Genomic DNA, 51,865 nt, shown 5'->3' with positions numbered 1-51,865 from the left:
GTAAGCCAGTTGCTTCATTCTCATTCGAGAATCTCCCCGTTAGTGCGTCGATGGCTGGCGCTGACAGGAACGCGGTAACGAACCCGTAGCACCCAAGATTTACGCCGGTAAGGCGCGGCATACGGTCCGGAAGCACACCTGCATGACAGGCACATGTCCTTTCCGAAGTAGACTGATCGTACTTTTATAATCTGGCCCTGATCAACGAGCACTCACAAAATTACAACGATCTGTGTCTGTGTGTTGGATAGTTGATACAGATTTGGTGCTTACGTGAGGCTTACCAACCAAGCAGCGCGGTACGAACGTACAAATTGCTGGACAAGGGATGACGCTGTCGACCCATCCATGCAATACGGAATAAAAAACAATTAAATCAATGCCTTGAAATAAATCCAGTCAAGGCATTGCACTGAGATTGTCCATTTGACGCAACAGACTTATCCCTGATAGCGGTATCGCTATGCTTGGATAGCGATCTATGCATGTCGAGACTTTTATTGTTGCATGTTATATATATGTCTTATACGCAACAGGTGGTAGCCATAAAAAAACCCCCAGGCAAGCCTGGGGGTTTTCGCCAGCGGCGCTGATTACTTGAACGAGTAGTTCACGCTGCCGTAGACGAAACGACCACGCGGGTCGTAGTAGGTCGGGTCGTACACCGCCTGGAAGTAGTTCGGGTTCGGAACAATGGCCGGCGGGTCGCGATCGAACAGGTTCTTCACACCCAGGGTCAGCTTCAGACCCTTGAAGCCGGTGTAGCTGCCCTGCAGGTCATAGGTGGTGAGCGACGACACTTCATGCGGGTTGCCATCGGCATCGACGTTGTCCTGGTACTTGGTCTGGAAGTTCTGCACCAGCGTGCCGTGCCAGGCGCCGCTATCGAGGTTGACCGACCAGACATGCTTCCAACGCGGGATCACGCCACTCTGGCTATTGGCGCCCAGAGCCGGGGTCAGGTAGGTGGCCACGCTGCCGGTCTTGGTGCCATCGGCAGCGGTGTAGTCGTACTTCGACATATAAGTGCCGTTCAGCGCGGTGCTAATGGTACCGAAGTCGAACTTGCCGATACGGGCCTTCAGGTCGAGGTCAAAACCGGACACATCGATCTTGGCTGCGTTGACGCTGGTCTGCAGGAAGTGGTCGATCTGGCCCGGCAGGTTCGGGTAGGCCGCGTCAGCCGGCTTACGCACCACCAGGTAGCTGTAGGACGGGTTGTTGAGGATGGTCAGCGCGTCGATGCCGCCGGTGATGGCGTCGGTCAGCTTGACGTTGAAGAAGTCCACGCCCACCGAGAAGCCGGCCGTCGGCTCGAACACGAAGCCAAACGAATTCTGCTTGGACTTCTCAGGCTTGAGGTTGGGGTTACCGCCGCTCAAGGTCTGGAACTGGGTCGAGCAGTCCTGGGCATTGTTGGTGGTCGGGCAGCGAGCCGGGTCGCTGATCACACCGGTGATCTGGGCGGTTTGTGGCGTGTACAGGTCACTCAAGGACGGCGCACGGAAGCCCTCGCCGTAAGAGGCACGCAGCACCAGCTGCTTGGTGGGCGCCCAACGGAAGCTGACCTTGGGGTTGGTGGTGTTGCCAAAGTCGCTGTAGTGGTCGCGACGGATCGCCAAGTCAGCCTCAAGACCAGTCAACAGCGGAATATTGAATTCGGCAAACAGGGCGTTGGCGGTGCGGCTCTTGTTGATGGCCGGGATGGCGCCACCGTAGCCAGAGATGTCGCCGCTCGCCAGGGCGTCGCTCGGGGTGGTGTCGAGCTTTTCCTTGCGGGCCTGGATGCCGAAGGCGCCAGCCAGTGCGCCAGCCGGCAGGTCGAACAGCTCACCGGAAACACGGGCATCGAAGTCGTCGGTGGACGACTTGGCGGAAATGGCGGTACCCACGAAGTTGGCGTCGTGGATGGCTTGCGAGACGGCGTCGCTCTGCAGGCCGGTCGCGAACGGGTTGAACTGGTCGCTGTTCAGGATGGGCAGAATCTTGGAGTAGGTCGGGTAGCCGTTCTGCAGTACTTCCTTGACCTTGCTCTCATTGTGCGAGGCAGCCACATCGTAGTCCCAGCTGCCGAGGTTGCCCTTGGCACCCAGGAGGAAGCGGGTTTGCTCGGCGGTGTCCTTGAATACGCGCAGGCCGCTGTCGAAGGCGCGATAGGTCACCGACAGCGGTTGGCCGTTCACGCCGTTCTGGGTGGCCCAGGCGGTCGGGTAGTAGGGGCTGGTCGGGCGAACCAGGATTTCGGCTACGCTGTCGCCAGTCACGCCATAGGTGAAGGCGCTGGAGATCGGTACCGGCTGTTCGGTAAAGGTGTGCTCGTTGCGCGAGTACATGCTCTCGCCATAGAGCTGGACGTTTTCGGCGATATCCCAGTTGAACTTGGCGACCAGGTCACCGCGATCCACCTTGGGCAGCAGGCCGACATAAGGGGTTGGGTCAAAACGGCACTTGTTCGAGAAGTTGGGGTCGTTGACCGAGGTACCGCCGCAATTCGGGTAGGTTGGGTTGCCGCCCAGCGACTGGAACACATTGTTGCTGTCGTAGTAGCCCAGGATATTGCCCGGTGTGGTATTGCCGCTGGTGGTATCGCCCAGGCTGTTATAGCCAGGGTGGGCGAAGTCGCGATCCTTGCCCATCAGCTGCGACTGGTGCTCGATATCGCCAGTGATGAGGATGTTGAACTTGTCTTCGCCAAGGTTACCGAAGCCTGCCACGAAGCTGCCGCGGGAGATCTCACCGCCGCCTTGGGTGGCAGCACCGTAGTAGCCCGTCGCCTCAAAGCCCTGGTAGTCCTTGCGCAGGATAAAGTTGATCACGCCGGCAACGGCGTCGGAACCGTATACCGCGGAAGCGCCATCCTTCAGCACTTCCACGCGTTCGATGGCAGCCATGGGAATGCTGTTGATATCGACGGTAGCGCCATTGGTGGCGAAGTTGGCCAGGCGGCGGCCGTTGACCAGAACCAGGGTACGGGTATCGCCCAGCCCCCGCAGCGAGGCGCTGGCCTGACCGAAACTGGAAACGCTGAAGGCCGACGAGGTCGACACGGCACCGCCGGTATTGGCGGCAGCAATGGTCGATACCAGCTGTTCGGTCGAGGTGGCACCGCTACGCTGAATTTCATCGCGAGTAATGGTGGTTACCGGCAGCGCACCTTCCTTGGCAATGCGCTTGATGCTGGTACCGGTGACTTCGATCTTTTCGACCTTGGCCGGTGCATCATCTGCGTGTACCTGCACCATGCCGGCAATCCCCATCAGGCTGATTGCATAGGCCAATTGCTTCATTTTCATCAGGGAAATCTCCAAGTTGAACTTCAACGAAAGATATTGGAAACCGCCTGGCACTCAATCCAATATCCAACACCCGCCTCACGTCGCGGCGACAGGGCCCTGATAGGCAGGACCAAGGCACGGCGCCATAGGGACGGGGTTTCCAAGCTTGGGAAAATCCTACTGATGTAATTGAATAGCAATCAACGACAGTACATTTTTTTACAATACCGCCACAACTGACATCGGAATATATTGGTTTAATCGCACAGCATATTTTTACATTTATTTAATAATTATTAAATTCACCAGAATAATATTCTAGATTATATATTCAAATAAATGTCAATAAAGGAAAACCGCCCCATCGGGGCGGTTTTCGGTGGGTCTGCCGACGAAATCAACTGCGCTGCTGAAGCTGCAATAGCGGGGCCAGTTTGTCCAGCAGCATCGACAAGCGCGGCAACACCGTCTCCACCTCGCCTCGAGCCAGTTGCTCCAGCGCGCTATCGATACTGTAGGCACGTTCCAATCTGTGCCGGGCATGTTCAAGCAGATCGGCGAATTCGGATACGCCGTCGACCTGAGCGTTGGCCATACCGATATTGGCCGCAATACGGATCTGACTGCCCTTGAAGTTGACCTTGGCGGCAGCGATGGTCTCGCGCAAGCGCTCGGCGTAGACACGGCTGCCCTCCAGGTCGGCGTAGAGCATGACGCAGAAGCGCGGGCCATCGAGCCGGGCCAGCGTCTCCTCCTTGCGCAACCGGCCACCGACGAGTTTGGCAACCAGGCCGATCAGTTGTTCTGCCACGGTATCGCCCAGCTCTCGGCGCAGGCTTTCGAAGCGGTCGATCTCAAACAGCACCAAGGTGGTGTCGCCACCGTAACGGGCAGCATGCGCCAGCGCCTTCTCTCCCTCGATCTGCAGCAGGTGCTCGCTGGCAAGGCCGGTCTGGGCATCCGTCGTGCTGGTCTGTGCCTGCACCACTTCGCTGTGGCGCAACTCACGCTCGGTACGGGCCAACTTCACCGCCGCCGACACCCGCGCCAGCATCTCGGCACGGTCGGTCGACTTGGTAACGAAGTCATTGGCACCACGCTCCACCGCCTGTTGCTTGGTTTCGTGGTCTTCTTCGCCCGAGATGATGATGACCGGGGTGTGCTTGATGCGCGGATCAGCCGCTTTGCGCACCCGCGCCAAGAGGCCAAAACCATCGAGCTTGGGCATGCTGAGGTCGCTCATCAGCACCAGGATGGTGGGATCGGATTCCAGCCGCGCCCAGCCCGCCTCGCCGTCCGCTTCTTCGACGATATCGAACTGGGTGGAAAGGTGCTTCTTGACCGTTGCACGAACGATGCGGGAGTCATCCACCACCAGGATGCGGGGCAGGTCGTTGGCTTGCTCGGTTTGACTCATGGTTGTGATGACCTAGATTGAACACCCACTCTATAGCACAGCAACCGTGAACACTTGCATTGCGGCGCTGCGAGGGTTTTGTTAAAAAACAAGCTGTTCCGGGTAATGACGAGCCCATCATGGCAGCCCCTCATCATGTACATCTTTCGGTGTTTCCGCTTGGTTCCAGCGAACCGGCACGGGTACAGGCCGCCATCCGGACCGCCTGGGCAAGCCCATCCTGGGTCGCCAGCCGGGAAGTCCACGGCGCCTGGTTCTTCCAGGCCGTCACCGAGGCAGTCCTGCCTGAAGGCCTCAACGAAGCCGCCTTTGCCGAACGCCTATCCATCGCCATCTGGCGGGCGCTGGGCCGCTACGTGCGCGTGGCCGTAGACACCAGTGCGACAGAGTCCGATACATCTTGCCACCACGAACTGGGACGAACCAGCTATCTCAGACTGATGCGAACCGCGCAGGGCACGCCCGAATAAGCCGCAACAGCCTATGATATTGCCATATCCCGCTGCCTTATGCCTGCCTTGATGCGAGGCGCTTCGCGCTTTCCAGCTCGGTGAGCCGTGGGCACAACAGCCACGCGGCAAGGCCCGCCAACAGATGCTTGAGCGTATGGCCACTAAGGCAGCTCAATTGCAGCAACAGCCATCCATCCGCCAGTTCGCACAACTTCGCAGCGACGTAGAGCAACATAGCCAAGCCCACGCGGTACCGCCTGGCGGCATCTTCTGCCGTCAACCACTGCAAGAGCGGCAACAGCAGCAAGGGCAACAGTTGCATTAGCAGATAGGGGCGCAAGTCACCTTGTCCCAGTCCCGCCGTGTACTGCCACCAAGCCACGCTGAACAGTGCCAGGCCCACCCAAACGGCTGTTTGCCCAACCCGACCACGCCAGCGCAGGGGCCAATGCGCCGTCAGGAGGCCCGCACAGGCAAGCGCAATCGGCAGCCTATCCCGGACGATGCGCGCGTCATCCGGTGCCAGGTGGTAGTAACCAGAGCCGATACTCGTTAGCGCCAGTGCCAGGTAAAACAGTCCATAGCCCGATCTACCCGGCCATGCCGGCAGCGCCTGCAGGCGCCGCAAGCCATGCAAGCCCACCAGCAGAAAAACCAGGTTGGACAGCACATCGGCCGCATGCGGCAGCCCCAGCCAGCTGCGCTGGTCGGCGAAGGCGTGATAATCGGCCGGCTGGGTGATGGGGCCGTACAGCCATAGCAGCACGACGAGCCCCAGAACCAGCATAAGCGGTGCGCTCTGTATGCGGGACATGGCTTCTCTCCTCTTGGGATGGCCCGCACTATGCACCGCACAGCTCAAAACCTGCGGCTTGTTCAGCCCCAATGCAATCTCTAGTATGCCGGGTATCGAAATCCGATACCGTCATCATGTCCCAGACCGCACAATTGATTGCCGCACTCAAGCGCCTCTTGAAGGCCCGCGGGCTGACCTACGCCCAGGTAGGCGATCATCTGTCGCTGAGTGAAGCCAGTGTAAAGCGGCAGTTTTCGCAACAGAGCTTCAGCCTGCAAACGCTGGAAGCGATCTGCGAGCTGCTGCAGCTGGAGTTTGGTGAATTGGTGCGGGAGGCCGAACAGGGCAGAAGCAGGCTAAGCACCTTGAGCCGGGAACAGGAGGCCGAGCTGGTGGCCCGCCCTCGCCGGCTGTTGGTGGCGGTATGCGTGCTCAATCACTGGAGCATGGCGCAGATCGTGGCGACCTACAGCCTCAACGAAGCGGAATGCGTACAAGAGCTCTTGCAGCTCGACCGGTTGGGCCTGATCAGCCTGCTGCCGGAAAACAGGGTCAAGCTGAAAGTGGCGCGGGATTTTGCCTGGCTACCCGATGGGCCGATACGCTGTTTCTTCCGTGAGCGGGTACAGACCGAGTTCCTCGGTGGCAGCTTTGAGCAGCCGGGCAGCGTATTGCGCTTTCAACACGCCATGCTGAGCCCGGCCGCCAACGCCCGCTTCCAGCAACGGCTGCAGCGGCTACTGCAGGAATTCGCCGAGTTGCACCAGGACTGCGTGGACCATCCACCCTCGGAGCGCTACGGCACCAGTCTCCTGCTGGCGATGCGGCCTTGGGAGCCCGCTGCATTTGAAGCCTTGCGACGCGTACCGGATGAGCGCGCTTTTGGGTAGCTCCACAGAGTAAAGGCAATAAAAAACCCGCTCCGAGGAGCGGGTTTTTGCGACAAGCGATGCTGGCCAGCAAATCGTGTCGGGGTACTACTTAGGCCATTGCCTTGATGGCGGCGGCCAGGCGGCTCTTGTGACGAGCTGCCTTGTTCTTGTGGTAGGCACCCTTGTCGGCCAGACGGTCGATGGCGCTGACCGAGGTCTTGAAGGTTTCGGCGGCGGCGGCCTTGTCGCCAGCTTCGATGGCCTTCAGCACTTTCTTAACTGCAGTGCGGAATTCCGAGCGTTGGCTCTGGTTGTGAAGGCGCGCCTTGGCGGCCTGACGGGCACGCTTGCGGGCTTGTGCGCTGTTTGCCATTTAAATCAACTCCTTAAACCGGTAAAAGGACTATCGCGAAACCGCGCATTATGCCCAAGCTCTGCCATCCTGGCAATCATCGCGTACACTGGCGCGATTTTGTCAACTGATCCACCCCCATGAACCTGCTGAAAACCCTTGCCCGAACCAGCAGTATGACCATGCTATCGCGCATACTCGGCATGCTGCGCGAGGTGATGAACGCCTATCAGTTTGGCGGCGGCACGGCCATGGATGCCTTCAATGTAGCCTTCCGGCTGCCCAATATGTTCCGCCGCATCTTTGCCGAGGGTGCGTTTTCGCAGGCCTTCGTACCCATCCTGGCCGAGTACAAGACCCAGCGCGGCGAGGACGAAACCCGCCGCTTCGTGGCCGACGTGGCCGGGGTACTCAGCTTGGTACTGGTACTGTTCACCGTGATTTCGGTCGTAGCAGCGCCGCTCTATGCCACGCTCCTGGCCGCCGGCTACAGCAAGGATGCGGACAAGTTTGCCCTGACCATCTCGCTGACGCGCATCACCTTTCCCTACATCCTCCTGATTTCGCTGTCCTCGCTGGTGGGCAGCATACTCAATACCTGGAACCGCTTCTCGGTACCGGCCTTCACCCCTACCCTGCTCAATATCTCCATGATAGGACTGGGTCTTGGCCTATCGCCGTACTGCTCGCAACCCATCTACGCCCTGGCCATATCGGTTGTCGTCGGCGGGGTGGCACAACTGGCCTTCCAGCTCCCCTTTCTGGCCAAGATCGGCATGCTGGCCTGGCCCAGGCTGAATTTCCGCGACACCGGCGTGCTGCGAGTGCTCAAGCAGATGGGGCCGGCCATGTTCGGCGTGTCAGTGGCGCAATTGAGCCTGGTGATCAATTCCCAATTCGCCTCCTGGCTGCAAGAGGGTAGCGTCTCCTCGCTCAACTATGCCGACCGGCTGATGGAACTGCCCAGCGGCGTACTAGGGGTGGCGCTGGGCACCATCCTCCTGCCCAGCTTGGCCCGGCTACGCGCCGCGGGTGCCGAGGAAGAATACTCCGCCATGCTCGATTGGGGCCTGCGCCTGTGTTGGTTGCTGGCGCTGCCGGCCACCATCGCCCTGGCCGTGATCGCCGAACCCCTGGTGGCCACGCTGTACGAGCGGGGCCAGTTCAATCTGCACAATGCCCTGATGACCACCCAGGCTTTGCAGGCCTATGCCGTGGGGCTGATGGCCCTCATCTCGGTGAAGATATTGGCGCCAGCCTTCTACGCCCAGCAGGACATCAAGACCCCGGTCAAGGTCGGCATCATCGCATTGGTCGTGACCCAGCTCTTCAACCTGATCCTGATCGGCAGCCTCAAGCATCTGGGCTTGGCACATGCCGGCCTCGCGCTGTCGATCAGCCTGGGCGGCTGCGTCAACGCTTGGCTGCTGCTGCGTATACTCAAGCGCCGGGGCATCTACCGGCCCATCTCCGGCTGGTCGACCTTTCTGCTCAAGCTTATTTTGGCCGTGGGCCTGATGGCCACCAGTTGCTGGTTCCTGCAGCAGGCATTGGGTGCCTGGCACGGCATCCCTACCCTGCATAAGATCGGCAAGCTGTCGCTGCTGGTCAGCACAGGGGTGCTGGTGTATTTCGGTATGCTGGCAGCACTGGGCTTTCGTCCACGCGACTTCCGCCGCAGCGCAGCCTGATCCAAACGGAGCCCAGCCATGGCCAGCCAGACCCTGCTTATTCGCCCTGCCAGCCTTGACGACATCCCGGCCATTGCCGCGCTGGCTCACCGCATCTGGCATGCGCACTACCCCAGCATCATCAGCGTCGCACAGATCGACTATATGCTGGGTCAGCGCTACCACGATGCCGCCCTGCGCGAGCAGATCGCTGGCGAAGGCCAATGGCTGGACCTGGCGCTGCTGGACGGGCTGGCCGTGGGTTTCGCCCAGTATCTGCAGCACGCTCCCGACACCATCAAACTCGACAAGCTCTACCTCGATACCACCTTGCACGGCCAGGGCCTGGGCAGCCGCCTGCTGGCACACGTAGAAGCGCGCGCCCGCGAGCTGGGTGCCAGCAACCTGACCCTGGCAGTCAACAAGCACAATGAGAAAGCCATCGCCACCTATCGTCGCAACGGCTTTACGGTGACCGACAGCGTGCAGGTGGACATCGGCCAAGGCTACATCATGGACGACTATGTGATGAGCAAGTCGCTTGGCGATACGCCATTGACGTAAACGTCAAATTCATTTCTTATCAATCGCTTAGCGCAGCAAGGCCACGTAAAAATCCACCAAGTCGACGGTGGCGACCCGGATTGCACAGGTATAATGGCTGCCCAATTCATCGGTCGCCGGCCGCACTCATACCGGCGACGCCCGTCGTCACCAGGAAGGACAGTCCGTGGAACTCTCGCATCGCGTTCAAGCCATCAAGGAATCGCCCACCCTCGCCATCACTGCCAAGGCCCAGAAGCTGAAGGCTGACGGCCGTGACGTGGTGGCGCTCGCCGCCGGCGAGCCGGATTTCGATACACCGGATCACATCAAGGCCGCTGCCATCGAGGCAATCCAAAAGGGCTTCACCAAGTACACCCCGGTGTCTGGCACGCCTGGCCTGAAGAACGCGATCATCGCCAAGTTCAAGCGCGACCAGGGCCTCGATTACAACGCCAAGCAGATTCTGGTGAGCTGCGGCGGCAAGCAAAGCTTCTACAACCTCTGCCAGGCCTATATCAACGAGGGTGACGAGGTCATCATTCCGGCGCCGTACTGGGTCTCCTACCCCGACATGGTGATCCTGGCCCAGGGCAAGCCGGTGATCGTGGAATGCGGCATCGAGCAGGGCTACAAGCTGAGCCCCGCCCAGCTGGCCGCCGCCATCACCCCGCGTACCAAGCTGGTGGTGATCAACTCGCCGTCCAACCCGACTGGCGCGGTCTACACCCTGGATGAACTCAAGGCGCTGGGCGAAGTGCTGAAGCAGCACCCCAAGGTATTGATCGCCTCGGACGATATGTACGAGCACGTGATGCTGGGCAACACCACCTTCGCCAACATCCTCAATGCCTGCCCTGATCTCTACCCGCAGACCATCCTGCTGAACGGTGTATCCAAGGCCTACTCCATGACTGGCTGGCGCATCGGCTACGCGGCAGGCCCGGAGTGGCTCATCAAGGCCATGGAGAACATCCAGTCGCAATCGACCTCCAACCCGACCTCGATCTCGCAGGTCGCCGCCGAGGCCGCACTGAATAGCCCGCAAGCCGAGTGCTTCGCCCCCATGCTGAAGGCCTTCAACGAGCGCCATGAGTTTGTAGTCGGCAAGTTCAACAGCATCCGTGGCCTGAAGTGCCTGACCGCTGGCGGCGCCTTCTACGCCTTCGTAGACGCCCGTGTTGCGATCCAGAACCTGTATGCCGAGGGCAAGATCGCCGCTCCGACCGACCTGGCGCTGGGCAGCTATCTGCTGGAAGCCCAGGACGTAGCCGTGGTACCGGGCTCGGCCTTCGGCGCCGAGGGCTACTTCCGCATCAGCTTTGCCACCAGCATGGGCAACCTCGAGAAGGCCCTGGCCCGCATCGAAGCTGCGCTGAACTAAGCGCCACCGGACCAAGAAACGCCGCCCTGTGCGGCGTTTTTTTATTGCCTTGCTGCTTTGCCCGCCAAACGACAGACAATAAAAAACCCGCCCATGGCGGGTTCTTTCAGGGTGGCTTACTTGTGCCCCGGCTTGGCCTCGGGCGCTTTGGTCTCTGCAGGCTTGCTCTCTGCGGCCTTGGCTGCCTCGGCCTTCTTGTCGCTGTAGCCGCCCGGCTTGCTGTTCATCGCGTCGATGGCACCGCGCAGATTGAGGCACTTCACATCGTCCTTGCTCTTGACGGTATCGCCCTTCAGCTCGCACTCGTTATTGCCAAACTTCAGCATGGCCCCCTTGACCGCCTGGGCCACCTTGGGGCTAGCGCCACCTGCTTGGATGCTGGTGCGTATTTCCTGCAAGACCTTATCCATGGTTTCGCGCTCAATGCGAGCCCGCTCCAAGTCTTCCTTGAGCTGGGTCAGGTCCTTGGCCTGCATGGCAGACTGGTCCTTGGCTGCCTCCAGCTCATGCTCCAGCTCTGCCTTTTCCTTACTCAGTTTGGCCTGTGCCAGCTTGGCATTCTTGGCAATGGCGATCAGATTTTGTTCGGCCTGCTGGTTGCGCTTGGTCGCAAGCGCGATGCCGCCGATAAAACCGCCCACCACACCGGCGATCAAGAGCAGGATCAACAACAGAACCAGCACGGCCGACACTCCACCGCCCACACCGCCACGTACGGCTAGGACAATGCGCTTCATCAAAGGGAGTTTGGCGGCTTGTTCATTTGACGTTGTCATGCGATCCTCTCGGCTTTGAAGTTGGACACTGCTTTGGTTCTAGCCGTTTTAACGATTGCTGCGCGGTGCGTCAAACAGGACGCAGAAAAACAAAAACCGCGCTATCTTTCGATAGCGCGGTTTTTTGAAATCTTGGCTCCTCGACCTGGGCTCGAACCAGGGACCTACGGATTAACAGTCCGGCGCTCTACCGACTGAGCTATCGAGGAACTAAAGAAGCTGCTATGATAAAAGGCTGCCCTAAGCGTGTCAACACCCGTTTCTCATTTACCCTGATATAAGAGGCCGCATGTCAGCCCTCAAGAAACTGTTGATCGTCGTTGCCATCCTGGTGACCATCGTTGCCGCCATCCCTTTGGTGTTGCCCTACGAGAATTACAAGGCCGATATTGAAAAGGCCGTCTCAGCCCGGCTCGACACCGAAGTCAAAATCTCCAGCATCCATTTCAGCTATACCCCCAAGCCCCAACTGGTGCTGGAAAAGGTTAGCTTTGGTAAAGCCGACGAAGGTATGGTCAGCCGCGTCATCGTGCCGGTCACCCTGAAAAATCTGGTCAATATCCGCAAGGAGCTGGCCGACGTGGCCCTGGAACAGGGTACGCTCAAGCAGGAATTCGCCCGCTCCCTGCCCGGCCGGCTCAAGCCCGACGCCAGTGGCAAAGACATCTACTTCGCTGCGCTGCGCTTGAGCGACTTCTCCGTCCTACTCGACAAGGACAGCATCGGCCCATTCTCCGGCACACTGCGCTTCAACCCGGACGGCACCTTCAAGGTGGTAACGCTGACCGACAAAGATGGCCGCGCCAATCTGACCATCAAGCCTACTGGCGAGAAGTTCGCACTGGATTTCGATGCCAAGAACTGGGTGCTGCCCGGTGGCAACTACCCTGATGCCCGTTTTGACCAACTGGTATTGCGCGGTAGCGCAGACAAGGATGGCTTCGTTGTGGACGACGTGAACGGCTTGATCTTTGGCTCGGCTGCCGTCGGCCAGGCCAAGCTGAGCTGGAATGAAGGCTGGAAGCTCAGTGGCAGCCTGCAGACAAAGAGCATGCAGGCCGAACCGCTGATTTCGCTGGTCAGCTCCAACACTCGCGCCACTGGCCGGATGGCGGCATCGACCGACTTCGAATTCGTGGGCGATAGCTTCGAGACGCTCTTCAAACAGCCGCGCATCACCATGAACTTCACCGTCACCGACGGCAATCTGCACAACCTTGATCTGATCGCCCCGCTCAAATCACCCAATCCCACGGTACTGCGCCGCGGGGGACAGACCCGCTTTGATACCCTGCGCGGCGATATGTCCATCGAGAATGGTGTTACCACCTTGCGTAACCTGAACCTCGACTCCGGTAAATTTACCGCCGCTGGCGGCATGGCCATCAGCGCCGACAAGAAATTGAGCGGCAAGGTCAGCGCCAAGCTGTCTGCAGGCGCTGCCACCTTCAGCGCCCCGCTGACCTTCGGCGGTACGCTGGATGCTCCGGAGCTTCGTTCCAGCGGTACCTACAAACCAGGTAGCGACGACGCCTCAACCCGGATATTCTGATCACCTTGGTGGTAGATTGATCCATCGGCAACGCCGGCCCCAGGGCCGGCGTTGCCGCTTTCAGGAAGGACAAAGATGAGTTGGCAAGCATTCCTTGGCACCCAGGGTGCTCAGGCAGATGAGCAAGGTATCGCCCGCTTTACCGCACCGGCCGGGGTTGCCGCACTTGAGACCAGCAGCACTCTGGTACCACTGGGTGACTATGGCCTGATCCGCTTCAGTGGCGAGGAGACCGTACCCTTCCTGCACGGGCAACTCTCCAGCGACCTCAAGAACCTGCCTAGCGATGGCATACAGTATGCGAGCTACTCCACGCCCAAGGGGCGCATGCTGACCACCCTGCTGCTGCTGCGGGAGCGGGAGGACCTGCTCCTGATGCTGCCGCGCAACCTGCTGGCCGCGATCCAGAAACGGTTGTCCATGTATGTGCTGCGAAGCAAAACCAAAGCCAGCGACGCCACGGCCGAACGGGTACTGCTGGGCCTGGCCGGCCCGCAGGCACTGGCGCAGGCCAAGCAGGTCTTTGGTGCAGTGCCACAGGCCGCCATGCAGAGCGTGGCCATCGAAGGTGGCCAACTGCATAGGCTGGGTGGCGATCGTTTGCTGCTGGTGCTGGATGAAGCCGCTGCCGAGACCATCTGGAGCAAGCTGCTCGCCGCAGGCGCCGTAGCAGGTAGCGATGCGGCCTGGATGCTGTCGGACATCCGAGCCGGCATCCTATGGGTGCAGACAGAGACGCAGGAAGAGTTCGTCGCGCAGATGGCCAATATGGAGCTGATCGGCGCGGTCAGCTTCAAGAAGGGCTGCTACCCCGGCCAGGAGATCGTGGCCCGCACCCAGTACCTGGGCAAACTCAAACGCCGCACCTTCCGCCTCACCTCTGACCAGCCCTTGCAGGCAGGCCAATCGGTCTACAGCCCTGAGATGAATGGCCAGGCCTCGGGCCTGATCGCCCAGGCCGCACCGCTGGCCGACGGTAGTTGGGAGGCGCTGGCGGTCGTGCAGCTGAGCAGCCTGCCGCATGGCCTGCACCTGCAGGATGCAAGCGGGCCGCAGTTGGCTGTGAAAGACCTGCCCTACGCTGTGCACGAGTAAGCAGCCGACGCAAAAAAGCCCGCCTATATGGCGGGCTTTTTCATGGGCCGACCGTCGCCAATCAGGCGGCCAGGGCCTTGCGTATGCTGGCCTCGATGCCGGCCGCATCCAGGCCGCACTCAGCCAGCTGGATGGCCGGATCGCCATGATCCACATAGCGGTCGGGCAGACCCAGCTGCACGACCCGCTTGGCCAGCCCCATCGCAGCCAGGGCCTCCAGCACGGCGGAACCCGCACCACCCATGACCACGTTCTCCTCCACGGTCACGAGGACATCGTGCTGCTCGGCCAGTTGGCGCACCAGCTCAACATCCAGTGGCTTGACCCAGCGCATATTGGCCACCGTGGCATCCAGTGCCTCTGCTGCCTTGAGCGAGGGGGCTACCATGGTGCCGAAGGCCAGGATGGCGACCTTGCTGCCGCCTTGCCGGCGTACCTCGCCCTTGCCGACCGGCAAGGCGGTGAACGCCTTGGCGATCTCAACACCTGGACCGGTACCACGCGGGTAACGCACAGCGGTGGGCTGGTCCATCTGGAAGGCGGTGTAGAGCATCTGCCGGCACTCGTTTTCGTCGCTCGGACATAGCACCGCCATATTGGGTATGCAGCGCAGGAAGCTGATATCGAAGCTGCCGGCATGGGTGGGGCCGTCGGCACCGACCTGACCGGCGCGGTCGATGGCGAACACCACCGGCAGGTTCTGCAATGCGACGTCGTGGATCAGCTGGTCGTAAGCCCGCTGCAGAAAGGTCGAATAGATGGCCACCACCGGCTTGATGCCCTCGCAAGCGAGGCCGGCCGCAAAGGTGACGGCGTGCTGCTCCGCGATGCCAACGTCGTAGTAGCGATCCGGGAAGCGCTGCTCGAACTGCACCATGCCAGAACCTTCACGCATTGCCGGGGTGATACCGACGAGGCGCGGATCCTGCGCGGCCATATCGCACAGCCATTCGCCAAAGACATGCATATAGCTGGGCTTGGCGGCCGACTTGGCCGCCATGCCATCGGCCGGAGTAAAGGGTGTGACAGCGTGGTACTTGACCGGATCGCCCTCGGCAAGCTTGTAGCCCTGGCCCTTCTTGGTCACCACATGCAGGAACTGCGGACCGCTGAGACCCTTGATGTTCTGCAGGGTGGACACCAGCGCGTCGAGGTCGTGACCATCGATGGGGCCGACGTAGTGGAAGCCGAATTCCTCGAACAAGGTGGAAGGGGAGAACAAGCCCTTCATATGCTCTTCGCCGCGGCGTACCAATTCATGCAGCGGCGGCACGTTCTCCAGCACGCGGGCACCGGTATTGCGGAAGCCCTGGTAGAACTTACCGGACAGGAGCTTGGCGAGGTAGGCGTTGAAGGCACCGACATTGGGCGAAATGGACATCTCATTGTCGTTGAGGATCACCAGGAGATCGGTGTCCTTGTCGCCCGCATTGTTGAGCCCCTCGAAAGCCATGCCGGCGGTCATGGCACCATCGCCAATGATGGCGACACATTTGCGTGCCTCACCCAGGAGCTTGCTGGCTTCCGCCATACCGGCAGCCGCGCCGATACTGGTCGAGCTATGACCAACGGCGAAGGTGTCGTACTCGCTCTCGTCGCGCTTGGGAAAGCCCGCCAGACCGCCGTACTTGCGCATGGTCGGCATACGCTCGCGGCGACCGGTCAGCACCTTGTGCGGGTAGGTTTGATGACCTACATCCCAGACCAGCCTGTCGTGCGGGGTGTTGAACACATAGTGCAGCGCAATGGTCAGCTCCACTGCCCCGAGGTTGGAGGCAAAGTGGCCACCGGTCTGGCTTACCGATTCCAGCAGGAAGGCGCGCAGCTCTTCCGCCAGCGGCTGCAGTTCGCTCTGCTCCAGGCGCCGTAGGTCGGCCGGCAAGGGGATGGATTCGAGTAGCGGATAAGACATAGGGGGTAATCTACTTGGCAAGGCAGGCACGGCGGCCCGCCGATAAAAAGCGGTCGGTCCGGTCAGAAGGCCCGGTGCACGATGAAGTGGGCCAGCTCGCGCAGACGGGCAGCACGCTCGCCAAAGCCGGATAGACAGTCGAGCGCCTCGGCCTCGAGCTCGGCAGCCCGTTGCTTGGCTTCCTTCAGCCCCAGCAGCGAGACATAGGTCGGCTTCTCGTTGGCGGCATCCTTGCCGGCCGTCTTACCCAGGGTGGCGGTGTCGGCTTCCACGTCGAGGATATCGTCCACCACCTGGAAAGCGAGGCCGACCAGCTTGGCGAAGCGGTCCAGCTTGTCGCGTTCGGCAGTCAGCAAGGGCCGGCCGCAGTAGCTACCGAGCAGGACCGACGCACGGATCAGTGCACCGGTCTTGAGGATATGCATGTGCTCAAGTTCCGGCAGGCTAAGCGGCTTGCCGACCGAAGCCAGGTCGATGGCCTGGCCGCCCGCCATGCCTGCCGCCCCCGAGGCCGTGGCCAGGATACGGATCATGGCCAGTTGATCAGCGGGCTCATCGCACAGCGGACGGGCACTGATCACCTCGAAGGCAGCCGTCTGCAACGCGTCGCCAGCCAGGAGCGCGGTGGCTTCGTCGAACTCGATATGGACCGTGGGTTTGCCGCGGCGCAGCACGTCGTCATCCATGCAGGGCAGATCGTCATGCACCAGCGAGTAGGCATGGATCATTTCCACCGCACTGGCCGCGTACTGCAGCCGTTCAGCCGGGGCGTCCACCAGCTCACCGGTGGCGAAGACCAGCAAGGGTCGAACCCGCTTGCCGCCGCCCAGCACGGCGTAGCGCATGGCTTCGTGCAGGCGTTCCGGCAGGTGCTGTGCCGAGGGCAGCACGCCGCCCATGGCAATTTCCATTTGCTGCTGGATGGCAAAGGACCAAGTCTGGAAATCGGTATGGCTCATTCGGCATCCTCCGCCTCAAAGGGCTTGAGGCTGTCGCCATCGAGTACCCGGATCTGCTGCTCGGCCGCTGCCAGTTGCTCCTGGCAATAACGGATCAACTCGCCGCCGCGCTTATAGGCAGTCAACGAGGCCTCGAGCGGAGCGTCACCGCGCTCCATCTCGGCGATCAGCGTTTCCAATTCGGTCATGGCCGCCTCAAAACTGGCGGGCTTGTTGGGTTTCGCCATTGGCCTAGAACATGTCTGAAGAATAATCGCGCGATTTTACCCTGAGCCGGCACACCATGGCGCGGCTTTCCCTCAATGGCAGGCAGACGGCACCAAGATGCCCGGCCCAACTGCGATCCACCAGGGTCCCGGTCCCCGCCGCAGCGGATGGGACAAACATAAAAAAAGCGCGCCGGTGGTGACCGACGCGCCCTAAGTACCCAAGCGTAGGCAAACCGGCCGGGCTAGCCCGGCGGCTTCGCACTGCATCTCGTAGTGAGCTGCAGAACGACTACGGGGCGGAATGTAACACAGCCGACGGACTTTCAAACAATCGTTTGATAGGTTGTTGCATCGCCGCAAATTTTTTGGCCTGGCCCAAGAAACGTCCATATTGAAGACAAGCCACCGCCTGCTTGGAGCTGGCCATGTCGAGACCTTCCCGCCACCCACCGCCGCCATGCACATGTCCAACCCGCTCAGCAAACTGGCTATAGACCGCACCGCATCCCCGCCACCTCGCCGCCGCAAGCGGCGCTGGCTGATCATCCTTATCGTCCTGCTGGTCCTGGCCCTGTTGCTGGGCCTTAGCCGTAGCGGCCGCAGCACCGAGGTCAGCACCGCCAAGGTGGTACAGGCCTGGCCCTCGGCCGCGATCTCGCAACTCACCGCCACCGGCTATGTGGTACCGCAGAAAAAAGCCGCCATCGCCTCCAAGGCAACCGGTCGGATGGAGTGGTTGGGGGTACGCGAGGGTAGCAAGGTCAAGGAAGGCGAGGTCATCGCCCGGCTGGAGCGGGCAGAACAGGAGGCGCAACTGGCCCAGGCTGTGGCCAATGTGGAGGCGGCCAAGGCGCGGCTACGACAATCGGAAGCCGATGCCATCGAGGCTGAACGATCCTACCGCCGTAGCACCGAACTGCTGGCGCAGGGCTTTATCGCCAACTCCGCTCACGACAATGCAATCTCCCGGACCCAACAGGCCACCGCCGTAGTGGGTGCGCAGCGGGCAGCGGTAAAGCAGGCCGAAGCGGCGGTAACACAGGCCAAGGTAGCGCTCGACAACACCTATATCCGCGCGCCCTTCTCCGGTGTGGTGCTGACCAAGACGGCCAATGTGGGTGACGTGATCTCACCCTTCAATACCAGCGTGGACTCCAAAGGCGCAGTGGTCAGCATGGCCGATATGGAGACCCTGGAGGTCGAGACCGACGTGTCTGAATCCAGCCTCTTCAAAGCAAAGCAGGGCCAGGCCTGCGAGATTCAGCTCGACGCCCTGCCCGATCTACGCTTCCTGGGCACGGTCAACAGCGTCGTACCCTCGGTGGATCGCAGCAAGGCGACGGTGACCTTCAAGATCGGCTTTAGCGAACGGGACCCGCGGGTCTTGCCGGAAATGAGCGCCAAAGTGAGCTTTCTCTCCCGCCCGCTTAGCGCCAGCGAGCGCAGCCCGCGGCTGGCGGTCAGCCCCAAGGCTGTGCAGGAGGGGGCGGTATTCGTGGTACGAGAAGGCAAGGCCCACCGCACGCCGGTGCAAACCGGACAAAGCCTGGGCGAGTTGCTGGAGGTACGGCAGGGGCTCAAGCTCGATGACACGGTGGTACTTGATCCCGGCCCGCTGAAAGATGGCGCTGCAGTCGTGGAGAAAAAGCCATGAGCGGCGAAGCGGCCGCCGTCTTGCTACGCCACGTGAGCAAGCACTACCAGCGTGGCGGACAGATCGTGCCGGTCTTGAGCGATATCGATTTCGCCATCGCCCGCGGCGACTTCCTGGCGCTGATGGGCCCATCGGGCTCGGGCAAATCCACCCTGCTGAACCTGATCGCCGGCATAGATCGTCCCTCCAGTGGGCAGATCCTGGTGGCCGACGTGGACATCGCCACCCTGGACGAGCGCGAACTGGCCGACTGGCGGGCCCGCAACGTCGGCTTCATCTTCCAGTTCTACAACCTGATGCCAGTACTGGATGCGCGCGAAAACGTCGAGCTGCCCTTGATGCTGACCAGTTTGGGCCGGCGTGAGCGGCGCAGCCATGCCGAGCTGGCGCTGGAGATGGTGGGGCTGGCCGACCGCATGGACCACTACCCCAACGAGCTCTCTGGCGGGCAGCAGCAGCGGGTAGCGATCGCCCGCGCCCTGGTCAGCGACCCGACCTTGATCGTGGCCGACGAGCCCACCGGCGACCTGGACCGCAAATCGGCCGGGGAGATCCTGGATCTGCTGGAACAGCTCAACGGCGAGTTGGGCAAGACCATCGTGATGGTGACCCACGACGCTCGGGCCGCCGAGCGCGCGCATGCGATCCGCCACCTGGAAAAAGGCGAATTGTCGGCGCTGGAGCAGCGGGAGGTGGCGTAAGCATGCTGGTCTTTCTGCTGCGTATGTCGCTGAAGAACGCCTTGCGCCATCGCCTACGGGCTTTCTTGACCCTGGCCGGCCTGACCGTGGCCATCCTCTCCTTCGGCCTACTGAGCACCGTGGTCTCGGCTTGGTATGCCGGTGCCGACGCCGCCTCGGACAAGCGGCTGATCACCCGTAATGCCATCTCGCTGGTCTTCCCCCTGCCTATCAGCTACGGCGAGCGCATACGCGGCGCGGAGGGTGTCACCGGCATCTCCTGGGCCAACTGGTTCGGCGGCATCTATATCGAGCCCAAGAACTTCTTTCCGCAGTTTGCGATCGAGCCGGCCAGCTATCTGCAGCTCTATCCGGAATTCGTGGTCAAGGAGGATGAGCGGGCCGCCTTTGTGCGTGACCGCCAGGGTTGCCTGGTGGGCCGCAAGCTGGCCAACCGCTATGGCTGGAAGGTGGGTGACAACATCCCCATCAAGGGCACCATCTTCCCCGGCACCTGGAACTTCGTGCTGCGCGGCATCTATGACGGGCGCGACAGCAGCACCGACCAGAACCAGTTCTTCTTCCATTGGGACTACCTGAACGAACGGATCAAGCAGACCGCACCACGGCGAGCCAACAACACCGGCGTATTTATCGTCGGCATTCGTGATGGCAGCGCCGCAGCCCAGGTCAGCGAACGGGTAGACAAAGTGTTCCGCAATTCGCTGGCCGAGACACTGACCGAGACCGAAAAGGCCTTCCAACTGAGCTTCGTGGCCATGACCGAGACCATCGTACTGGCCATCCAGATCGTCAGCTACGTAGTGATCCTCATCATCATGGCGGTGATGGCCAATACCATGGCCATGTCGGCGCGTGAACGCACTGCAGAGTATGCCACCCTCAAGGCGCTGGGTTTTGGCCCCGGCGTGGTCGGCCTATTGATCCTGGCCGAATCATTGCTCCTGTGCGGCATCGGCGCCGCGCTGGGCATCGCCCTGACCTGGCCGACGGTACGGGCCATCGGTGGTGCGCTGGACAATATCTTCCCGGTCTTCAACGTCGCCAGCACCACCGTCTGGCAACAGCTGGGCGCAGCGCTTCTGGTGGCGCTGGCCGCCGCTGCCGTACCGGCACAACAAGCCATGCGCATACGTATAACCGAGGGCCTGCGGGCGGTGAGCTGAACCATGAACCGACTGCCGCTCCACTACATCTGGCGCAATCTCTTGACCCGCCGCCTGACCACGCTCTTGACCGCCGGTGGCATGGCCCTGGTGGTATTCGTCTTTGCCACCGTACTGATGCTGGACGCCGGCTTGCAGCAGACCCTGGCGGCCACCGGCCTGCCCCAGAACGTGGTGGCCATCCGCAAGGGTTCGCAGACCGAAGTACAGAGCGGCGTCAGCCGCCAGGACGCAGCCATCATGGAGAGCGACCCCGCCGTGGCGTTGGACGGCCAGGGCCGGCGCCTGATCAGCAAGGAAAGCGTGGTGTTGATCTCGCTGCAAAAGCGCGGTAGCGGCAAGCCCTCCAACGTGGTGGTACGTGGTGCCGGTCTGCAAGGCATGACCCTGCGGCCCCAGATCAGGCTGATCGCGGGTCGGCCGCCGCGCCCCGGCAGCTCGGAGGTGATCGTTGGCCGGGCTATCGCCGAAGGCTTTGGCAACGTACAGCTCGGCGCCAACCTGCGCTTTGCCCGCCGCGACTGGCAGGTAGTGGGGCTTTTCGATGCCGGCAAGTCCGGCTTCAATTCGGAAATCTGGGGCGACGCCGAGCAGATGATGCAGGCTTTTCGCCGCAGCAGTTTCTCTGCCGTGATCTTCCAGCTGCAGGACAGTGGCGAATTCGACGCCGTAGCCAAGCGGCTGGAAGGTGACCAGCGCCTGACCGCCGAGTACAAGCGCGAAACCCGCTTCTATGCCGACCAGTCGCAGGTAATGTCCAACTTCATTTCCATCCTCGGCACCGTGCTGTCGGTGATCTTTTCCATCGGCGCCATCATCGGCGCCATGATCACCATGTATGCAGCCGTGGCGAACCGAGTGGGCGAGATCGGCACACTACGGGCGCTGGGCTTTCGCAAGCGCAGCGTGCTGGCGGCCTTTCTGCTCGAATCCTTGCTGCTGGCCACGCTAGGGGGCATAGCCGGCTTGCTGCTTGCCTCCACCATGCAGTTCTTCGCCATCTCCACCATGAACTGGCAGACCTTCTCGGAACTCGCCTTCAGCTTCACCTTGACGCCCGGCATCGTGCTCAAGTCTTTGCTATTCGCCCTCTTCATGGGCCTTCTGGGTGGTTTTCTGCCCGCTTTGCGGGCAGCCAGACTGCAGATCGTGGACGCCCTGCGCTCAGGCTGAGCGGCACCATTCGTCGCCCAGGTCAACCGCCCCCTCCTCCTCGCGGAAATCCTGCCGATAACAGGGCTTGCAGCTGGCCACACCGATAGGCTGGCGCAACTACGACAGGAGCGAAAAATGAGCATCAACCCTCTAGGTCTCAATACCCAGACCAATGCCAGCACCACCGCCCAGGCCCAGCCTGCCACCGCCGGCTCCAGCGCGGCTACGCGTAGCGCCAGCCTGGAATGGCAGAAGGTCTCGGCCAGTTTCAGCTTCAGCGCCTCGGTCACCGATGGCGACAAATACTACGAGCTGCTCTACCAGGCTACCTACGAATCGATCAGCACCCGGCTGGGACTGAACGACAGTGCGCCGGCACAGCCGCAAAAGCCGGATGCCGACGCCGGTGGGAAGATCGACGTGAGCCCGGAGGCAACCGCCAAGCGCATCGTGGATATGTCTACCGCCTTTCTGGCGGCTTTCAAGAAGCAACATCCGGATGAGGATGACGACACGGTGCTCAAGCGCTTTATGGACACCATAGGTGGCGGTATAGAACAAGGCTTCAAGGAAGCACGCGGCATCCTCGACGGGCTCGGTGTCCTCAAGGGCGATATCGCCGGCAATATCGACAAGACCTGGGAGCTGGTGCAAAAGGGGCTGAAGGATTTTGCCGAGAAGACCGGCAAGCCCATGCATACCCAGGACGGGACGCCAACACCGGCCACCTCCCCCACCGACACCGGTAGCTGACACCCGGCCATCGCAATTTGCACTTTTATGGGCAGCGGGGGTCTACGGTAATGACAAAGACGCCCCGCACCCGCCCATGCCCCGTAAATACCTGCGCCGCTGGCTACCAGACCGCGACACACTGAGCCGCAATGCCTTTCTGCGGCGCTGCGCCCCCTACCTCTCCCACCCCAATATCTGGCACCTCAACCGGCACTCCGTTGCCGGGGGGCTGGCGGTGGGTCTCTTCAGCGGCATGATCCCCGGTCCGCTGCAGATGCTCGGCGCCACCGTGCTGGCCATCGTGTTCCGGGTCAACCTGCCGGTAGCCATCTTCGGCACCCTGTTCAGCAACCCATTCACCATCGTGCCACTCTATCTTGCCGCCTATGGCCTGGGCCGGTTGATCACCGGCGCCAATGGTGGCGACGTGGGGATCCCGGCCGCACCCGAGACCAATTGGAGCGACCTGGGTGGTACCGCCCAGGCCTGGTGGGACTGGATGCTGTCCTTGGGTCTGCCCCTGGGCGTGGGCCTGCCGGTACTGGCCCTGATCCTGGCGCTGGCCGGCTACGGCGTGGCCCAGCTGGGCTGGCGCGTGCATGTATTGCTGGCGCTCAGGCAGCGCCGGCAGCGTCACAGCCATTGACCCGCTTACCCAGCGTTGTGCACATAGACCGCCTGCGAAGGCTGCGGCGAGGGGAAGCCGGCCTCGACCAACGCCTCACGGATCAATGCCTGGGTATCGAAATAGACCTGCCAGTAGTCGTCATTGTGGCAGTAGGGGCGTACCGCCAGCACCGGTCCCACCAAGTTGAACTCCAGGATGGCAACATCCGGCGCCGGGCTGGTCAGCACATGGGGTATGGCCGCCAGGCGTTGCTGCAACAGCGTGATGGCGGCGCGGTGGTCGGCGCTGCCGGCCAATTGTGCCTTGAGTTCCACCCGGCGGAAGGCATTGGCACTGAAGTTCTGGATGGTGTCGCCGAATATCTTGTTGTTGCCGACCAGGGTCAGCACATTGTCCGGCGTGTTGAGGGTGGTGGCGAACAGGCCAATCTCCTTGACCGTGCCGGTGATGCCACCCACGGTCACGAAGTCGTTGACCTTGAAGGGGCGCAGCACAATCAGGAAGGCACCGGCTGCGAAGTTGGCAAGGAGGCCCGACCAAGCCATGCCGATCGCCACACCAGCCGCCGCGATCAGGGCTGCGAAGGTGGTGGTCTGTACCCCGAAATAGCCCAGGATGCCGATCACCAGAAGGATGTTGAGGGTGACCGACAATACCCCGCCGATATAGCGTAGCACGGTGGGGTCGACCTTCTGCCGCTCCAGCGAATTGCGCACCGCCCGCTCGGCCACACCGATCAACCAGCGGCCGACGACCCAGAAGGCGATGGCGGCCAGCAGTTTGACGCCCAAGGTGGTGGCATAGCTCAGCAGCAGGTCCTGCCAGTGTTGCAGATCGAATTCCATGGTTTTCCTCCCTTATTGACGGTAATGGCGGCCGCCGTGGCAGGCCACTGACCAGCTTAGCCGCTGGGAAGGTGTCCTGCCGGGCTGCGGCAGCCCTCACTACCGTCGTCGGGGGACCATCAGGCCTTGATGCTGATCGAACCGTTGCCGCGGCTACCGGCAGCGGCATCGCCACCGCCCTCCGCGGCAGTGCGCTTGTGGCGATGGTGACGCTCGCCGCGCTCTGCCTGGGCATCGGTTTTGAGCTTGTCAAAGGCCGCCTGGGCACCGCTCAGATCACCGTTCTGCAGAGCCTGGCCCAGAGTACTGAAGTCTGTGTTGTCGCCCTGGGCACCCTGTACTTGCTTGGCGTCCTTGAGCTTGGCATAGGCTTGCTGAGCGGCGCTGACATCGCCGGATTTGAGCGCGTCGGCCAGACTCTTGAAGGCCTGCGCACGTGGGTTGCCGTTATTGCTGCTCTGAAAACGCTGTGGGTTGCTGGCGCCGATCCCGCTGGTACCCATGACTTGTCTCTCCCTGTAGGCGACACCCAGCCGGAACAACCGGCCGGGCCGCGCCTGCAGTATCGAGAGAAAATTCAATGGAATAAGCCACTTAGCGCACAGTATTAAGGTGTTTACAGATATATACCGGGAGATACCGATCGCTCATGTTTGCTTACAGTTTCCCGGGGCTGCGCAGCGATCAGGCTAGCCGCTGACGCACATAGCTGCCCGGCGCCGGCTCCAATACCGGTAGCTTGCCGCTGCCTGGTTGGCGGGCCGGCACACTCTTGCCGCCGAAGTCCCGCAGCCACTGCAGCCAGTCCGGCCACCACGAGCCTTCGTGCGAACGGCTCGCGGCCAGCCAGGCGGCTGGCGAGGCAGGCAGTTCAGGGTTGCTGGCATAACCGTACTTGCCAGCGGTCGGTGGATTGACGATGCCGGCGATATGGCCGGAGCCGCCCAGCACGAAGCGCACCGGGCCACCCAGGAGGCGTGCCCCCGCGTAGGTGGATTGCCAGGGAGCGATGTGGTCCTCGCGCGCCGAGATAAAGTAGGCCGGGGTCTCTATGCGCCGTACATCGATGGCTACCCCGCCAAGCGTAATGCCACCGGGCTCCCGGAGCGCATTCTCGTGGTACATCTTGTGCAGGTAGAAGCGGTGCATGGCTGCCGGCATGCGGGTCGAGTCGCAGTTCCAGTACAAGAGGTCAAAAGGCATGGGCTCGCGGCCCAGCAGATAATTGTTGACCACGAAGTGCCAGATCAGGTCGTTCTCGCGCAGCATATTGAACACCCCGGCCATCTGGTGCCCCTCCAGATAGCCCTTCTGGTCCATATAGGCGTCCAGGCTCGCGAGCTGCGGCTCATCGACAAAGACGCCCAGCTCCCCTGGTTCGCTGAAGTCGATCATGGTGGTAAAGAAGCTGGCCGAGGCAATGCGGCTGGCGGGGTAGGCCTTGTCCTTGCCGGCCGCCATATAGGCCAGGGTCGCGGCCAGCAGCGTCCCGCCTATGCAATAGCCTGCCGCATTGACCGCCCGCTCGCCGGTAGCCGCCGTGATCGCGTCCAGCGCCGCCAGGATGCCCTCGCGCATATAGTCTTCAAAGTGCTTGTCGCGATGCGCCTCGCCCGGGTTGACCCAGGAGATCACAAACACGGTATGGCCCTGCTCGGTGAGCCAGCGGATCAGCGAGTTCTTGGGTTTGAGGTCGAGAATGTAGAACTTGTTGATCCACGGCGGCACGATCAGCAAGGGCGTCTGTCCTACCTTGGGCGTCAGCGGTGCATATTGCAGCAGCTGCATCAGATCGTTCTGAAAGACCACCGCCCCCTCGGTCGTCGCCACGTTCTCACCCAGCCGGAAGGCATCGAGGTCGGTCATACGCGGCATCAACCGGCCGTCGTTGCGTTCCAGGTCCTCCAGCAAATGGGCAAAGCCCTTGATCAGGTTCTCGCCGCCCGACTCTACCGTAGCCTTGAGCGCAGCCGGGTTGGTGGCCAGGAAGTTGCTCGGCGCCAACGCGTCGACAAACTGGCGGGTATAGAACTGCACCCGCTGTGCCGTGGCTTTATCGAGGCCATCCACTTCGGCCACGCTGTCCTGGATATGCCGTGAAGCCAGCAGATAGGTTTCCTTGACGAAGCCAAACACTTGGTTGCTGGTCCAGAGATCATCCTTGAAACGCTTGTCCGCCTGCGGCCCGCCGAGCTGGCTACCTAGCCAGAAGTGCTGCCAGGTCTGCTGGCTCAGGGCGACATAGTCCTGCCAGAAGCGCAGCTGGGCCCGCCACATGGGCTCGGGCTGCTCCAGCACCACCCGCCACAGTGCCTCGAAGGCTTGCTGCACGCTTTGCGGGTCGGGAATCTGCACCTTGGCGTCGCCTCGCGCCCGCCGCTGCAACTGGTCCTGCAGCAGCTTCTGCCAACGTAACGCCAGCTCACTGAGCTGAGTGAGACGGTCATGCGGCTCGAACATGGTATGTCCCCTGATTGTTTGTCCCAGTGTAGACCGCCCTTGCGCCGTCTCCCGCTTGGTCGGCACCAAGCCGGTTCCACATGGTTCAAAATCTCCGACATTGATGTTGATTTCTTTCCACTATCAACCCGACATGAACCAGCTGATACTCGCTTCAGATCATTGAAGGATTCTGACCATGTCTCGCCTGCCTACTCTTTTTGTCTCCCATGGTTCCCCCATGCTGGCACTCGATGCCGGCACCACGGGTCGCGCCTGGGCCGAGATCGCACGCAGCCTGCCACGCCCCAAGGCCATCGTGATGGCCTCGGCACACTGGCTGACCAGCATCCCGGCGGTGAGTACGGCGGAGCATCCAGCCACCATCCATGATTTCTATGGCTTTCCCGAACCGCTGTTCCAGATCCAGTACACCCCGCCAGGCGCCCCTTTGGTGGCGGAACGTGCCGCCGGCCTGCTGTCGGAGGCCGGTTTCCGGGTTGGCGTTGATCCCGGCCAAGGCCTGGACCACGGCGCCTGGGTACCGCTGAAGAATATGTATCCGGCGGCCGACGTACCGGTCTTCCAGCTTGCCGTCCAACCGCGCGAAAGCCCCGAGCACCATTGGCGCGTCGGCTTGGCACTGGCCTCGTTGCGCGAGGAGGGTGTACTGGTGATCGGCTCGGGCAGCATTACCCACAACCTGCGCGAACTGGAGCGCGACGTGCCCGAAGGCGTAGCGGCAAATGAATATGTGCCCGCCTTCCAGCAATGGGTCTACGAGAAGCTGCTGGCGCGTGACCACGCCGCCCTGATGGACTATCGCCGGCAGGCGCCTGGAGCACAGCGCGCGCATCCAACCGACGAGCATTACCTACCGCTCTATGTCCCGCTGGGCGCGGCTGGTGAAGCCGCCCAGGCGCAACGTCTGCACACCGGCATCACCAATGGCGGCCTGGGCATGGACGTCTACGCCTTCGACTAGCGCCCGTTCACACTGCGCCGGGCTGGTACAGGGACCGGCCCGAGGCATGTGCCGCAGGCAATTGCGAGACTTGCCAAGGCATGCAAAAAATTGGGCACTGCTTTGCCAACCCGGTGCCAATGCGAAGACAGCGTAAACAGGCTCCAACCGCCGGATGGCCTTGCATGTGGTGAAGCGGCTGACTACATCACAGAAAGTAAGCCCCCTATCCTCGGAGACCGCCATGCGCATCTCGCAAAAACTTGCCCTGGCCTTTGCCGCCCTGGTCGTCTTCGTGGTCGCCATGGGCAGCCTGGGCATTGCCTCATTGGCGGCGCTGGACAGTGCCCTGGTAGGCGTAACCGACGACGCCCTGCCCGGTGTACGTTACACCGGCGCCATCCGCGCCGAAGCCATCGACTTCCGTAACCGCGAGACCCAGCTCCTGATCGCCAAAGATGGCGAAGAGATCAAGGAGACGGTAGGCCGCCTCGCCAAGAACCTGGAAGCGCTCAAGGGCTATGAGGCCGAATACGGCAAATACGTGCGTGAGGCCGGGGAGAAGGCACTCTACGCCGACTACCAGGCCAAGCTGGCAGCCTATCTGCAAAGCCACGACCAATTTGTGCAGGTCGTGCAGGGTGGCGATCATGCCGCAGCACTGGCCTATTTCCGTGGCGACAGCCGCAAGGCCTTCCGCAGCTTCCTCCCGGTGGTGGACAAGATGGTCGAGTACAACACCAAGGCCGCCGATGGCCTGACCCATGAAGCCCATGCCGACTACGCCCAGGGACGCAACCGGCTGGTGGCCATCGCCATCGTGGTCAGCGTGCTGGCCTTGGCCCTATCGTGGTGGATGGTACGCAGCATCACCGGCCAGCTGGTGCGGCTCTCCAGCACCATCCGCGAGATCCAGCGCGACCTCGACTTCACCCGCCGGGTAGAGGTACGCGGCAATGACGAAGTGGCAGATACCGCCCGCGCCTTCAACGCCCTGGCCGAAAACGTGCAAGGCGTGCTTCGTAGCGCCGACAGCACCAGCGGCAAGCTGATCGAGATGGTGCGCGAGTTGACCGCCTCGGCCCACCAGGTCTCGGAAGGCTCGCGCAAGCAGAGCGATGCATCCAGCAGCATGGCCGCCGCCATCGAACAGCTGTCCACCAGCATCAGCCACCTGGCCGACAACGCACGCGAGGCGATGAGCCACTCGGTCGAAGCCGAGCACCATGCCGAGGATGGTGGCAAGGTGATAGGCAGCACGGTGGAGGAGATGTCGGCCATCGCCAGCAGCATCGAACAGACCGCCCATGCCATGCGCGAACTGGACCAGCGCTCGGCTGAGATAGGCAGCATTGTGCAGGTGATACGCGAGGTAGCCGACCAGACCAATCTTTTGGCGCTCAATGCCGCCATCGAGGCGGCCCGCGCCGGTGAGCAAGGGCGTGGCTTTGCGGTGGTGGCCGACGAGGTACGCAAACTGGCCGAGCGCACCACCGCCGCCACCAGCGAGATAGGCAGCAAGATCGCCGGCATCCAGCAGTCCGCTCAGCATGCCGCCGGTACCATGGGCAAGGCAGTGCAAAGGGTCAGCAGCGGGGTGGAGTACGCCCAGGCCGCCGGCAAGACGGTGCAGACCATCACCAGTGACGCCCATCTGGTGGAAAACGAGGTGCAGTCGATCTCGACCGCACTGAAGGAGCAGGACCAGGTCGGCCACCAGATTGCCAGCGCGGTGGAGCAGATCGCCAATATGGTGGAGCGCAACAGCCAGGCGGCCGAACACACCAGTCAGCATGCCCGCGAGCTGGCCGATATTGCCAGCAGCATGCGGCAGGAGATTGCACGATTTCGGGCGTAGGGCCTTCGGCGTGCAAGCACCTGATGCAGCGCAGGCGCCCGGGAGACCCGGGCGCTTGGCATTTGTGAGGGCTGAAGCGACAGCCCTTCCCCGATTTACTCCCTCCCCCTCCGCCCCGCCCGCCGGCGGGGAACCTCGCTGACGCTCGTTACTGCACCGAATAGCCGCCCATCCCCCACCGCGCCAGCCCCGTGCCTCTGCTTGCACACCTACGATACATGCTGGGGCGCAAAGCTAGTCCACGGTCCGCTCGATGTGGAGCAATCCCGATTGACAACCAAGCGCTTGCTTGACAATATTCGGGGCATTGTCCATCGGAGCGCCTTCGTATGAAAGCCAGCACCTTCCGCCGCCTGATCAATCTCTGGCCGCCCTTTCTGTTCACCGGCATCCATGCCACCCATGTGAGCACGGATTACAAGGAGGTGGACTGCAAGCTGACACTGCGCTGGTACAACCGCAACTACGTGGGCACCCACTTTGGCGGCAGCCTGTTTGCCATGACTGACCCCTGGTACATGCTGATGTTGATGCCGCTGATGGGTCGTGACTACTACGTCTGGGATCAGTCTGCCGGGATCGAATTCATCGCCCCGGCGCGTGGCGTGGTCACTGCTCGCTTTCGTATCGACGACACCACCTTGGCCACCATCCGCGAGCGTACCGATAGTGGCGAGAAATATCTGCCACAGTTCGTTGCCGACATTACCGACGAAACCGGCGCCGTGGTGGCCCGCGTGACCAAGACTGTTTACGTGCGCAAGAAGCCCACCAAGCGTTGAGTCACTGAAGTACCCAACACAAACGCCCGGCCAGACCGGGCGTTTGTGTTGTTGGCTGCGCCTGCATTTCGTCCCCTGCGTGCTGCATTTGGCGCCGCGCGCCCGCCATTGGCGCAAGGCGCGTGCAATTGGCGCCGTAGTGGAGTCGATTCGTCGCAAGCAGCGGCACCTGTCAACACGCCTCGCCATGATGGGCTCCATCGCAATCCGCGATATTTGAGGAGCCCACCATGAAGTCCACCCTGCTGTTCGCAATGCTGGCGCTGGCCGCCGGCGCCACCCAAGCCGCCGACCTGACCGTCTCGGTCTCCAACCTCAAGAGCAATGACGGCCATGTGCTGGTCGGCGCCTACAACCGTGCCGATACCTTCCTCAAGCAGCCAGCCTTCTTTGCCCGCGTCAAGGCTGAGCCGGGCACCGTCAGTGCCACCCTGCACGACCTGCCCGCCGGCGACTACGCGGTCTCGGTCTACCAGGACAGCAACGACAATATGAAGCTCGACAGCAACCCGATAGGCATGCCCATCGAGCCCTACGGCTTCTCCCGCGATGCTGCCGGCAGCTACGGCCCGCCCAGCTTCGAGCAGGCCCGCATCAGCGTACCGGCCGAGGGTAGCAGCATCAGCGTGACGCTGCGCTAAACGCCTGTTCAGACCATCAACAGGCCCTGGCCGATCCACCACCAGTCTATCGAGAGAGAGAAACATGTACGGAACCGACAACCAAGAAGAAACCTTGCGTACTCGTGCCGAACGGGTCGCCGGCGCCAAACTGAAGTTTCTGTGCAGCGCAGCGAGCTACGCCCTGCTGTGTGCGTTTCTGTTCGCCATTGACTGGTGGACTACCGGCCGCATCACCTGGGCCTTCTGGCCGGCCATCGGCCTGGGCCTGGCCCTGTTCTCGCAAGGCATCAAGGCCTGGGGTCGCAGCAATGCGCTGTATGAGCGCATGGTAGCGCGCGAGATGGACGCCATCCGTCAGCGTGGGGAGAAATAAGATGGATCGCCGCGACTTCCTGCTCCGCACCCTGCTCGGCAGCGCCCTCTGCAGCCTGCCCGGCCGAGTGTTGGCCAACCCTGCCGACAACTACCGCAACTTTCACGCCGGCCTCGCCAACCATCCTCGGCTGGCCTCGCTGGCCGGCGTGGAAAGTGAAATGCTCAGTGCCGAAGCCGCCGTGAGCGGCCGCTGGCCACGCGAGCTGGCCGGGGTGTTCTATCGCAACGGCCCTGCCCGCTTCGAGCGCGCTGGCGAGCGTTACGAGCACTGGTTTGACGGCGACGGCATGGTACACGCCTGGCGTGTAAACGATGGCCGGGTACGCCATCTGGGCCGCTTTGTGCGCACCGCCAAATATCAGGCAGAGAGCGAGGCTGGCCAGCTGCTCTACCCGGCCTTCGGTACCGCCATTGCACGCCGGCCGGTAGGTAACAACGACAGCGTCAATACCGCCAACACCAATGCCGTGCCGCATGCCGGTCATCTGTACGCGCTGTGGGAAGGTGGTTCAGCCACCGAGCTCGATCCACAGACCCTGGCAACACTGGGCACCCGCAGCTGGCGCCCGGACCTCGCAGCGCTGCCCTTCTCGGCTCACCCCAAGATCGAGCCGGATGGCACGCTGTGGAATTTCGGCGCCTTGCCTGGCACCGACAAGCTGGTGCTGTGGCAGATCAAGCCAGACGGCAGCCTGGGTCGTTTTGGCATGATCAAGGTGCCGCAGCTCGCGATGGTGCATGACTTTGTGGTGACCGAGCGGCATATGGTCTTTCTGGTACCGCCCTTCCGGATGGAACACCGTGCTGGCGCCTCTTTCCTCGACCAGCACATCTGGGAACCGCATCGTCCCATGCGTGCGGTGATCGTGAGCAAGGCCGACTTCAACCTCAAGCAGGTGATCGAGATGCCCGCCGCGATGATGTTTCACTTCGGCAACGCCTACGACGACGGCGACACCATACGACTCGATGCGACCTTCTTCCCCGACGCCGGCATACTCGAGGAGATGCGTGAACGCATGCGCGGTGAAGTGAAGACCCACAGCCGCGACGCCCGCGCTCAACTGGTGAGCCTGGATCTGCGCCAGGGCAGCTACCGGCAGGAGACACTGCTCGCGGCGACCGAATTCCCCCGGGTGGTGCCGGAGGTGGTCGGCCGGCGGCATAGGGAGGTCTATATGCTGACCGGCCAGACTGATGACGATTTTGGCCTCACTGGCGTCGCGCGGGTCTCGCTCGATAGCGGGAAGGTCGATGCCTATCACTACGGTTCCGACTATATCGTCGAGGAGCATGTGCCGGTGCGGCGTGCTAATGGCAAGGGCCACTGGCTACTCGGCCCGGCCTTCGACACCAAGCGCCAGAGGACCGTGCTGAGCGTGTTCGACGCACAGCACCTGAGCGCCGGCCCGCAGGCGCAGGCTTGGCTGCCCTATGCCGCACCGCTGGGCTTTCACGGCAACTTCCTACCGGCCAGAGCAGCATGACGAACCCGGAGCCCGCGTCGCTGCGAGCGCTGGCCGAGCGCATCGTTACCGGCCGCCTGTGGCTCCGGGCCGCCGCGCTGGGCTACACCCTGCTGTGCGGCTTCTTGTTGTGGCTGGACATTGTCCAGAACGGGTGGCCCAGTTGGTCCCTGTGGCCCCTGCTGGGCGCCGCCTACGCCCTCACTCGCCAGGCGGGTGAGGCCTGGCGACAACAAGAAACCCTGCGCCGCCGAGCCCAGACGCCAGAGCGGTAGCCGCGCTACCCTACACACCGGAATAATACGATCATGAGCACCGAGTCCAACCATGCCAGTCTGAGCACCGCCGCCGAGGACACCCAATCCAGCCACTGCCGGAAGGAAGACCAATGGCACCCGCTGGAACTGTTCCCCTACTTCCGCCGTTGGCCCTATAGCTGGCTGCGGGACATCATCTACACCTTCATCTGGAACACCGGCATCTTCCTGTTCTTCCTCTGTATCTCGCTGGTGATTACCGGCGGGCACGTCAGCGGGCGCAATCTCTGGACCAATCTGTTCCTGACCCAGATCATCGGCTACACCATCCACGGGCTGTTTGATCTGTCCAGCCGCCTCCTCAAGCGTTGGCTCAAGACCGCCGGCGGCTGGCAACGGGCTCTCTACTTCATGCTCATCCCCACCTTGGGGGTGTTCCTGGGTTACGCGATCGGTTTTTCCATCCTCGACTTCCCCAAAGCACGCGATTACGTGTTCAGCGCCGAGGGCGCACGCTATGTCGCGCTCTTTGCGCTGGGCATTTCGGGCGTGCTGTTCTCCTTGTTCGTGATCCGCGACCGGCAGGCACGGGCCGAGGTCGCCCTCGCCAACGAGACCCAGCGTGCGCTTGATGCTGAGCGACGGGCGCTGGAGGCACAGCTGCGCATGCTGCAGGCGCAGATCGAGCCGCATTTTCTCTACAACACCCTGGCCAATGCCGTCGGCCTGATCGGCCCGGCACCGGACAAGGCCCGCCTGCTGCTGGAGCGCTTGATCGACTATCTGCGCGCCTCGCTGGCTGCCAGCCGGGAAGATCACACCACGCTGGGGCAGGAGATGGCGACCCTGCGCGCCTATCTGGACCTGATGACCGTGCGCATGGGTGAGCGGCTGCAATACAAGGTGGAGTGTGACCCCACCCTGGCCGCCCTGCCCCTGCCGCCCATGTTGTTGCAACCCGTGGTGGAGAACGCCGTCAAGCATGGTTTGGAACCCAAGATCAAGGGCGGTGAGATCCGCGTCGAGGCCGTACGCCATGGCGCCGAATTGCAGCTAACGGTAAGCGATACCGGCCAAGGCTTCGTACCAGGTGCCAAGCCGCGACCCGGTGGTGGCGTGGGCCTCTCCAACTTGCGCGAACGGCTCAAGACACTCTATGGCCAAGCCGGCGCGCTGATCATCACCGACAATCAACCCTGCGGCGTGCGCGTCACGCTGCGCCTGCCACTTTCACCCTTGCGAGCGCCATGACCACTGCCCTGATCGCCGACGATGAAATCGCCCTGGCCGACTACCTGAAGAGCCAGCTTGCCGAACTGTGGCCCGAGCTCAAGGTCGTGGCGTTAGCCCATAACGGCGTGGACGCCCTGCGGCTGATCGATGAGCTGGCACCGGACATCGCCTTCCTGGATATCCAGATGCCCGGCCTGACCGGACTGGACGTGGCAAACCGGCTGATGGACAGCGACATCGTGCCGCGCATCGTGTTCGTGACCGCTTACGACCAGTACGCGGTCGAGGCATTCGAGCGCGAGGCGGTGGACTACCTGCTCAAGCCGCCCAGTCTGGAACGCCTGCAGCGCACCCTGGACAAACTCAAGCGCCAGCTCCACGAACCGGAACCCATCAAACCCGCCCCCTCGCCCGACCTACTGGGCAAACTCGCCGAACTCTTGGGCCAACAGCCGTCCGTAGCCAGCCGGCTGGAATGGATACGGGCTGCCCATGGCAACGAGACCCGGCTGATCGCGGTGGACGAGGTGATCTACTTCGAGGCGCGCGACAAATATGTGAGCGTGTTCACGAGCGAGGGGGAGTCATTGATCCGTACCCCGCTCAAGGAACTGCTGGACGGCCTCGACCCAGCCCGCTTCTGGCAGATACACCGCGGCACCATCGTGGCCGTGCGGCATATCGCCGGTACGGTGCGCGACTTCCGCGGCCGTACCCTGCTCAAACTGAAGGCCCACCCTGAACAGTTGGTGGTGAGCCGCGCCTACCTGCATCTCTTCAAGCAGATGTGACGCCTGGCGGCGACAAGCCGCGCGATGCGAGCAGGGTTACCAGGCGAGGAAAAGCGAGGCATTATCGGCAGCCATGATGCCCGGTCTGCTGCGTCCTTCCTTCCGTCAGCTGCTTTTGCTTGCCTTCCTGCTGGTGGCCGGCCTTCTGGGCGCGGCCTCCTTGCGCGCGCTGATGACGCTGGAGAGCCTGGTAACGCAGAGTCGCAGCAGCGCCGCCCACGCCGTGCAACTGAGCGCCGATGCGCAGCTGCTGGCCGAGCGCAGCGTGACCATGGAGCGGGCGGCGCGGCAATACCTGGTACTGGAGGATGCAGCCTTGCTGCAGCGCTACCAGGAGGCCAGCCGGGACGCCAAGGCGGCCCTGGCGCGATTGGCACAAGGCCTGCCCGGCAGCCCCGCCTTGCAGGGCTGGCGCAAGCACGAGACCAGCATTGCCGCACAACTGGCAGCCCCTGAAGGTCACGATAGCGAGCTCGTGCTGGCAGCCGATTTCAGTGCCCTTGCTGGGCTCAACGAGCAGTTGGCCGATCAGGTACGTGGCCGCATCGAGCAGCGCAACACCGCCCTGCTGGATGGCCTGGAGGCAGGCCGGCTGCAACTCAGCGGTCAATTGCTGGTGGCGCTGATGCTGGCGGTCAGCCTGGCGCTGGTATTCGGCCTCTGGCTGGCCCGGCCGCTGAGGCAGCTGGAGGACGCCATCATCGGCCTGGGTGAGAACAAGCTTGGCCAGCCTATTGCGGTACGCGGGCCGGCCGACTTGCGTCTCTTGGGCCAGCGGCTCGATTGGTTGCGCCTACGCCTGCAGGAGCTGGACGCCGACAAGGCGCGCTTTCTGCGACATATCTCGCACGAGCTCAAAACCCCGCTGGCGGCGCTGCGCGAGGGCGTGGCCCTGCTGGAGGATGGCGTGGCCGGCAGCCTGACCTCGCAGCAGACCGAAATTGCCCAGATTCTGGCGCAGAATGTGGTTGCACTGCAGGGGCAGATCGAGGACCTGCTGCGCTACCACGCTGCCGGTTTCGAGGCCCGCCAGCTCAACCGCAAGCCGACCTCCTTGCACGCCCTGCTGGTGGACGTGGTGAACGGTCAGCGGCTGCAGTGGCAGGCCAAGGGACTCAAGCTCAAGGCCGCCGGCGAAGCGCTGCTGGCCAACGTGGACCCTGAAAAATTGGCGGTTGCGCTGGGCAACCTGCTATCCAACGCCATCCGCTTCAGCCCACCAGGCGGCGAAGTGCTGCTGACTGTTGGTAGCCGACCCGGCTGGCTGCAGATCGCCGTCTCGGACCAAGGGCCGGGCGTCGCGCCTGCGGATAGGCAGCGCATCTTCGAACCCTTCTACCAAGGCGAGCGCCAGCCGGCTGGCGCGCGCCGTGGCAGCGGCATTGGTCTCTCCATCGTGCAGGAATATGTCGAGGCCCACGGCGGTCAGATCCTGCTGACCGACAATGAACCTGGCACCTGCTTTGTGATCGAATTGCCCCATGAACATTAGATACCTGCCCCTGCTACTTGGCACAGCCCTGCTGGGCGCCTGCGCCATGCCGCAACCGCCCCAGCCGCCGCGCGAGATCCGCATCCCGGTGCGCGAGGTGGATGCCGCCAGCCTCGCGCTGCGGGGCGTGCTCAGCTACCAGGACAAGCTCAAGCAGATGAGCTCGGCCGAGCTGGGTCGCGAAGCCAGCCGGCTGGCCGAGGCCCCGGCGGGCCCCGCCACCACGATGGAGCAGGCCCTGCTGTTGCTGCAGCAACGTGCCAGCGGCGACCTGGGGCGGGCCATGGGGCTGCTCGACAACGTCAACCGCGATACCCGGCCGGAGGCCCAGCCCTTCCAGTCGCTGGCACGACTGCTGCTGGGGATGCTGACAGAGCAGCGCAAGCTTGAAGAGCAGCTGGACCGGCAGGCCCAGCAGCAGCGCGAAGCCCAGCGCGAGCAGCAAAAGGAACAGCAGAAGAAGCTGGACCAGCTGACCGAAAAGCTGGAAGCGCTGAAAGCCATTGAGCGCAGCCTGACCAGCCGCCCCACGCCACCGGCCAACGGAAGCAAGCCATGAGTGCCCACATCCTGCTCGTCGACGACGACCCCGACCTGCTCAAACTCCTCTCCATGCGGCTGACCGCCGCGGGTTACCGCGTCAGTGCCGTGGCCAGTGCCGAAGCAGCGCTGGCGCGGCTCGCCATCGAACCACCTCAGCTGGTGCTCAGCGACGTACGCCTGCCAGATCGCGACGGCTTGGCCCTGTTTGGCGAGATCCATGCCCGCCACCCCAGCCTGCCGGTCATCCTGCTGACCGCGCACGGCACCATACCCGATGCCGTGGAAGCGACCGCGCGCGGCGTATTCGGTTACCTGACCAAGCCTTTCGACGGCAAGCTCTTGCTGGACAAGATCGCCCAGGCCCTGGCCTTGGCGGCCCCCATAGGCAACAAAGCCGGTGGCGACAACGGCTGGCGATCACAGATCGTGAGCCGTTCAAGCCGCATGGCCGAGGTACTGGCCGAAGCGCGGCTGGTGGCGAGGACCGATGCCAGCGTGCTGATACGCGGTGACAGTGGCAGCGGCAAGGAGCTGCTGGCGCAGGCCATACACCGCGCCAGCCATAGAGCGGACAAGCCCTTTGTGGCGGTAAACTGCGGGGCCATACCCGAAGCCCTGCTGGAATCGGAACTGTTCGGCCATGTGAAGGGCGCCTTCACCGGCGCGGTCAACAATCACCGTGGCCTATTCCAGGCGGCCGACGGCGGCACGCTCTTTCTCGACGAGATCGGCGATATGCCCCTGCCGCTGCAGGTCAAGCTGCTGCGGGTACTGCAGGAACGCTCGGTACGACCGGTGGGGGCGAGCCAGGCCATACCCATCGATGTGCGCCTGCTCTCGGCCACCCACCGCGACCTGGAAAGCGCCCTCTCGGAGGGCCTGTTTCGCGAGGACCTTTACTACCGCTTGAACGTGGTCAGCCTCTACCTGCCCACCCTGGCGGAGCGGCGGGAGGACGTGCCACTCCTGGCCAACCATTTCCTGGCCAAGCTCTCGGACAAGTACCAGAAGCCGCTCAATGGCTTCGCGCCGGATGCGCTGGAAGCGCTCGCCACCGCCCCTTGGCCGGGCAATGTACGGCAGCTCTACAACGTGGTGGAGCAGGTCTCGGCCCTGGCCACCTCCTCGCTGATCCCGCTCTCGTTGGTACAACGTGCACTGCGTGCCGCCGCCGTGGAGGTGCTGAGCTACAACGAGGCCAAACAGCGCTTTGAATTCGACTACCTGGTGCGCCTGCTCAAGCTCACCGACGGCAATGTGGCGGATGCCGCCAGGCTCGCGGAGCGCAACCGGACCGAGTTTTACCGGCTCTTGCAGAAGCACGAACTCAATCCGGCGCAATTTCGTAGCCACCCACCTGTCGCCGAATAGCGACAGCGCCAGCCGCTAAGCTTTCAGGTAGTTAGCCGGCCACCCCTGCCATTCTGTCGCCAACAGGCGACGGAATGGCAACCTCTCCCGGCCACCCTATCTCACCCCAGCACCACATTCGCTGCTAATTCGCTGATTTGTCGATACTTTTTCAGGCTGGCATGGTGCTTGCCATAGATCGGATGTAACGCCGCAGTGCGTTGCCTTTCCAACAACCGAAAGGACCGACTATGCAAACCCGTCAACTGATCCCCAGCCTCTTGGCCGCCCTGATGATCGCCGCCCCCGCTATCGCCGCTGAACAAGCCGAGAGCAAGTCAGGCCCGGCAGCGACCGCCGGCCAGTTCGTGGACGACACCACCATCACCGCCAAGGTAAAAGCCGCCCTGGTCGCCGACAAAACCGTCTCGGCCTTTGATGTGAAGGTGAGCACCGAGCAAGGCGTGGTCACGCTGACCGGCACCGTCGACAAGCCCGAAGCCAGCGAGCAGGCCCTGCGCCTCGCTGCCGGCGTTGACGGCGTGAAGAGCGTCAACAGCCATCTGCTGCTCAAGGGCAGCAAGTAAGTTACGCCGGGGCGATCCCCCGGCACCTCTCCCTGGAGGTTGCGAAGCCCGCTAGCAACCTGTCTTTAGGATCGGCCCCCGGGCCGGTCCTTTTTTCCGTCCCATCCCTGTCCGCCAGTTCCTATTCGCACCTACGGAGCAGTACTGCAGCAAGGCCCAGCGCCCGCCAGTATTCCTGCACCAGCTCCAGTCCTGCCTCAGCCAGCAAGCTCGCACGCCGCGCCTCAGCAAGCGGATGCACATTGGTACCCAGATGGGTGAAGTCCAGCGCCACCTGCTCGGGCCTATCCCGACTCGCATCCTGCTGTGCACGCCAGGTGGCAAACAAGCGTTCGAAACCCGTCTCGCCGCGCTCGCCGCCCAGGTCGGCCAGTAGCAGCCAGCCACCGGGGCGCAATGCTGTCGCCAGGGCCTTGAGGTAGGCCGCCTTGGCGCCATCGTCAGGCAGGAAGTGCATGACCAGCAGCGAGGTCACAGCGTTGTAGCCCTCACCCAGCACCACCTCGCCCGGCTTGCCTTGCAGCAAGCTCACCCGTTCAGTGATACCGGCCTCCTCCAGCTTGGCAGCAGCGAGCTGGTTCATGTCGGTACTGGGCTCCACGCCGACCAGCGACCAGCCTGGACCACGGCGGGCATAGCGCAGCAATTCCTCGCCACTACCGCTGCCGGCCACCAGAATGCGCGCATCGGGCGGCAACAGCGTCGCAAGCAGGAACTCGGATAGCTCGTGCAGGGTTTCGTAGCCAGGAATGAGCTGGCGGATCTTGCGGTCGTAGACGGCGGCGTGGCGGGCGTCGTAGCGGACGCCCTGGTCAGGGTTTGCGCTCATGTCGCCAGTCTAGCGCAGCTGCCGACTTTACCGTCTAGCCCAGCTCGAACAGGCTGTGTTCATCACTCTGCCGCGCCGGTTTGCTACCGGCGTCGAGCTGTCGCCGGGCAATCTCGCCCAAACGCTTGAGGCGAGCCTCGACTTGTGGCGACCAGGGCTCGCCACAGCACAGGCGCAGATAGTTACGGTAGGCATTGCGGGCCGAGAATAGCGGCCCCGGCGCGAAGCTGATGTCTTCCTCGATCGAGCTCTGCAGGATGGCAGTACTGTCAGCCCCCGCTGGCAGCTCCACCCAGCACAGATAGCCACCTTGCGGGCGGGCCCAACGGGTACCCTCCGGGAAGTAGCGGGCCAGGCCTTCGTTCATACGCTCCAGCTGCTCGGCACAGAGCCGGCGCAGGCGGCGCATATGGTGATCGTAACCACCACTCTCCAAAAAGCGCGCCAGCGTGGCCTGGGTGATGGCTGGCGTCGAGAAGGTGTTGATGTACTTGAGTATCTCCACCCGCGAACGGTACCGACCAGGCGCTATCCAGCCCACCCGCATGCCGGGGGCCACCAGCTTGGTATAGCTGGCCACATAGAGCACGTTGCCGGTCTCGTCGAAGGCCTTGGCCGGGCGTGGCCGCTCCCGGCCCTGGTAGAACTCGCCGTAGATATCGTCTTCGATCAAGGGCACATTGCGCTCAGCCAGCAGCTTCACCACCTGCTGCTTGGCCTCGTCACTCATCAGGCTGCCGGTAGGGTTGCTGAAGTTCGGCATCAGCACGCAGGCCGCAATGCCGCCGTCGCGGCTGGCCAGCTCCAGGGCCGCCACCGAGATGCCATGTACCGGGTCGGTGGGGATCTCCAACGCCTTGAGGCCCATGGATTCGAACAGCTGCAAGAGGCCGAAATAGGTCGGCGACTCCACCGCCACCACGTCCCCCGGCTGGGTAGTGGCGCGCAGGGCAAGGTTGAGCGCCTCAATGCCGCCGGCCGTGATCTGCACATCGTCGGCGCTGAGCCGGCCGCCCCACTCCATGGCATGGCGGGCCACCTGGCGGCGCAGCACCTCCAGCCCGCGCGTACCACCATACTCGGAGAGCAACGTGGGCGAATGCCGCAAGGCCTCGTTCATCAACTTCTGCAGCTGGGTATTGGGAAAGCACTCCGGCGCCATGACCGCATAACAGAAGCCATGCTGGCGGCCACGCGTGAGCTGCAGGTAGTCCCATAGCCGCCGGTTCACCGTCACCGCGGCCGGCTCGCTGGAGGGGCGCGACGGCGGCGGTGGCGCGACCAGCTTGCGGCGGACAAAGAAGCCCGACTGCGGCCGAGCCTCAACCAGACCCTTGTCCTCCAAAAGACGAAAAGCCTCGGTCACGGTGGAAAGGCTGACCCCGCGACGGTCACGTAGCTCACGCAGGCTAGGCAGGCGCTCGCCGGGCAACAGGGTGCCGGCGGCAATCTGGGCGGCAATCTCGTCGGCTAACGCGACATACAGCGTGGCAGAGCGATCTTGACGCATGGCAGGCCTTCCGAGGGGATTGGACAACGATCTTGCGCCGCGCGCGGCCAGGCGCCAAGAAACAGTTAGCCCCAAAATGTACCGTGACAGTTGCGGCTGTACCGGCACTGTTACGTTGGAAACAGTGACAGTCTGGGTCTGAGCAAGCTAGGCGGCGACGCGTAGTCTAGGCACCGTCACCCGCCGGAGCACTGTCATGCAAACCCTAGCCCTCAGCAGCAACACCGTTCACACCTGCCCCGCCCCGGCCGGCAGCACTATCCGCGTGGCCCAAGGCGTGATCTGGTTCACCGCCGCCGGCGCCGACATCCTGCTCAACGCCGGCCAAGACTACCAGCTCGCCATGGACGAAGACCTCCTCATCCAGGCCATGAGCGACGCCCGCTTCAGCATCCAGATCCCAGCCGGTCAACAAACGCCCCACTACGCACGACGCCTGCGCGACTGGCTGCCGAGGCTGTCGCTCGGCTGATACGACGCTAAATGTGCCGTAACGGCCACCGGCCAGCACGTCTACCGCACTGAGATCAGAGAACCTACAACCTGAGTGCGGAGCGCGATGCCCCGAGCGTAGCGAGGCTCCCTCGCGGCGGCGAGGGCGGGGGAGTGGCAGCGATAAAGCCAAGCGCGCGTGAACAACAACTGCAGGTAAACACCCGGCTATGCCGGGTGCTGAGGTAAAGCTACCAATCTACACGCAGCTGATCTGTGTTCAGTTCACCCGCCATGCCGCTTCTCCAACTTGCAGTCATAGGTCAGGATCACCCTCCCCTCCGGATCACAGCTCTCCAGCTTGACCGAGAAACCCCATAGCCGGGCAATGTGCTTGAGCACCTCGTGTACCGAATTACCCAGTGGCCGGCGGTTGTGTTGCACGTGGCGCAGGGTGAGCGAACGGTCACCGCGGGTATTGACCTCCCAGACCTGGATATTGGGCTCGCGGTTACCCAGGTTGTACTGCTCAGCCAAGCGGCGGCGTATATCGCGGTAGCCGTCCTCGTTATGGATGGCGCTGATCTCCAGCTGGGCTTCATGGTCATCGTCGCGCACGGCAAAGAAGCGGAAGTCACGGATCAGCTTGGGCGAGAGGTACTGGGCAATAAAGCTCTCGTCTTTGAAGTTCTTCATGGCGAACTCCAGCGCCGGCCGCCATTCGGTGCCAGCCAGATCAGGGAACCAGCGGTAGTCTTCCTCCGTGGGGTGCTCGCAGATGCGCTTGATGTCGGTATACATGGCAAACCCCAGCGCATAGGGATTGATGCCGGAATACCAGCGGCTGGTGACCGGCGGCTGGTAGACCACATTGGTGTGCGAGTGCAGGAACTCCATGATGGCGCCGTCACTGATCAGGCCTTCGTCATAGAGTCGGTTCATGATGCTGTAGTGCCAGAAGGTGGCCCAGCCTTCGTTCATGACCTGGGTCTGCCGCTGTGGGTAGAAGTACTGCGCCACCTTGCGCACGATGCGCACCACCTCGCGCTGCCAGGGCTCCAATAGCGGCGCGAACTTCTCGATAAAGTACAGCAGGTTCTCCTGCGGCTCAGCCGGAAAGCGGCGGACCATTTCCGGTTCGATCTCCTCATTGCGGCGTGGCAAGGTACGCCAGAGGTCATTGACCTGGCTTTGCAGGTACTCGGCCCGCTCCGCGAGGCGTGCCTGCTCGTCGGCCGCCGAGAGCTTGGGTGGCCGCTTGTAGCGGTCCACACCGTAGTTCATCAATGCGTGGCAGCTGTCCAGCAGCTCCTCGACCGCATCCACACCGTGCCGCTCCTCGCACTGGCGGATGTACTGCCGGGCAAAGACCAGGTAGTCGATGATGGCGCTGGCGTCGGTCCAGGCACGGAACAGGTAGTTGCCCTTGAAGAAACTGTTGTGGCCGAAGGCGGCATGGGCGATCACCAGGGCCTGCATGGTGATGGAGTTCTCCTCCATCAGGTAGGCGATGCAGGGGTTGGAATTGATGACAATCTCGTAGGCGAGGCCCATCTGGCCGCGCTTGTAGCCCTTTTCGGTACTGAGGAAGTGCTTGCCGTAGCTCCAGTGGTGGTACATGACCGGCATACCGACCGAAGCGTAGGCATCCATCATCTGCTCGGCAGTAATGATCTCGAGCTGGTTGGGGTAGGTATCGAGTTCAAAATCACCGGCGATACGTTCGATCTCGCGGTAGTACTCGTCGATCAGCTCGAAGGTCCATTCCGAGCCGGTGGAAAGCGGTCCCTTGGGCTTGCGGGCGCGCTTGCGCTTTGCACTGCTGGGCGTGACCATGATGTTCGTCATACGTGGGCCGCATTCTTCTTGAACAGGTCGCGGAAGACCGGATAGATATCTGCCGGCGTCTGGATCTTGCGCATTGCGAACTGCGGGCAGGCCTCGGCCACCCTTTCGTATTCCATCCACAGGTTCTGCGGTTCACCCTCCGTGATCTCGATATAGGCGTAGTACTGCACCAACGGCAGAATGCCGCCGAGCAGGATGTCCTTGCAGACCGCCGAGTCGCTGTCCCAGTTGTCGCCGTCGCTGGCCTGGGCAACGTAGATGTTCCAATCATTGGTGGGGTAACGCTCGCCAATGATCTGCTCCACCAGCTTGAGCGCCGAGCTGACCACGGTGCCGCCGGTATCGCGGGCGTGGAAGAAATCATGCTCGTTCACTTCCTGCGCCTGGGTGTGGTGGCGCACGAAGACCACTTCGATCTTCTCGTAGGCGCGGGTCAGGAACAGGTAGAGCAGGATAAAGAAGCGCTTGGCGGTATCCTTCTTCTGCTCGTCCATGGAGCCCGACACGTCCATGACGCAGAACATGACCGCCTGGGTGTGCGGCCGTGGCTGCTTGACCCGGTTGCTGTAGCGCAGGTCGAAGGGGTCGATAAAAGGGATGCCGATGATGCGGGTCTTGAGCGAGTGGATCTCCTCGCGCAGGGCGATCACCGCCGGATCGTCCTCGTCACAGCGCTCCAGGAGTTCATCAAGCTCCTCGCGCGCCTCGTTGAGGCGGGCCATCGGCCCGGCGGTCAGGGCAATGCGACGGCCCAGCGCGCCTTTGAGCGAGCGCACCACGTCGATGTTCGACGGCGTACCGTCGGTACTGTAGCCGGCCCGCACATGCTTGAAGGCCTCGATCGCAGTCAGCTGGGTCTTGACCAGGTTGGGTAGCTCCAGGTCCTCGAAGAAGAAGTTGAGGAACTCCTCGCGGCTGAGCTCAAAGACAAAGTCGTCCTCGCCCTCGCCGTCTTCCGAGGCCTTGCCGCCACCGCCGCCGCCACCGCCCTCTTCCGGCCGGTCTACCCTGTCCCCCTGCAGGTATTCCTTGTTGCCGGGGTGCACCGTCTCCCAGACCCCGCCACGGGCGTGGCCGAAGACCGGCTCGGAGACATCCTTGACCGGGATGGAGACCTTCTCGCCGCTGTCGATATCGGTGATGGAACGGCCCTTGACCGCCCGGGTCACCGCTTCCTTGATCTGGCCCTTGAAGCGGCGCAAAAAGCGCTCGCGGTTGATTGCGGACTTGTTCTTGCCGTTGAGACGTCGATCTATCAGGTGCGCCATGTTGAACCTCGTGTAAGCCGTGCGCCGTCGCCGAGCCAGGCTGGCCCGGCGGCCTCAACACGCCTTACTCAGGACGACTTCCTCACCCGCAGGTACCAATCGCAGAGCAGACGCACCTGCTTGGCGGTGTAGCCCTTGGCCACCATGCGGTTGACGAAGTCCTCGTGCTTCTTGGCGTCTTCGTTGCTCGCCTTGGCATTGAAGGAGATCACCGGCAGCAGCTCCTCGGTATTGGAGAACATCTTTTTCTCGATCACCGAGCGCAGCTTCTCGTAGCTGGTCCAGGTTGGGTTCTTGCCACCGTTGTTGGCCCGCGCCCGCAGCACAAAGTTCACGATCTCGTTGCGGAAGTCCTTGGGGTTGCTGATGCCGGCAGGCTTTTCGATCTTCTCCAGCTCGTTGTTGAGGGCATTGCGATCGAAGCTCTCGCCAGTGTCCGGATCGCGGTATTCCTGGTCCTGTATCCAGAAGTCGGCAAAGCTGACGTAACGGTCGAAGATGTTCTGGCCATACTCCGAATAGCTCTCGAGGTAGGCGGTCTGGATCTCCTTGCCGATGAATTCCACATAGCGGCCGGCCAGGTATTCCTTGATGTAGGCCAGGTACTTCTGCTCGGTCTCGGGCGCAAACTGCTCGCGCTCTACCTGCTGTTCCAGCACATAGAGCAGGTGCACCGGGTTGGCCGCCACTTCGGAATGGTCGAAGTTGAAGACCTTGGACAGGATCTTGAAGGCCCAGCGGGTCGAGAGCCCGTCCATGCCTTCGTCCACCCCGGCAAAGTCGCGGTACTCCTGGATGGACTTGGCCTTGGGGTCGGTATCCTTGAGGTTCTCCCCGTCATAGACCTGCATCTTGGAATAGATGCTGGAATTCTCCGGGTCCTTGAGGCGGGAGAGGATGGAGAACTGCGACATCATCTTGAGCGTGCCCGGCGCGCAAGGCGCGCTGTTGAGCGAGGAATTGCGCACCAGCTTCTCGTAGATCTTGACCTCTTCGCTGACGCGCAGGCAGTACGGCACCTTGACGATGTAGATCCGGTCGAGGAAGGCCTCGTTGTTCTTGTTGTTCTTGAACTGCTTCCATTCAGATTCATTGGAGTGCGCCAGCACGATGCCGTCAAAGGGGATGGCGCCAAAGCCCTCGGTACCCTTGAAGTTGCCCTCCTGGGTGGCGGTCAGCAAGGGGTGCAGCACCTTGATCGGCGCCTTGAACATCTCAACGAACTCGAGCAGCCCCTGGTTGGCGAGGCATAAACCGCCGGAATAGCTGTAAGCGTCCGGGTCGTCCTGGGCGTACTTTTCCAGCTTGCGGATATCGACCTTGCCGGTCAGCGAGCTGATGTCCTGGTTGTTCTCGTCGCCCGGCTCGGTCTTGGCCACGGCCACCTGCTTGAGCACCGAGGGGTAGCGGCGCACCACACGGAACTGGTCGATGTCGCCATTGAATTCCTGCAGCCGCTTCACCGCCCAAGGGCTGGGGATGCACTTGAGGTAGCGGCGCGGAATGCCGTACTGTTCTTCGAGGATGGGGCCGTCTTCGCCATCGTTGAAGAGACCCAGCGGTGACTCGTTCACCGGACTGCCTTTGATGCAGTAGAACGGCACCTTCTCCATCAGCTCCTTGAGCTTTTCTGCGATCGAGGATTTACCGCCACCGACCGGGCCCAGCAGATAGAGGATCTGCTTCTTCTCCTCCAGGCCTTGGGCGGCGTGGCGGAAGTAGGCGACCACCTGCTCGATCACCTCCTCCATGCCGTAGAACTCCTTGAAGGCCGGGTAGATGCGGATCACCTTGTTGGCAAAGACCCGCGACAGCCGCGAGTCATTGCGGGTGTCCTGCATCACCGGCTCACCGATCGCCATCAGCATGCGCTCAGCGGCCGTGGCATACGCGCCGGGCTCGCGCTTGCACAGGTCGAGGTACTCGCGGAGGCTCATCTCCTCCTCACGGGTACGATCGTAACGACTGCTGAAGTTGGCGAAGATATCCATAGCGATCCCTCTCGTTCAGACATGTCCAAGGCGACACAGGATTTGGAACAGTACGCGGGCAAAAGTTCGCGCCGGGAATGCACTTCAAGTTTTGTTCTGATATTGGGGAGTCACTTCGGTATAGCACATGCTGACCGTTTGCCGTTTGATGCGGCATGCAGCCACGCCACACTTGCCAAGAGAACGTACGTTCACTAAAGTAAGAGAACAAACGTTCTCCCCCGGGAAACCCATGAGCGAATTCGAACGCGACCTGGAATATCTGGCGCGCCTGCAGGACTACTACGCGGACGAGCGCTGCCTGCCCTCCTATGCCCGCCTGATGAGCCTGTTCGGCTTCGCCAGCAAGTCTGCCGTCTCCAAGCTGCTGACGCGGCTGCAACTGCAAGGCTTTCTGAACCGCAGCTCGGACGGCGATTGGGTGCCGGCTGACCGCTTCTTCGAGCGCACTTTGTCCAGCGAACCGGTACCGGCCGGCATGCCGGTGGCAGCGCGCGACGTCGGTACCGATGCCTTTGCCATCGACCAGTACCTGATCAACCGGCCGTCGCACACCCATCTGATCCCGGTGAAGGGTGATTCCATGATCGACGCCGGTATCCACTCCGGCGACCTGGCCGTGGTGGAACGGCGTGCCATCGCCAATCTGGGCGATATCGTGGTCGCCATTGTCGACGATGAATTCACCCTCAAGACCTTGGGTAAGGAGGGAGGCAAGTTTGTCCTGCTGCCAGCCAACCCGGCCTACCCGGTGATACGCCCGCAGGGTACCTTGGAGATCTTCGGCGTGATGGTCGGGCTAGTACGCAAATACCGGTGAGCCCCTGCCGTGAAAAGCCCAGGCCAATGCCTGGGCTTTTTGTTGCCACTACGCCACTTAGCCGGCCATGCGTGGCAGCCACATGCCCACGGCGGCGACCGCTGCGCCGCCAGCCATGGCCAGGCTAAGCCCGGTCAGAAGACCTGCCGTACCCAACCGCAGCCAGGTCGATGCCCGTCGCTGGGCCAGGAAATAGAGTTCCAATACCAGCAGCGGCAAGAGGTAGTCGGCAAAGACCAGTATGGTCAAAAAGGGACCGGTAAAGCTGTCCGGATCGAAACCCGCCGGGCCGTGATTGAGCATGATCCAGAACATCAAGCCCACGCGGAAGAACCACACCCCGCTGACGACCATAAAGAGCCGCAGTGCCCAACGCCTATGCGCGTCGAGGTGGCGTTGGCTGGCAGCCTTCCAGGCCAGTGCGACGAAGGCAAAGATCAGCAGCGCATTCAGGCTCAGCCCCAGATGCTGGCTCAGATCTCCCACCGCACCTCGGAACCAGACCATATAGAGCCCGGCGCCGGCCGCCAGCAGCGCACCCACCATGTAGAGCCGGCCATTCCAGCGATGGACGGCAGGCAGGCGCTGGCGCAACCAGGGCAACAGTTGCAACAGGCCACCTGCAATTACCAGCGCCGCCAAGGTGACATGTACCGCCATGGCGGTGTTACCCACCAGATCGCCCGGTCGATAAGCATGTGGCACCACCTTGTTCCAGGCTGTCAGCTGCCCGGCCAGGGCATGCCGACCGTAGAAGGCCAGCAGGTAACTGACAAAGAACAGCTGCCCCACCACCACCGCCACGAACCAAAGCCAGGCCGAAACCCTGAGCAGTTTGCCCGCCCACGGTGCAGCAACTGCGCCATCGCCAGCCAAATACCTCGCCCGTACGCCTGCAGATACCTGCGATGTCATGCTCTCCTCCTTATGTTGGACTGCGCCAGCCCACACTATGGGCAAGCAGTTCGACAAGCTGCGCTGCTTTGAGACAGTCTGCAGATAAGGAGGAATACGACGCAGCGTGCGCCGATACAGCGCGGCGCTATGTTCAACACCGCAAGAAAAAGCCCACCGCAAGGGTGGGCTGGCTAGCCTACGAGGCGGCGCTCAGCTGGCCAGCTTGACGCCGAAGGCGATAAACAACAGCCCCACCGTGCTGTTGAGAAAGGCCGACAGCCGCTTGCGACCGGCAAAGGCCTGGGCCAGCCTGGCGCCGCCGAATACGATGGCACTGAGGTAAAGCAGGCTGATCATCTGGACAATGGTACCCAAGGCCAGAAAGGTCAGCGCCGGGTGAGGGTAACTGGTATCGACGAACTGCACGAAGAAGGAGAGAAAGAACAGGATGGCCTTGGGGTTGAGCAGGCTGATCACATAAGCCTTACGGCCGATGGCGACGGCACTGTGCTCAGCAACCAAGGCAGTATCGGCCACTCGCCGCACCGCTTCGGCGGCACCACCATCCCTGACTTCACGTACGGCGCGCCAGGCAGCCAGCAACAGCCGGATACCGAGATAACCGAGATAGGCCGCACCAATCAGACGTACGCCGGCAAACAGCAAGGGATAGGCATGCAGTACGGAGGCAGCCCCCAGGGCGGTCAGCAGCATCAGCGTGGTATCACCAAAGAACACGCCCAAGGCACCCGCATAGCCGGCGCGGATACCATTGCGGGCAGCCACGGTCAGCACATAGAGCGAGTTGGGGCCGGGTAACAGCACAATGGCGATGGTACCGGCGACAAACAATCCAAGATCGGTGATTCCAAACACGGTGGTTATCCTCCTTAGCGCCTACAGCATAGTCTCGCCCCACCGCATCGCACCATAGCGGAAAACAGTGACCCGGCCTCCACCAGTCCGGCAACCGATGTTCAGGCCTGGACGCTGAATACCAGGGCCTGTATCTGCCCGGTCAAGGGTCCGGCACCAAACCTTTCAGCCAGGGCGCCCGTACAGGCCAGCGTGGCACGCGCCAGCGCATCGGGCCCCAGCGCCTCCAGCTCGCCGCGCATCGGCGTACCCTGGCAGTAGGCCATGGCAACTGTATCGGCACTGCTGGCACGGCTTTGCACCGTCAGCGTAGTGCTGGCTGCAGGCTTGCTGAAGCCGCCCAAGCTCAGATCGGCGAGCACGCGTTCCCGTTCGTGGTAACCATGCGGTGTGCGACGGAAGAAGGAGGGCGGATTCTCAGGAAACAGCTCGGCCAGCGCCTGGGTGACCGTGTGCGCAAAGGCGTTTTCCTCGATCCGGTCCCAGACATTGAACAGCAGCGTGCCGCCCGGTGCCAGCACGCGGCGGGCCTCGGCATAGGCGCCTGCTTTATCGGGGAAGAACATGACGCCGAACTGGCAGACCACCAGATCAAAGCTCGCATCGTCGAAAGGCAGTTGCTGGGCATCCACCTGCCGCCAGCTCAGCGGCCTGGCGGTGCCTACAGCTGCGGCGCGGTCCAGCATGGGCTGATTGAGATCGGTCGCCATGATGGCGCTGCTCTCAGGCAAGCTACGGGCCAGGGATCGGGTCAGCACCCCGGTACCAGCGGCAATCTCCAGCACCCGCCTGGGCGCCAAAGAGACAGCACGCGCGGCAAGGTCAGCGGCATACGGCTCGAAGAGCAAGGGAACCAGGTAGGTGTCGTAAAGCTCTGGGATGGAGCCCGCGAAAACCTTGTCCGTACCATGTATATCCATCGCACACCTCATCCTGGGGGTGATGATCGAGCCAGCGTGTTGCTGGCACAATTATCACCCCGAGGTGACTAGGCGTCGATGCCGCCCAGTCGGGTGCAAACCGGATCAGGCCGGGAGCCCGACAAGCTTAGTGGTGGTGGCCGTGCTCGCCATGCACATGCTGGTGGGCGATTTCTTCGGCGGTAGCTTCACGCACAGCCAGCACCTTGAGGGCAAAGCGCAGCGTCTTGCCGCACAGCGGGTGGTTACCGTCCAGGAGCACGGTCGGGCCTTTGATCTTGGTCACGAAGTAGTAGCGCGGCTCTCCCTCCGGACCTACACGTTGGATCTGTCCACCGACCTTGATACCGGCAGGAAAGTCCGCCTTGGGCATGGTGGTGACCAGGGCTTCGTCACGCTCACCGAATGTGTCTTCGGTCGCCAGCTCCAGCACGGTCTGAAAACCCGCCTCCTGGCCTTCCAGGGCGGCTTCCAGCTTTGGGAAAAGATTGTCGTAATCGCCATGCAGATAGGCGACCGGGTGCTTGCCATCGTCGTAGACCAGGCCTTGGGCGTCGGTGACCTTCATGCTCAGGGTAACGGCGGAATTCTGGGTGATCTTCATGGGAGTACCTGCATTTGCGAAGGTGGGAGATTCGCCGTTCCGGACTAGAGCGTCAACCCGACGGCAAGGGTGCCGCCGCAGCGGCTGATGCTGGGTACGGCGGGTAGCGCCGTACAAAGCAAAACACCCCGATCATTGCTGATCGAGGTGTTTTAAGGGGAGCCTGGCGGTGACCTACTTTCACACGGGTAGTCCGCACTATCATCGGCGCGGCCTCGTTTCACGGTCCTGTTCGAGATGGGAAGGCGTGGGTCCAAGGCGCTATGGCCGCCAAGCATAACTGGTAGAGCTGCTGTAGTCTCAACAGCTCATGTAGTTGGCTCGTTGTGCTCCGCACAACCAGCCTCAGAAGAAGTAACCAATATGGGTTGAATGACGTATCAAACCGCAAACCCTGCCATCCAGGCATCTTGGGTTATAGGATCAAGCCTCACGGGCAATTAGTATCAGTTAGCTTAACGCATTACTGCGCTTCCACACCTGACCTATCAACGTCCTGGTCTTGAACGACCCTTCAGGGGACTCGAAGTCCCAGGGAAGTCTCATCTTAAGGCAAGTTTCCCGCTTAGATGCTTTCAGCGGTTATCTCTTCCGAACTTAGCTACCCGGCGATACGACTGGCGTCATAACCGGTACACCAGAGGTTCGTCCACTCCGGTCCTCTCGTACTAGGAGCAGCCCCCTTCAAACTTCCAACGCCCACTGCAGATAGGGACCAAACTGTCTCACGACGTTTTAAACCCAGCTCACGTACCACTTTAAATGGCGAACAGCCATACCCTTGGGACCGACTACAGCCCCAGGATGTGATGAGCCGACATCGAGGTGCCAAACCGAGTCGTCGATATGAGCTCTTGGACTCGATCAGCCTGTTATCCCTAGCGTACCTTTTGTCCGTTGAGCGATGGCAATTCCACATTCAACCACCGGATCACTTGGACCTGCTTTCGCACCTGCTCGAC

48 protein-coding genes, 1 tRNA gene and 2 rRNA genes are annotated in these 51,865 nt (G+C 62.2%); 28 read left to right on the top strand and 23 right to left on the bottom strand.

Features of this window, described 5'->3' with window-relative positions; all coding sequences use genetic code 11:
* Window positions 1-593: 593 nt before the first annotated feature.
* Both VIM95_RS06980 and VIM95_RS06975 read right to left on the bottom strand, forming a co-directional pair.
* Complete coding sequence (locus VIM95_RS06980) at window positions 594-3,293, bottom strand: TonB-dependent receptor (RefSeq protein ID WP_331984308.1); 2,700 nt, start codon at window positions 3,291-3,293, stop codon at window positions 594-596.
* A gap of 379 nt (window positions 3,294-3,672) precedes the next feature.
* Window positions 3,673-4,692: a GGDEF domain-containing response regulator gene (locus VIM95_RS06975; RefSeq protein ID WP_331984307.1), complete on the bottom strand. Its 1,020-nt coding sequence runs from the start codon at window positions 4,690-4,692 to the stop codon at window positions 3,673-3,675.
* Window positions 4,693-4,811: 119 nt separating this feature from the next.
* On the opposite strand from VIM95_RS06975, the gene VIM95_RS06970 reads away from it, so the two are divergent.
* The gene (locus tag VIM95_RS06970) at window positions 4,812-5,162 is read left to right on the top strand and encodes a hypothetical protein (RefSeq protein WP_331984306.1); all 351 of its coding nucleotides are present in this window, start codon (window positions 4,812-4,814) and stop codon (window positions 5,160-5,162) included.
* Window positions 5,163-5,199: 37 nt separating this feature from the next.
* Here the strand turns inward: VIM95_RS06970 and VIM95_RS06965 are convergent, their stop codons facing one another.
* On the bottom strand, window positions 5,200-5,958 hold the full coding sequence (locus tag VIM95_RS06965) for a hypothetical protein (RefSeq protein WP_331984305.1): 759 nt from the start codon (window positions 5,956-5,958) through the stop codon (window positions 5,200-5,202).
* A 116-nt stretch (window positions 5,959-6,074) separates the two neighbouring features.
* On the opposite strand from VIM95_RS06965, the gene VIM95_RS06960 reads away from it, so the two are divergent.
* Window positions 6,075-6,830 (top strand): helix-turn-helix transcriptional regulator, encoded by a 756-nt coding sequence (locus tag VIM95_RS06960; RefSeq protein WP_331984304.1) that lies wholly within the window; start codon window positions 6,075-6,077, stop codon window positions 6,828-6,830.
* Window positions 6,831-6,921: 91 nt separating this feature from the next.
* On the opposite strand, the gene rpsT is transcribed toward VIM95_RS06960, so the two are convergent.
* Complete coding sequence (rpsT, locus tag VIM95_RS06955; protein ID WP_331984303.1) at window positions 6,922-7,185, bottom strand: 30S ribosomal protein S20; 264 nt, start codon at window positions 7,183-7,185, stop codon at window positions 6,922-6,924.
* 119 nt (window positions 7,186-7,304) lie between these two features.
* Here rpsT and murJ point away from each other — a divergent pair, with 119 nt between their 5' ends.
* The 3 genes from murJ to VIM95_RS06940 all read left to right on the top strand — a co-directional run bounded on the left by murJ (window position 7,305) and on the right by VIM95_RS06940 (window position 10,761).
* Window positions 7,305-8,855, top strand: a complete 1,551-nt coding sequence (murJ, locus tag VIM95_RS06950) for a murein biosynthesis integral membrane protein MurJ (RefSeq protein ID WP_331984302.1) — start codon at window positions 7,305-7,307, stop codon at window positions 8,853-8,855.
* An 18-nt stretch (window positions 8,856-8,873) separates the two neighbouring features.
* On the top strand, window positions 8,874-9,398 hold the full coding sequence (locus VIM95_RS06945) for an N-acetyltransferase (RefSeq protein WP_331984301.1): 525 nt from the start codon (window positions 8,874-8,876) through the stop codon (window positions 9,396-9,398).
* A 166-nt stretch (window positions 9,399-9,564) separates the two neighbouring features.
* Complete coding sequence (locus VIM95_RS06940) at window positions 9,565-10,761, top strand: pyridoxal phosphate-dependent aminotransferase (protein WP_331984300.1); 1,197 nt, start codon at window positions 9,565-9,567, stop codon at window positions 10,759-10,761.
* Between the two features lie 116 nt (window positions 10,762-10,877).
* Here VIM95_RS06940 and VIM95_RS06935 read toward each other — a convergent pair whose 3' ends face one another.
* Entirely contained in the window at window positions 10,878-11,537 is a 660-nt protein-coding gene (locus tag VIM95_RS06935; RefSeq protein ID WP_331984299.1) for a hypothetical protein, read from the bottom strand.
* A 133-nt stretch (window positions 11,538-11,670) separates the two neighbouring features.
* Window positions 11,671-11,746: transfer RNA gene (locus VIM95_RS06930), tRNA-Asn, on the bottom strand.
* Between the two features lie 80 nt (window positions 11,747-11,826).
* Here VIM95_RS06930 and VIM95_RS06925 point away from each other — a divergent pair.
* Both VIM95_RS06925 and VIM95_RS06920 read left to right on the top strand, forming a co-directional pair.
* The gene (locus VIM95_RS06925) at window positions 11,827-13,089 is read left to right on the top strand and encodes an AsmA-like C-terminal region-containing protein (protein WP_331984298.1); all 1,263 of its coding nucleotides are present in this window, start codon (window positions 11,827-11,829) and stop codon (window positions 13,087-13,089) included.
* A gap of 75 nt (window positions 13,090-13,164) precedes the next feature.
* Window positions 13,165-14,184, top strand: coding sequence for a hypothetical protein (locus VIM95_RS06920; RefSeq protein ID WP_331984297.1), 1,020 nt, complete (start codon window positions 13,165-13,167; stop codon window positions 14,182-14,184).
* Window positions 14,185-14,245: 61 nt separating this feature from the next.
* Here VIM95_RS06920 and dxs read toward each other — a convergent pair whose 3' ends face one another.
* The 3 genes from dxs to VIM95_RS06905 all read right to left on the bottom strand — a co-directional run bounded on the left by dxs (window position 14,246) and on the right by VIM95_RS06905 (window position 17,306).
* The gene (gene dxs / locus VIM95_RS06915; RefSeq protein WP_331984296.1) at window positions 14,246-16,096 is read right to left on the bottom strand and encodes a 1-deoxy-D-xylulose-5-phosphate synthase; all 1,851 of its coding nucleotides are present in this window, start codon (window positions 16,094-16,096) and stop codon (window positions 14,246-14,248) included.
* A gap of 62 nt (window positions 16,097-16,158) precedes the next feature.
* Window positions 16,159-17,055: a farnesyl diphosphate synthase gene (locus VIM95_RS06910; RefSeq protein ID WP_331984295.1), complete on the bottom strand. Its 897-nt coding sequence runs from the start codon at window positions 17,053-17,055 to the stop codon at window positions 16,159-16,161.
* Window positions 17,052-17,306: an exodeoxyribonuclease VII small subunit gene (locus VIM95_RS06905; RefSeq protein ID WP_414648490.1), complete on the bottom strand. Its 255-nt coding sequence runs from the start codon at window positions 17,304-17,306 to the stop codon at window positions 17,052-17,054. The genes VIM95_RS06910 and VIM95_RS06905 overlap by 4 nt, the downstream gene beginning before the upstream one ends.
* 349 nt (window positions 17,307-17,655) lie before the next feature.
* Here VIM95_RS06905 and VIM95_RS06900 point away from each other — a divergent pair, with 349 nt between their 5' ends.
* From VIM95_RS06900 to VIM95_RS06875, 6 genes are all read left to right on the top strand, one after another.
* On the top strand, window positions 17,656-18,918 hold the full coding sequence (locus tag VIM95_RS06900; RefSeq protein WP_331984294.1) for an efflux RND transporter periplasmic adaptor subunit: 1,263 nt from the start codon (window positions 17,656-17,658) through the stop codon (window positions 18,916-18,918).
* Window positions 18,915-19,619 (top strand): ABC transporter ATP-binding protein, encoded by a 705-nt coding sequence (locus VIM95_RS06895; RefSeq protein WP_331984293.1) that lies wholly within the window; start codon window positions 18,915-18,917, stop codon window positions 19,617-19,619. The genes VIM95_RS06900 and VIM95_RS06895 overlap by 4 nt, the downstream gene beginning before the upstream one ends.
* 2 nt (window positions 19,620-19,621) lie before the next feature.
* A complete protein-coding gene (locus VIM95_RS06890; RefSeq protein WP_331984292.1) occupies window positions 19,622-20,785 on the top strand; it encodes an ABC transporter permease in 1,164 nt (387 codons plus the stop codon).
* A 3-nt stretch (window positions 20,786-20,788) separates the two neighbouring features.
* A complete protein-coding gene (locus VIM95_RS06885; protein ID WP_331984291.1) occupies window positions 20,789-21,958 on the top strand; it encodes an ABC transporter permease in 1,170 nt (389 codons plus the stop codon).
* Window positions 21,959-22,075: 117 nt separating this feature from the next.
* Window positions 22,076-22,693, top strand: a complete 618-nt coding sequence (locus VIM95_RS06880) for a DUF5610 domain-containing protein (protein ID WP_331984290.1) — start codon at window positions 22,076-22,078, stop codon at window positions 22,691-22,693.
* Window positions 22,694-22,769: 76 nt separating this feature from the next.
* On the top strand, window positions 22,770-23,321 hold the full coding sequence (locus VIM95_RS06875; RefSeq protein ID WP_331984289.1) for a DUF2062 domain-containing protein: 552 nt from the start codon (window positions 22,770-22,772) through the stop codon (window positions 23,319-23,321).
* A gap of 5 nt (window positions 23,322-23,326) precedes the next feature.
* Here the strand turns inward: VIM95_RS06875 and VIM95_RS06870 are convergent, their stop codons facing one another.
* The 3 genes from VIM95_RS06870 to VIM95_RS06860 form a co-directional block, all read right to left on the bottom strand.
* Window positions 23,327-24,148 (bottom strand): mechanosensitive ion channel family protein, encoded by an 822-nt coding sequence (locus VIM95_RS06870; protein WP_331984288.1) that lies wholly within the window; start codon window positions 24,146-24,148, stop codon window positions 23,327-23,329.
* Window positions 24,149-24,267: 119 nt separating this feature from the next.
* Entirely contained in the window at window positions 24,268-24,651 is a 384-nt protein-coding gene (locus tag VIM95_RS06865; protein WP_331984287.1) for a hypothetical protein, read from the bottom strand.
* A gap of 181 nt (window positions 24,652-24,832) precedes the next feature.
* Window positions 24,833-26,608, bottom strand: coding sequence for a class I poly(R)-hydroxyalkanoic acid synthase (locus VIM95_RS06860; RefSeq protein ID WP_331984286.1), 1,776 nt, complete (start codon window positions 26,606-26,608; stop codon window positions 24,833-24,835).
* Between the two features lie 178 nt (window positions 26,609-26,786).
* On the opposite strand from VIM95_RS06860, the gene VIM95_RS06855 reads away from it, so the two are divergent.
* From VIM95_RS06855 to VIM95_RS06795, 13 genes are all read left to right on the top strand, one after another.
* Complete coding sequence (locus VIM95_RS06855; protein ID WP_331984285.1) at window positions 26,787-27,572, top strand: class III extradiol ring-cleavage dioxygenase; 786 nt, start codon at window positions 26,787-26,789, stop codon at window positions 27,570-27,572.
* Window positions 27,573-27,795: 223 nt separating this feature from the next.
* Window positions 27,796-29,409, top strand: coding sequence for a methyl-accepting chemotaxis protein (locus tag VIM95_RS06850; protein WP_331984284.1), 1,614 nt, complete (start codon window positions 27,796-27,798; stop codon window positions 29,407-29,409).
* A 329-nt stretch (window positions 29,410-29,738) separates the two neighbouring features.
* Complete coding sequence (locus VIM95_RS06845) at window positions 29,739-30,191, top strand: DUF4442 domain-containing protein (RefSeq protein WP_331984283.1); 453 nt, start codon at window positions 29,739-29,741, stop codon at window positions 30,189-30,191.
* A gap of 230 nt (window positions 30,192-30,421) precedes the next feature.
* Window positions 30,422-30,832 (top strand): DUF2141 domain-containing protein, encoded by a 411-nt coding sequence (locus VIM95_RS06840; protein WP_331984282.1) that lies wholly within the window; start codon window positions 30,422-30,424, stop codon window positions 30,830-30,832.
* A 64-nt stretch (window positions 30,833-30,896) separates the two neighbouring features.
* Window positions 30,897-31,187: a 2TM domain-containing protein gene (locus VIM95_RS06835; RefSeq protein ID WP_331984281.1), complete on the top strand. Its 291-nt coding sequence runs from the start codon at window positions 30,897-30,899 to the stop codon at window positions 31,185-31,187.
* A 1-nt stretch (window position 31,188) separates the two neighbouring features.
* A complete protein-coding gene (locus VIM95_RS06830; RefSeq protein ID WP_331984280.1) occupies window positions 31,189-32,676 on the top strand; it encodes a carotenoid oxygenase family protein in 1,488 nt (495 codons plus the stop codon).
* Complete coding sequence (locus VIM95_RS06825; RefSeq protein WP_331984279.1) at window positions 32,673-32,930, top strand: hypothetical protein; 258 nt, start codon at window positions 32,673-32,675, stop codon at window positions 32,928-32,930. Before VIM95_RS06830 ends, VIM95_RS06825 begins: the two co-directional genes overlap by 4 nt.
* A 33-nt stretch (window positions 32,931-32,963) precedes the next feature.
* Window positions 32,964-34,163: a sensor histidine kinase gene (locus VIM95_RS06820; RefSeq protein WP_331984278.1), complete on the top strand. Its 1,200-nt coding sequence runs from the start codon at window positions 32,964-32,966 to the stop codon at window positions 34,161-34,163.
* A complete protein-coding gene (locus VIM95_RS06815; protein WP_331984277.1) occupies window positions 34,160-34,936 on the top strand; it encodes a LytTR family DNA-binding domain-containing protein in 777 nt (258 codons plus the stop codon). The genes VIM95_RS06820 and VIM95_RS06815 overlap by 4 nt, the downstream gene beginning before the upstream one ends.
* 73 nt (window positions 34,937-35,009) lie before the next feature.
* On the top strand, window positions 35,010-36,428 hold the full coding sequence (locus VIM95_RS06810) for a HAMP domain-containing sensor histidine kinase (RefSeq protein ID WP_331984276.1): 1,419 nt from the start codon (window positions 35,010-35,012) through the stop codon (window positions 36,426-36,428).
* Window positions 36,418-36,987 carry a hypothetical protein gene (locus VIM95_RS06805; RefSeq protein ID WP_331984275.1) on the top strand — a complete coding sequence of 190 codons (570 nt, stop codon included), beginning with the start codon at window positions 36,418-36,420 and terminating at the stop codon, window positions 36,985-36,987. The genes VIM95_RS06810 and VIM95_RS06805 overlap by 11 nt, the downstream gene beginning before the upstream one ends.
* The gene (locus VIM95_RS06800) at window positions 36,984-38,342 is read left to right on the top strand and encodes a sigma 54-interacting transcriptional regulator (protein WP_331984274.1); all 1,359 of its coding nucleotides are present in this window, start codon (window positions 36,984-36,986) and stop codon (window positions 38,340-38,342) included. The genes VIM95_RS06805 and VIM95_RS06800 overlap by 4 nt, the downstream gene beginning before the upstream one ends.
* 230 nt (window positions 38,343-38,572) lie before the next feature.
* Window positions 38,573-38,908 (top strand): BON domain-containing protein, encoded by a 336-nt coding sequence (locus tag VIM95_RS06795; protein WP_331984273.1) that lies wholly within the window; start codon window positions 38,573-38,575, stop codon window positions 38,906-38,908.
* 121 nt (window positions 38,909-39,029) lie between these two features.
* Here the strand turns inward: VIM95_RS06795 and VIM95_RS06790 are convergent, their stop codons facing one another.
* Entirely contained in the window at window positions 39,030-39,737 is a 708-nt protein-coding gene (locus tag VIM95_RS06790) for a class I SAM-dependent methyltransferase (RefSeq protein ID WP_331984272.1), read from the bottom strand.
* A gap of 34 nt (window positions 39,738-39,771) precedes the next feature.
* Window positions 39,772-41,247: a PLP-dependent aminotransferase family protein gene (locus VIM95_RS06785; RefSeq protein WP_331984271.1), complete on the bottom strand. Its 1,476-nt coding sequence runs from the start codon at window positions 41,245-41,247 to the stop codon at window positions 39,772-39,774.
* Window positions 41,248-41,443: 196 nt separating this feature from the next.
* On the opposite strand from VIM95_RS06785, the gene VIM95_RS06780 reads away from it, so the two are divergent.
* Window positions 41,444-41,719, top strand: a complete 276-nt coding sequence (locus VIM95_RS06780) for a DUF2917 domain-containing protein (protein ID WP_331984270.1) — start codon at window positions 41,444-41,446, stop codon at window positions 41,717-41,719.
* Window positions 41,720-41,964: 245 nt separating this feature from the next.
* Here the strand turns inward: VIM95_RS06780 and VIM95_RS06775 are convergent, their stop codons facing one another.
* From VIM95_RS06775 to VIM95_RS06765, 3 genes are all read right to left on the bottom strand, one after another.
* Entirely contained in the window at window positions 41,965-43,515 is a 1,551-nt protein-coding gene (locus tag VIM95_RS06775; RefSeq protein ID WP_414648489.1) for a SpoVR family protein, read from the bottom strand.
* An 8-nt stretch (window positions 43,516-43,523) separates the two neighbouring features.
* Window positions 43,524-44,795, bottom strand: a complete 1,272-nt coding sequence (locus VIM95_RS06770; protein WP_331984268.1) for a YeaH/YhbH family protein — start codon at window positions 44,793-44,795, stop codon at window positions 43,524-43,526.
* Window positions 44,796-44,863: 68 nt separating this feature from the next.
* On the bottom strand, window positions 44,864-46,786 hold the full coding sequence (locus VIM95_RS06765) for a PrkA family serine protein kinase (RefSeq protein ID WP_331984267.1): 1,923 nt from the start codon (window positions 46,784-46,786) through the stop codon (window positions 44,864-44,866).
* 232 nt (window positions 46,787-47,018) lie between these two features.
* Between VIM95_RS06765 and VIM95_RS06760 the strand changes: the two genes are divergently transcribed.
* On the top strand, window positions 47,019-47,606 hold the full coding sequence (locus tag VIM95_RS06760) for a LexA family transcriptional regulator (protein ID WP_331984266.1): 588 nt from the start codon (window positions 47,019-47,021) through the stop codon (window positions 47,604-47,606).
* A gap of 57 nt (window positions 47,607-47,663) precedes the next feature.
* Here the strand turns inward: VIM95_RS06760 and VIM95_RS06755 are convergent, their stop codons facing one another.
* The 6 genes from VIM95_RS06755 to VIM95_RS06730 all read right to left on the bottom strand — a co-directional run.
* Window positions 47,664-48,521, bottom strand: coding sequence for a DUF2306 domain-containing protein (locus VIM95_RS06755; RefSeq protein WP_331984265.1), 858 nt, complete (start codon window positions 48,519-48,521; stop codon window positions 47,664-47,666).
* 192 nt (window positions 48,522-48,713) lie between these two features.
* Window positions 48,714-49,379, bottom strand: coding sequence for a leucine efflux protein LeuE (gene leuE, locus VIM95_RS06750; protein WP_331984264.1), 666 nt, complete (start codon window positions 49,377-49,379; stop codon window positions 48,714-48,716).
* Between the two features lie 101 nt (window positions 49,380-49,480).
* Window positions 49,481-50,299 carry a class I SAM-dependent methyltransferase gene (locus VIM95_RS06745; protein WP_331984263.1) on the bottom strand — a complete coding sequence of 273 codons (819 nt, stop codon included), beginning with the start codon at window positions 50,297-50,299 and terminating at the stop codon, window positions 49,481-49,483.
* Between the two features lie 127 nt (window positions 50,300-50,426).
* Window positions 50,427-50,903, bottom strand: a complete 477-nt coding sequence (locus VIM95_RS06740; RefSeq protein ID WP_331984262.1) for a peptidylprolyl isomerase — start codon at window positions 50,901-50,903, stop codon at window positions 50,427-50,429.
* 161 nt (window positions 50,904-51,064) lie between these two features.
* Window positions 51,065-51,178 (bottom strand): 5S ribosomal RNA (gene rrf / locus VIM95_RS06735).
* Between the two features lie 144 nt (window positions 51,179-51,322).
* Window positions 51,323-51,865, bottom strand: a 23S ribosomal RNA gene (locus tag VIM95_RS06730); the annotation flags it as partial.

The organism is Chitinimonas sp., assembly GCF_036568685.1.
In the GTDB taxonomy this organism is placed as follows: Bacteria; Pseudomonadota; Gammaproteobacteria; order Burkholderiales; family Chitinimonadaceae; genus Chitinimonas.
This window is presented reverse-complemented; position numbering and strand designations above follow the sequence as displayed.

Coding starts and splice junctions, on each gene's coding strand:
- VIM95_RS06980 (WP_331984308.1), bottom strand. CDS start 3,293: ATGAAAATGAAGCAATTGGCCTATGCAATCAGCCTGATGGGGATTGCC.
- VIM95_RS06975 (WP_331984307.1), bottom strand. CDS start 4,692: ATGAGTCAAACCGAGCAAGCCAACGACCTGCCCCGCATCCTGGTGGTG.
- VIM95_RS06970 (WP_331984306.1), top strand. CDS start 4,812: ATGGCAGCCCCTCATCATGTACATCTTTCGGTGTTTCCGCTTGGTTCC.
- VIM95_RS06965 (WP_331984305.1), bottom strand. CDS start 5,958: ATGTCCCGCATACAGAGCGCACCGCTTATGCTGGTTCTGGGGCTCGTC.
- VIM95_RS06960 (WP_331984304.1), top strand. CDS start 6,075: ATGTCCCAGACCGCACAATTGATTGCCGCACTCAAGCGCCTCTTGAAG.
- rpsT (WP_331984303.1), bottom strand. CDS start 7,185: ATGGCAAACAGCGCACAAGCCCGCAAGCGTGCCCGTCAGGCCGCCAAG.
- murJ (WP_331984302.1), top strand. CDS start 7,305: ATGAACCTGCTGAAAACCCTTGCCCGAACCAGCAGTATGACCATGCTA.
- VIM95_RS06945 (WP_331984301.1), top strand. CDS start 8,874: ATGGCCAGCCAGACCCTGCTTATTCGCCCTGCCAGCCTTGACGACATC.
- VIM95_RS06935 (WP_331984299.1), bottom strand. CDS start 11,537: ATGACAACGTCAAATGAACAAGCCGCCAAACTCCCTTTGATGAAGCGC.
- VIM95_RS06925 (WP_331984298.1), top strand. CDS start 11,827: ATGTCAGCCCTCAAGAAACTGTTGATCGTCGTTGCCATCCTGGTGACC.
- VIM95_RS06920 (WP_331984297.1), top strand. CDS start 13,165: ATGAGTTGGCAAGCATTCCTTGGCACCCAGGGTGCTCAGGCAGATGAG.
- dxs (WP_331984296.1), bottom strand. CDS start 16,096: ATGTCTTATCCGCTACTCGAATCCATCCCCTTGCCGGCCGACCTACGG.
- VIM95_RS06910 (WP_331984295.1), bottom strand. CDS start 17,055: ATGAGCCATACCGATTTCCAGACTTGGTCCTTTGCCATCCAGCAGCAA.
- VIM95_RS06895 (WP_331984293.1), top strand. CDS start 18,915: ATGAGCGGCGAAGCGGCCGCCGTCTTGCTACGCCACGTGAGCAAGCAC.
- VIM95_RS06890 (WP_331984292.1), top strand. CDS start 19,622: ATGCTGGTCTTTCTGCTGCGTATGTCGCTGAAGAACGCCTTGCGCCAT.
- VIM95_RS06885 (WP_331984291.1), top strand. CDS start 20,789: ATGAACCGACTGCCGCTCCACTACATCTGGCGCAATCTCTTGACCCGC.
- VIM95_RS06880 (WP_331984290.1), top strand. CDS start 22,076: ATGAGCATCAACCCTCTAGGTCTCAATACCCAGACCAATGCCAGCACC.
- VIM95_RS06875 (WP_331984289.1), top strand. CDS start 22,770: ATGCCCCGTAAATACCTGCGCCGCTGGCTACCAGACCGCGACACACTG.
- VIM95_RS06870 (WP_331984288.1), bottom strand. CDS start 24,148: ATGGAATTCGATCTGCAACACTGGCAGGACCTGCTGCTGAGCTATGCC.
- VIM95_RS06865 (WP_331984287.1), bottom strand. CDS start 24,651: ATGGGTACCAGCGGGATCGGCGCCAGCAACCCACAGCGTTTTCAGAGC.
- VIM95_RS06860 (WP_331984286.1), bottom strand. CDS start 26,608: ATGTTCGAGCCGCATGACCGTCTCACTCAGCTCAGTGAGCTGGCGTTA.
- VIM95_RS06855 (WP_331984285.1), top strand. CDS start 26,787: ATGTCTCGCCTGCCTACTCTTTTTGTCTCCCATGGTTCCCCCATGCTG.
- VIM95_RS06850 (WP_331984284.1), top strand. CDS start 27,796: ATGCGCATCTCGCAAAAACTTGCCCTGGCCTTTGCCGCCCTGGTCGTC.
- VIM95_RS06845 (WP_331984283.1), top strand. CDS start 29,739: ATGAAAGCCAGCACCTTCCGCCGCCTGATCAATCTCTGGCCGCCCTTT.
- VIM95_RS06840 (WP_331984282.1), top strand. CDS start 30,422: ATGAAGTCCACCCTGCTGTTCGCAATGCTGGCGCTGGCCGCCGGCGCC.
- VIM95_RS06835 (WP_331984281.1), top strand. CDS start 30,897: ATGTACGGAACCGACAACCAAGAAGAAACCTTGCGTACTCGTGCCGAA.
- VIM95_RS06830 (WP_331984280.1), top strand. CDS start 31,189: ATGGATCGCCGCGACTTCCTGCTCCGCACCCTGCTCGGCAGCGCCCTC.
- VIM95_RS06825 (WP_331984279.1), top strand. CDS start 32,673: ATGACGAACCCGGAGCCCGCGTCGCTGCGAGCGCTGGCCGAGCGCATC.
- VIM95_RS06820 (WP_331984278.1), top strand. CDS start 32,964: ATGAGCACCGAGTCCAACCATGCCAGTCTGAGCACCGCCGCCGAGGAC.
- VIM95_RS06815 (WP_331984277.1), top strand. CDS start 34,160: ATGACCACTGCCCTGATCGCCGACGATGAAATCGCCCTGGCCGACTAC.
- VIM95_RS06810 (WP_331984276.1), top strand. CDS start 35,010: ATGATGCCCGGTCTGCTGCGTCCTTCCTTCCGTCAGCTGCTTTTGCTT.
- VIM95_RS06805 (WP_331984275.1), top strand. CDS start 36,418: ATGAACATTAGATACCTGCCCCTGCTACTTGGCACAGCCCTGCTGGGC.
- VIM95_RS06800 (WP_331984274.1), top strand. CDS start 36,984: ATGAGTGCCCACATCCTGCTCGTCGACGACGACCCCGACCTGCTCAAA.
- VIM95_RS06795 (WP_331984273.1), top strand. CDS start 38,573: ATGCAAACCCGTCAACTGATCCCCAGCCTCTTGGCCGCCCTGATGATC.
- VIM95_RS06790 (WP_331984272.1), bottom strand. CDS start 39,737: ATGAGCGCAAACCCTGACCAGGGCGTCCGCTACGACGCCCGCCACGCC.
- VIM95_RS06785 (WP_331984271.1), bottom strand. CDS start 41,247: ATGCGTCAAGATCGCTCTGCCACGCTGTATGTCGCGTTAGCCGACGAG.
- VIM95_RS06780 (WP_331984270.1), top strand. CDS start 41,444: ATGCAAACCCTAGCCCTCAGCAGCAACACCGTTCACACCTGCCCCGCC.
- VIM95_RS06775 (WP_414648489.1), bottom strand. CDS start 43,515: ATGGTCACGCCCAGCAGTGCAAAGCGCAAGCGCGCCCGCAAGCCCAAG.
- VIM95_RS06770 (WP_331984268.1), bottom strand. CDS start 44,795: ATGGCGCACCTGATAGATCGACGTCTCAACGGCAAGAACAAGTCCGCA.
- VIM95_RS06765 (WP_331984267.1), bottom strand. CDS start 46,786: ATGGATATCTTCGCCAACTTCAGCAGTCGTTACGATCGTACCCGTGAG.
- VIM95_RS06760 (WP_331984266.1), top strand. CDS start 47,019: ATGAGCGAATTCGAACGCGACCTGGAATATCTGGCGCGCCTGCAGGAC.
- VIM95_RS06755 (WP_331984265.1), bottom strand. CDS start 48,521: ATGACATCGCAGGTATCTGCAGGCGTACGGGCGAGGTATTTGGCTGGC.
- VIM95_RS06745 (WP_331984263.1), bottom strand. CDS start 50,299: ATGGATATACATGGTACGGACAAGGTTTTCGCGGGCTCCATCCCAGAG.
- VIM95_RS06740 (WP_331984262.1), bottom strand. CDS start 50,903: ATGAAGATCACCCAGAATTCCGCCGTTACCCTGAGCATGAAGGTCACC.